Genomic DNA, 57,671 nt, shown 5'->3' with positions numbered 1-57,671 from the left:
GCCTTTAAACCCTTCAAGCAATGTCCAATCTGGAGCGTCAGCCTTTTTCATGTACCAGTTAGTATGACCCCAAGCTTTTTTGTCAGCTTTGGCATCCATAATAACCTTGCCTTTATAAGTAAATGGTCTTGTGCCTTCAGTTGCCTTAGTCTCCAACGTAAAGTCTACAGCACCACCCTTTTGAACTTTGAGGGTCATCGCCTTACTTTCAATCGTTCTACTGTAACCTTCGTAGCCAGATATCACCGTTGCTACAACACGGTACCGGTATGACTGACTTCCTGTAAGACCTGATGTATCAACGCTAAATGTGTATTTACCGCTTTCAGGCAATTTAACGGGATTGCCAATATTTACATACTCTTTAGCTTCATTACGTTTTTGAAGTTGAAGCATCCATTCGCCATCAGTAGCTTTGTCGTACACATAGGAATCAGTGTCTTTATTCATTACACCGATACCAACAGGCATCTTGAAGTCTTCTGTATTCACCGTAGTTGCAGTAGAAAGATCAATATAAGCTTTCACTGTGTCGTTCGGTACATAAACCATCGAGATCTGTTCTGTCGTGTCACGAGCACTATCATGACGATAACCAGCTTTAACTGTTAGGTATGCCTGTTCCCACAATTTACCGGCATTTGTATACACTCGGAAGTACGAACGAGGCTCATATGATGTTGAGTAGCCTGACTGAGTGATATTTACTGTTATATCATCTCCAAATGGATTTTGGGCTACAATGGTTCCATCTGCATTGATCATTGATGCTCGAACCTCGGCCACTTTACCGCCCGCAACAGGTACAGCAAATGCTTGGTTAGCATCGTTTTCAATAATCTCGCCGTTTTTAATCGATAGTTCGATTTCTGGTACATCTAACGACGTTAGTTGCATCGTTTTTGGCGTTGTTACAGATGTTAGACCGTTTTTATCCAAGAAGTGAACGCGGTACTTGTAAGCAGGATTATTGTTATCCTTAGCAGGAAGGCCAACTACGTTAACTTTTCTTAGTAGAGCTGTTGGAGCCATTGAGCCATCGAGGTCTAGGAACTCAAGGTAGCAATGTAGCTGCGTTGAGTATTCAAAAGATGCATCTGCGGCACTTTCTGCATCGTTATAGAATACGCATTCACGAGTTCCACTACCAGATTCTTCCTGACGCAAATCTACAGACATTTCTTGAACGTCATCGTACGCTTCATCGTATCGAAGTTCTGCTGTAAACGGCTGCATAATAAATTTAGCAGTATCAACATGCGTTTGGCCTAAATCATCAACAACTGTTAGTTCGACTGTTGCCTCTTCGTTTGACGCGAGGTCTGAAGGGAATGTCGTTAATTGGTAATGTACACCATCACCATTTACATCTTCAAAAGTAACAGAAGTGCCATTAACTTTTACAGATTTGACAGTTAGATCTCTGAATCGACTAAATATTGCAAAGTCCACATCCTGAGGGAAGTATGCTGGGAAAATCCGAGCAATGTTAGCATCGTACTGTCGGTTATTTATGAAGAACAAATGTTCGTAACCAACGTTTTCTATTTCAATGTACTTATCAACCGTGATTGAATTATCTAAAGCATCCGAAACTGTGAATGTAACATTATATGCTGCATCATCCTCATAAGAGGCATCAAAATAGAATTTATAGTATTCGCCATCCTGCTCCGTTGAAACAGGCTTTAGGGTAGAGCTTGTCGGCGTCGATCGTGTCTCCCATAAGTATCTGTAGTTGGTACCATTTATATCCACATCAGGAGCTTCAATAAATGCATCTTCATCAGGAACGATTCTAGCTCTAGCTGTGAGGTTCCACCAATCATCTGTTCGTGAGTAGTGCGGTGTTTTTACAACCAAAACCATCTGACCATTTTCGGCTTTTTCAACAGTTGCACCCAAGTCAATCTGATCGTCATTATTCTGAACTAAATAACTATCGGCATAGCCAAAATATTCAGGCAATCTTGAATCCCATTTAATGGTGATTGGACGGACTACCTTTTGGTTGTTTTGAGAAAAGTATTCGTTATCTGCGTCAGCGTAAAGATTGATTGTCTTTTCACCGAAACGGTCGTCTTCTGAACCAAAAATCTGATCTGATAAATCCAACTCACAAGACTTATCAATACCAGTTCGAATATGACATTCAGTTATGCCTTCAGCTACAATTTTTCTGTCATAATCTTTTAGGTCAGTTGTTACATCGATACGGACTGATTTAGCAGCATCAGGAGTATTGATCTCAAAGGTATCACCACTTCCTGTTTTGTAATTGCTTCGGTAGTCAACACTATTTACTATCAAGGGTACTGGAGCAATTGCATTTACAATAACTGGCTCTGAGGGGATATCTACCGGCGTATTCGCTGATCCGGAAAAGAATACAGAGGAAACAGGAATTGAGGTATCCCCTATTTTCCCCAAAATTCCAGATAGCAAAAATTGAGAATTACCCTTTTTAGATGACTTAACCATGCTATACGGTGCAGTCACATCATAAGCACATACTAATTCTTCATCATTTTTCGCTGACTTTGCGTCGTCTTCGCTAGTAGTAAGGGTACAACCGCTATTATCTCCTTCAGATAAAGTTATTTCGACAGGTTCCACGAATGCTTCGACCTGAGTCTTTGGCATCGTGGCTACCACCACAGGCGCTTTTGTTTCTATTTCACCTGTCACCGTCACTGATTTCGCATTAGCTAATTGCACTGAAGCCAAACTGAGCGTGACTGCACAGGCTATAGAACTAGCGCGGAACGCTTGCTTTTTAGCCATATTTGTACATCTTCCCTGTCATTTCTGACAGTTAGTTGAGTTATGGGAGGGTTACCAATCAAATAATACACGATTTTCTATAAAATAATCTATGATCAGAGGAAATTAATTCGTAGTGCTTATAATGGGTTCAAGCAATATTTAACAGAATATATTAAGGAATCACTATGAACACTGCTACCGTTTACTTCCCTACTGGATTTCACAATGCTATTGAAAATCAGTTAGTTAATGACGACTTCGATATTCAGCAGATGAATTTCAAAGTCATTGAGAGCGAAGACTGGAATAAATATAGCGAAGATCACAAAATGGACATCATTTCTAAGTTCATTGCGAAAAACTTGTCAGATAAGTTACCCAAAGGAGTAAAAGTAGTGAGATCAACTTCGAGGGCTCACTACCTGGGTAACCGTAAACGCTTACTTACTGGCATGATGGATTACACTTTAGAATCAGAAACTTCTGGCGCAAAGGCTGAATTATCAGCTTCTTTAGTCATTCGACATTAGCAGCAGTTGTTTAATCAGCAGAAGCAGCTGACTGTACAGCCTGAGTAGTCCTTGACTTTTCTGTTATCTTTGGCGTTGTATACTGGCAGTAATTTGAGTTGTCGGTATACATAGCCAATGGTGGATAATCACCAGAAGCAAGTAATCTATCAGCTCGCCCCGCGGCCAGTCGTCTAAGTTCAGTATTTATTTGCTTCTTTGCGAGCAATAACAAAACATTCTTCGCGCCTTCCTTACCAAGACCTAGACTAGTTAAGCAATATTTTGTAGCACTCATCAATAAGTATGCGTTGTAAGCATCATCAGCATTTGAAGCAGTCAAAAATAGATCATGCGCACGAGAATGGACAAATAACTGCTCTCTAATTTCATCCTTCCCCTCAGAAAGACCATGAATCAAAGAAACCAGGTCATTTCTAACCTGAGTTTGCTTATCTCTTTGTCCAAGTATCGCCGGTTTGTGATCCAGGAATTGCTCCTCCATCACTGGCTTTGAAGAGTTAAGGTCTTCATTTTTGGGTTCAATCAGTTGAAACTCACCTGCAAATACTGTCGAGAATCCGAATCCAACACCAACAACCAAAGCTAATACTGTTCTTTTCATTACCAGCACCTTTATTGAGTTTCAACCTTTGCTATCTTGTCTTGCTTCATTAGGTAGTTAGCTAGATTCTCAAGGTTCTTTCCGTCCAAGCCGCCAGTTAGGGTATATTTACCAGATTCGTTCTTATAGACCACTCCAGGAGTCCCCGTTAGCCCCACCGCACGCATGATACTTGAGTTTTTGTTTAAACCAGCCATGATCTGCTGATCAGATGTCGCTGTGATTTTCAATTGACTTCTAAGAGCTTGCGACATTGCTTCGACTTTATCATCACTTTTAGCAATGGTTGCAATGATATCAGGAGTGTTTGGAGACATCCATGATAATGGTATATACCTGACATTCAGTCCTTTCTCGATATAAGGCTCTAAATTGCGTTCTAATCGCTTGCAGTACCCACAATGTGGCTCAACAAACACATACATAACTCCATCGTCATTTGTAGTCACATCATTACCAAGAATCAAACCGCCGTTATGAATTTCTTTGAAAGCTTCACCAATTGATGGCTTTAGTTTCTCGGTGTATTTATTAGCGATATTAATGCCATCACCCTGAATTAAAGCGCCTACATTTACGTAGTTTTGCTTCTCATTAACCCAATATAGATTGAATTGACCACTAGCAGTCCTTGTCAGTACAGCCCTTAGATCAGGGTATTCATCAACTGGTGTAGAGTCGATTATAGTAAAATACCCTTTTTCTTGAGCTTCTATCAAGACTTGAGGCATTTTGGGTTGTTTGGCTAACATTTCATTCTGGGCATTATCAGCATGAGCATTAGAAACGACAGAAAGAGACATACCAACCATTAGGGCTAGCGTTGAATATAGCTTTTTGCTTGGCTTCACTTGTTCACCTATTTATCATGTTCAGTTAGTTTTAAACATCTCCTGCATCATTATGTATAACGCAAAGTAAGACGCAGCAGCGACCTTCAATAGCGGTGTTGCGTCCTCTGGAGGCATACCTTCTGACATGACTAATTGACAAAGTGTTATCCTACTTTTATCAAGCACATCCCCTTGTAACTCAACTATACAAGATGACTCGATAAGTAAGGTTTCTAACTCATCTTTAAACTGGGTTCTCAGTGTTGAGCTTGTAGCAGCTGCTTCTAAAGATAGTATTTTTATCACATCAGAGATTGACAGGTCGTTCGATGGATGAAGAATTGCTCTTAGCAACACATCGAGTTCGTATTGTATGAGCAATACAAGCTCTGTGCCACCAATTTTCAATTCTTTTTTTAAACCAGCTAATGATTCAACATATTTCGAACATAGGTGCATTACTGCATCATGATCAGAGCGTTGGTTCCGCTCGGCAAATGTCTGACTATTCGTGATTTTACTAACAACGTCCGCTGTCAGTATTTTGATCTCAATTTTCTCTGTCATTCTCTTATAATTTTGTCTTAGTACTGAGGCGTTTTACAGAGATTCTAACAGTCAAATGGGGATTAGAAAAGCGAAGAGCCCGCGAACTGAATTTGGCGAGCTTTTTAGATATATTTTTACTGACCTTTATTGGTTCTTTTGTGCCACCCTTTAAGTCTCACTTCGGACACGTCTTTGTAGTTTGTAGAACTTAGGGTTTGCAATCATAATTCCGCTCTCATTTAGTGATGGTTTTGGCTTTCTATTCTTCATCCACTTAACCATATCTTCGTAGATCTCGTGCATGTAGGTAACACTTTCTTTCCATGCAGTATCAGCAAGTTCAACTAATTGGTATCGTTGATATTCATCCCATTCAATAAAGAGCAAAGCAAATTGGTCCTCTACAAGCTTAAAACTTATCAACTTTGCTGCGTAGTGATAAAAAGCCCCTTGAATCGAGTAAAGTTTGTCTTCTAGGTCTCGGTTAATCTGTGAGTCGGTTAATGAATGAATAGTCTTCACATCTAACAAAAAGTTCTCCAACTCATGAGACTGAGGGTTACGTTTAGACGTCACCCTATCTAATCTTGCTTTTATCCATACCTGATGCTTGGTATCGAATACAATGATTGTGAGCTCACTGTAGCCTTGGTTTTCAAAGTTACGCTTATAGAGGATTGAATCTTTGACGACTTTTGCACACTCATGTACCTTTTTCCAGTCATCATTACATAGATACCGTTTACCTTTAATACTGGATACCTTATCAAGATAATCAGGGTAATAAATTACATTAGCGTTGAATTCTTTAGCATAGGCAACCCGATCAGCTATAGATTTCCCTTTTGGTAAATCATTGTCGGCTAGATATTTTTGTAATTCGGAGTGATCAGCAATAACCACCCCACCAGACTTCGTAATATCTTTAGCTGTGCGCTCCGTAATGACGTTATAGTCCTTTTGATGCGGTTCTAGCAACAATCCGTGGAGCAGGTGACCAGCATTAAATGAACGCTCTAACTGTGGTGTGATGGTAAGCTCTTTCTTACCATCCATATATGCTTCACCGTCGTGTGGGTCTAATGCGAACTTTTTAATCCCGCTTGAACTAAACATACCTTTAATCGCGTGATACTCGTGATCTGGCATATCAACATAAACACCCTGAATGTATTCTCCTGTTTCAGAAATCCAGTTCTTTTTTCCATTACGGTCGTAAGCTGAAACAGGAGTTCCACCGCGTGTTAAGTTTCCAAATGCATCTTTTAGCGCACCCTTTATATTCGACGTAGGCGTAATAAGCCCCTGAAGAATGCTATCAACCTGATTATCTAGAACGACTGACATGATAATACTCCTGGACTATTTGGTAACTCAATTTCGGGATGTACTCATTGTATCTATAGCATCAAATATCCAATTGGCGCATCGATTAGATCAGAGGTCTTGATGTCCCATTACTACAAACCCATAGTTTCGTTCGTGCTTTACTTGTGTTAACCATGAATGCGGCAAATATTCTCGAACCATTAAATCGATCGTTTCTTGAAGGTGTTCCTCTCCCTTCTCTTTAGCATCCGAAATTGTTTTGATAACACTACTCAATTTTATGTAATCAGTTTCGATGTACTGGTCTTGTTCTAGTTCAACGGATTCAGAACTTACTTCGCGATTTGATTTGCGATAGTGCGCCTCGCCAGCACTTATATAGTTAGTGGCATCCCACTCGATGCTATAAGGTAATCTCATACCATTAAGGCTCTTCAGCAAATTTACCTCACAACCTAGCTTTGCTTCAGGTACCTCAAAATATTCTAGTTCGATTAGATCAACACCATCTTCTGACTTAACACGCTCGCTATCTGGCTCTAGGTTTTCAAATAGATCTTGGCGTAGTGCTTTTAGTTGTGCATAATCGTTTGAGATCAGAGTTAGTCTCACTGTTGTTTTATCTGACATGTTTTCCCTTACTGGTTAACATCTGTGAATTTTTGTGGGTAGCCCATATAAGCTTCTGCCCATTCTGGATGAAAACCACCGCCATTGAAGCCGAACGCTCTCATTAGGTCGGTGTTCACTCCACCAGACTTCCCTGGTCGCTCTAGTCGTGATGGGTTAAAATTATTGTTTCCGTCCTTCCTTAGTAGCGTTGAAGACATGTTCTCAAACTCTGTTTTTTTAGGATTAAGCCTGAAGTCACGCGGTCTTTTAAAAATTTTCCCGTTTATCATGTAACCTTCATCTGGAATCTTCGTTCCTACTTTAATCTCAACACCATCCTCGAAGTCACATTTAGTGTCACTATTACATTCAAGAAAATGAAGCGTCTTGACAGCTCTCATATGGCTTTTTGCAACTGGATATACAATGCTATTTCCGAGAGCATTTATCCTTAGACTACGTCCCTTAATTGACCTTGGCGTTTCTAGGTATAGTTTATCAATCTGCTCCTGTGTATACATGTTAAATGTCGGCACTACCTCTCCTGGCAAATAACACGCATCTTCACTTACCAACTTGAAAATCGACCTATGAGTTTTTGCGATCGGGCTATCCTTGCGGGCTGCAAAAATGAATAGCCTATGTCGGTAATGGGGGAAACCAAAGCAAGCACAGCTCACTACATTCCATTCAACTTGGTATTCCAACAGTCCGAATTTTCTAAGAAGAACATCCAATCCTTTGTTCGTTAGCAGCGGGCCATTTTCTAGCAACACGTACTCAGGCTCAAGGTTCTCCACCACATTCATTACATCGTAGATTACCTTTGATTTTTCACCATCAATACCTAAAGCATTACCATTTATATTTACACTTGTAATATTCTGACAAGGTGACCCGGCACAGACCATATTCGGCCATGGGACAACACCCTCCATAAAATCCGCCATGGTAAACTGTGAAAACGACTCCCACTCTGCAGGCACCTTGTCTTCATCCAGGTATTTTTGAGTAGAATTAGGTATTTCATCTGTAGCTAGATAACGTACATCACCTGAATTCTCCAGCTTTAAGTTTTGTTCCATGTGTTTGCAACAGAATTTATCGATTTCACTACCGCAAACTGATTCAAACCCACCTACAGCGCGACCTGCTACTGTAAATGCTCCCAGTCCAGTGCAAAGGTCTAGCACTTTCAAAGCCATAATCAAGTCCTGTCTGTCTCTATGTTCTCGGATTTTATTAACCACCAAACACATCTAATATGAAAAATCCTCTGATCAGTACCAGCAATGTTTTAAATTAGACTTCCTGGCAGTTAATTAGATCAAGATTTGTTTAATGATTTTTCCTGCGGTCTAACATTGTTTAGCGGCTTATAAATGCCTGATTTCACCTAAAACTACCACCGTGTTTTGCATTTAAGTTTGCTCTGAAATTGATACTCATCCCAGTAACAGCTCTTGGATCAGATTGACAGTATTAGTTGCATCGTGGACAATGAACCTGATATCTTTTTAATCAGTTCGAATCTAACTATGAACGATAATACCTTTACTATTGGGATAGTAAGGGCGTCTGGTTCTGTAAAACCAGAATTAGATCCCTTTGATTTCTATCCCATTGAAACTACCTATACTGGTGATCAGTATTCGAAGCACTTAGCATCAGCCGAAGAAGAGTGTGATGAGTTATTCATATTTTCGAATCACTATGGCGTGCTTCCTCTCGGGTATAGGGCGATTCCAGTCCCCGACGAAGATGAAGGGAACTTGGCTCAATGCGCTCAGTATCCAACAGTTTGTGCATTAAAAAAGCACATTTGTAGTTTCTTTGATGATGTAGACAGCAATGCGGTTACTTTCATATTTAATCTTTATGGGGATTTCCCACTATCATTTAGAAAAGCTATAGAGCAGTAAAAATGAAAACACTTTATTGGGTCGGTAAAAATGCCCCCAAGTATATGTCTGAATTTAAAAGCTACATTGATCCTGCGGTGATGCAAGAGGTTATTACCAATCCTTGCAACTTTCACCCCTCTGAGGATGATGTTGTTTTCATGTTCTCTACAGTTACTGATTGTGACTGTCAAAGCATGATGCAACAGCTAGCTTCAGCTAAAGTTGTTTTATTCATTGATGAGGAAGCTTTGATTAACAACAGACTGAAGAATGGTAAGCAGATATTAACTTTGCTTAGTGTTGGTTTTACACCTTTCAGTTCTGAACGATTTATACAGGCATGTACCTCAAACGAACTTGTTAGCTATTCATTTGCTGATTTTGACTATGAATTTCTTGAAAGACCATACCCATTGACCTTCGATACTTGCATTGAACAAATCAATGGTTGGTTCTCACACAGAAATCTATATGTTGATAACTTCTACGAAATCAAGAACATCCGTCAAATCCCATTTGCTGGTAGTACTAATGAGCAGCCCTATCAATCTGTGGCTGGTAGTCTTGAACAGTATTTTGTAGAGATCTTATTTCCTGCCAACGAGCATAAAAAAGATTATCAACAATACTCAGTTGCATTCCTTCAGCAGCTTGGGGCCAATCGAACAATCTCTACCTCTAACCAAATCAAACCGTTTCGTTCATATCGCGCTACCATCAGAGGTTTAGAAAACGTATTGCTTTATACATGCTTTGCCACTGTTACATCTACGAACACTGTCTCTCAGCTTTACATTTTATTGAGGTCTAAGAACGATGCAGTCCAATAATGTCGATATTAATGAACTGCCCTTTGCGGTAATCAAGATAGATCTCGATTTTAATATAATCGCGACTAACAATTACTTTAACCGTCATGTTGATAAACTTTATCAACATCAATTTGCAATTGGTCACAACTTTATTATCGCTAATACGGTAAGTAATGCATTGGCTGATAGGATCGTTGCAGCAGCACGTCAGAACTGCGACCAGTCTTTACTTTGGACAGAAGCTCCCCACCCTCTTCCAATGGTTTCTCCAAGCGTATCAGCTCCGTGTCCAATGTTTCTAAATACCAATATTCTTCTAGTAAATGACAGCATTGTGATAATGGCTAGTGACGCAACAAATGAAGCTCACGCAACGCACGAACATGAAAGAATTCAAAAACAATTGTTAAATGAGACTCACAGAGACCCGCTTACGAATCTCTATAATAGAAGATATATTTTGCAGCAGATCGAAAAGCATAAACGGCTTGCTAATCGTAAAAAGCAAGATGTGTTCTATGGAATCCTTTCAATTGATATTGATCATTTCAAGTCCATTAATGATACTCACGGCCATCTTGCAGGTGATGAAGTACTAAAATGGTTCTCTAGCATCTTACTTGATACTTTTCGTAATACAGATGTTGTATGCCGCATGGGTGGCGAAGAGTTCTTGGTCTTTTTCCCTGAACCAGAAGACAACCCGAATGTAGAAGCAGGCTGTCAGCGATTAATTGAACGATTAAATAGTGAACCTTTTCAATTTGAAAATTTACGATTTTATGTAACGGCTTCAATGGGCGGAGTGGCAGTAAGCACTAACGAACCAACGACAAACGCGATTACATTTTCAGACAAGCTATTGTACGAAGCAAAACGTTCCGCTCGCAATCAGGCTGTTGTAGCTCACATTCGTGATTCATTACCCAATGTGAATTTAGTTGGACCTCCTTGTAAGACTCAATTCGATTTATGTGTAATCAAGCCTGCGACAGACTGCCGTCAGCAACTTTAATTCCCTTACAAGGTTGAATTGGGGTGCATTTGCATCCCTTTTCTGTAATAAGATCACGATAATCTATGATACTTAAAGCTATTCTGATTAAGCATTTAATCATTGTGAAAGTTATTGTTAGTTAATGCTACTATCGAATCGCACTTTAAACTTACAACTATTTCGGACCTCAATCTATGTTTTTCACTCTACTTTCGATCATTACAACGGTTGTAGGCTTTCTCTGCATGGCCTACAGCGTGCTTTTCTATGAAAAGGTATACTGGCCCCTATTTGCTGTTGGAGTCGTCTTCCTAGTAATCGATAAGTACCTTATTCCTGATAAGAAGCACCCTCGACTACTAGATAATGATGAGCTCCTTGATATCGCTAATGTAATCGAAGGTCAAAACATCGAATTTACCATGCCGGTATATGAAGACACTCCAATGAAAGGACTGGTAAAAAATGGTTTCCGCGGTGATCTCGTTCTTTTCTTTGATGTTGATGGAGTATTGCACCCAAACCAGACTGAAACTATGGAGTTAAAAGATAAGCTTTTGACTCTGATTGAAGCCTTTCCGAATCTTGAACTCATCATGTGCTCCAACTGGCGAGAGTCATCACCTCAGGATTGGTTTGAGAAACGTTTTGGCGAAAAGCTATCCGAGCATTTTAAAGGTTGCACACCGATTCTTGAGAGTGGTGATTTTCGTAGACAACGGGAAGTGGAAGCATTTGTTGAGAAGTTCAGAGTTAAGCACTATGTAGTCGTTGATGATCGGGAAGATTTCTACCATCCAGGCTATACGCATCTTGTTTCTACAGACATATCAATTGGTCTTACCGATGATACAATTCATGAGTTAACAAGAGCTTTGTCTTAGTACATGTTCCTATTTCAGCCGACTCAGTCGGCTTTTTTATTGCCTTTGATTTACTTATGGCGCATTTAGAACTTCTAAAAGTTGACATCCTTCTTAGTGATTTAACGCGTTCCAATTGAGCCATTTAGCACTGAAAAACATCAATCCTTTCTACGTAAATCTTGACCGATTTAATATTCTGCAGGCTTATTCTTACGTGTGCATTTACTAACCCAATGCATTTTTACGCACTATAGATACAAAAAAAAAGCCCCTCGAAGTGGGAGCTTTTTGAGATTGAATTGAGGTCTGGTTCTTTATTTAATTTCGAAATCTTCAAGCGTCTGACCATTATCTAGTGCCTTCTGGATTTCAGAAGGTGTTCGCCCTTGCCCAGTCCAAGTGACTTCTTCACCGTTTCGCATAAATTTGTACTTTGGTGGGCGCGGTGGGCGTGTTGTTTTTTTGCTTGGCTTGGCCTGACCAGACAGTGCAGCGATCAACGACTCTACATCAATTCCGTCGGCTTCCACCTTTTTCATTACTTCTTGAAGTTTTTCTGCTTGTTGAGCTTCTTTAGCTGCCAGTTCTTCTTGTTCAGCTCTTCGTTCATCAACAACGATTGTTAGCTTTGTTAGCATTGCTTCAAGTTCTTCCAACGTATATTCGCGAGCTGAAACTCGAAGTGAACGCACATTGTTTAAAGGGTCTAGCTTATTCGTCATCTAATTTACTACCTTCCAGTTATATTAACTTGTGATTTGATCTTGTTAGTTTACTAAATCAAGTGTGCCTGGTGTACCATTCAATCTGAACCATACGGGTTCAACACCAATATCGAAAGTAAGATCTCGTTTATCTTGTAAAAGTGCCACCAGCACACCACCATGTTCTAAATGTGACTTAAGTAGAGGTGCACAATCATCTTCAGCAAAACCAAGTTCATCTATCACGTATGTGACGCTCTGATCACCAAGTAAATGTGCAATGCTAGTTTTAAACATGCGATGTTCTACTGATTTTTCGGCTTTTTCCAATTCTTCAATAGTGCTAATAAACTTCACATTCATACCATCAGAAGTTAACGCTAGACTCAGGGAAGTTTTCCCCGAACCTGACTGACCTTCTATACAAATGAATTTAGGTTTACCCTGAAGAACTAGGTCACCCATGGCACTCTCAATTCTTTTTATCGCCGGCTCTGCATCGACAACACGAACATGAGGGATCACTTGGTTTGCATGATGGATCACCTTATAACCTTCAACAGTTATCCGTTCTTCTTCCATTTTCATTTCTCCAATAGTTTGAGGCTCATTTCAATTTAAATTCAATCATTACCCTGTCACTAAATGCATTAGTGACGAAAAACCTTAAAGTCAGGTTCTATTTTTCGGGCCAAAACGGTTGATACGCAACAGATCAAAGCACAACATCCCATTGCAAAGACTAGAGGTAATATCTCAATAGCCGAGGACTCGGTCGGACCGTGCCCGAGCATGACCATGCGAAACCACGAGTGACCGATCATCGCGATTATAAATGGTCCGATTCCTAGAATCAGCTGCCTGAAAATACCTTTAAAGTTATTATTTACCGGCATTGTCAGGAAAACAGCGACTAACAACCAGTTACGAAGTAAGTAATCGGAAAAAGTAAATTGCTCGCCAAAATATGTAATTCCGATGAGTATTGCTTCAAAGCATAAAAAGTATACTGCATATGCTTTATACATAGTGTTGTACATCCTAACCTCAAATTACACTGTGATTATACGTCACAGTAACTATAACTATCGTACTTCATCAAACTGTTTATCACTATTTAGACTAATTAGATCACAAGCCATTTACTTTCGCAAACCAGTTTCTGATAGATGTTGGTTAAGAACTGGTTTGGATCGACCATATTATTAACTTTCAAAAACTACTATTCAGTTCTTTTGGCGATTAATAACCCTACTCAGTGATGAATGAAATTCACCTTTCAGGATTTGGGGTATGAGTATTTAAGCCACTGACTTATTGAACTATATGACCTATCTGTTTAGCTAAACTTCTAGCCCTATTAAGGATTATACCTGCAAACCTCAACGTGATCAGGCATCTTTGTTCATAGGATCAGATCAATTGTTTTTGTTTGGTAAATTTTACACTGCCTGTAATTCAAATTTAAACGATAAACACAGGCGATAAGACTATGTTCGATATCAATCAAATCACAAGCGGCATTCAGTTAGGTTTTGCAGCTAATGAGGAAACTACTCAGCCTCAACTTACCTCAGTTGTTGATATTAATGAATTATCAAACAATGAAGATAACAATGTAGTCTGCTCTGACTTCTATACTCGCTGTGTTTTATCTAAACCTAAAACACTGGTTCAACACTTCAATGCAATAATCAGCGCAATTGAAGAAATCAAATTAAACAATGACACGCCCGATCTGGATGCCGTTTACTCATTTACCGGCTTCGGCCCTATTCGTGAGGTCTTTGATACAGCAAAGGACAACCACGCCCACAGACGCGAACAGTTACTTGGTTTATTGACGAAAGAGGAATATTCTCTTGCCCGAGAAGCGACACTAACAAGCTTCTACACTTCGCATTGTATTAGTAATGCATTTTGGGACGGCATTATCAAAGCCGGTTTCTCAAACGGTCGCATCTGTGATCCTGCATGTGGCACAGGTCGTCTGATTGCACCTATCCCGACTGATATTAAATCAGACAGTCAGATTACACTTGTTGAGTATGACGGTTTAACGTTCCAGGCAGCGGAAGCGCTTTATCCTAACGCTACGATTCATAATGAAGAATTCCAAGACGTTAAGCTACCACAGCAAGATATCATTGTTAGTAACCCACCATTTAATAGTGCACTAACTAGCGACCGTACAGGTCTGAATATTAGCGGCCTAACTCTGCATGATATGTTTGTGATTAAGTCGCTTATGTCTCTACGAGATCAAGGCTTCTTCTTTGCAGTACTTCCTACGACCTTCTTAGATTCAGAAAATAACAAAGTGCGTAAGCAAGCGGCACAACTGGCTAACCTTGTCGGTGGTGTACGTGTACCTTATGAATTATTCGGTACTGAGTCAGCGACTAAAACCGCTGTTGATGTTCTACTGTTTCAAGCGACAACCACACCCGATTCTGATTGCAACTGGATCGAAGCCGAGGAATGTCAGCTAGATACCCTTATTTATCACGTAAACACGGCTGTTACTTCGGGCTTTATCAAAGACTTGTCTCAACCGACAAAGGGCTTTCTGTTTAATCGAGAGTCTGTTCTTTTTGGTGCAATCGAACCCGAGAACCTAGATAAGCAAGTTTATGATGCTGTTTACTCTGTAGCGTCACAGGCTAACTATGTTGATTTCACTCACGAGGATGCAGTTTCACAAGTAACCGTAGATCTAGCTAATCCTGAAACTGTACAGCCTTTTACATACAACGTTACCACTCAAGGCGAAATCGTATTTCAAAATGACCGTTCGTTCATTGAATGCGACATTCCACAAGGCGGTATGAAGTACAAGCGAATCATCGGCATGGTTGAGATCGCTAACGTGCTTACTGAACTAATGGACCAGGAAGCTAGCCACGTTGCTATTCCAGCTAAACTCGACTCGCTACGTCTTAAGCTCAACAGCCTTTATGATGCTTATGTCGCTAAATATGGTTTCCTAAGCAACCGAGCTAACACTCTGGCATTTAAACAAGATGCGCGTATCGGTATTGTTGTAGCTCTTGAAGAAGATTATGAACAGGGTATCTCAAAGAGCCGAGCAAAAGAGCTAGGTTGTGACCCTATCCCTGATACAGCAGATAAAGCAACAATCCTAACTGACCGCGCCTTTACTCCTTGGGAACTTCCGACAAGTGCAAAATCGCCAGAGGACGCGCTAGCCCTTTGTTTAGCATTCAAAGGTGGCATTGACTTTGATCTTATCGCTAGCTTACTGAATACGGACGTTAAGACCGCTCAGAGCCAACTTTTAGGAAAAGCTGTTTTCTTTGACCCTGAAGCTCAGGAGTATTTATTAAAAGAGGTTTACCTGTCCGGTGATGTTAAGAGCAAACTTGCGGAAGCTGAGGCACTAGAGCAGATTGACCCAATGATGGCGCTGAACATCAACGCTTTAAAACAGGTTATCCCTGCTGACGTTCCTTTCAGTAATATAGATGCACCAATGACCGCGCACTGGCTACCTCAGGCTTTGATTGTTGATTTCCTTGTTAAGACCTTTGGCTATAACGAATCACAGGTCAAGGTGTCTTATTCACTTGGCAAGTGGGGTGTTAAAGTCCCTACAATGTCGGGCAATGCTAAGGCTCTAGTAGATTTCAGCTGTAAGACTCATTCACTTGCTAAAATCCTCGACAAAATCTATTCGCATGGCGAGAAAATTGTTCACACAAAAGACAATAACGGGAATATTACCGGTGTCGATCATAAGGCTAGTGCTTCTCTTGCTCAGGCCATTAAGAAGATTGAACTAAAATGGAAAGATTTTATCGCTGTATCTGGTAACCGTGAGCAGATCGAAGAACTATACAACGAGAAAATTAACCGTTCTGCGCCTTTTGCTGCGTCATTCTCGGGTCACTTCTACTTTCCAGATAAGAACCCAAACATTGATTTTTACCCTCACCAGAACACCGCTATTAGACGCGGCCTGATGACTCGTGATCATGGCTTTCTGCTCGATATAGCTATGGGTGGCGGTAAGACCATGATTATAGCTGCCGTATATCACGAGTTTGTACGTCTTGGACTGAAAAATCGTTGTGGTATCGTGGTTCCAAACCACCTAGTCAATCAGACTGCTGCTGAGTGGTTACGCTTGTACCCTAATGACCGCTCAGATATGTTGATTTTGAACTCAGAATCAATGAGCCCGAAACACCGTTTAGATACTCTGCTAAGGCTGAAAACAGGCTCATACAAATACGTTATTATTCCGATCAGCACATTTAGAAAAATTCCGGCTCCTATCGATGCGGTTAAGACTGTTGTCACAAGTCGCTTAAGCGAGCTAGAAGAACTCAAAGAAAAAGCTGATTCTCGCCATACTGTACGTGACGTAGAAAACCAGAAACGCATTCTGAAAGAACAGCTGAAAGCAGTTACAAACGCATACAAAGGTGAAGATTTCGCAAGCCTTGGCTTCGATAGCCTTAGCCTGGACGAGTGCCAGATGGTTAAAAATAGTGGTTATGCTACTTCCCATCTACGCGGTGTTAAAGGTTTAGGCACCACAAAAGCAAGTCAAACAAGTATCGATGTAGCATTTAAGGTTCAATACCTGATCGACACATACGACAACCCAGGCGTTATGTTCTGTTCTGGCACACCGATCAGCAATTCACTAATTGAATGTTACGGCTATCTGCGTATGCTTGCGCCTCGCTTGCTTGAGGCGGTAGGCATTACTTGTCTTGATGATTGGTCAACTTCATTTACACGCATCACTCAAGATTACGAGGTTAACGCTGACGGTACGGTTAAACTGACAAGCCGAGTAAAAGAGTTCAACAACATTAAAGAACTTCAGGCTCTTTATTCTGTTATGGCCTACACGATCAGCCATGAACAACTCAAAGACCTGATCCCTAAAATCCCAGACGGCAACGGTGACTTGCACCCTGCAATTGTCCCAATGAATGGTGACAAACCTAAAACAAAGATTTCTTCTATCACGGATGAAACGCTTGATTACATGTTGAGCCTTGCCGAGCGAAGCAAAGACTTTGAAAGTTCGCCAGTGCTGAATGATAACGCCCTACTGATCATTAGTGACGCTCGTAAGGCTTCGGTTAGCCCGATGATGGTTAACCCGTATTCTGATGAAGTATTCAGCCAGAAAACTAAAGATATGATCATTAGCGTAGCTGCGAAATATCACGCTGACACGGTAGATAACAGCGTTCAACTTTGTTTTGTGGATATTGGCACCCCAGACCCGAAAAAGGACGCAGAAGAAGCGCACGTTCGCGCTCTACGTGCTCGTGTGGACAATGGCGACAAAGAGGCCGAAACAGAACTAAACCGTATGCGTGGCGTATCTGTTAATCTATACCGTCATATCAAACAAGCTTTGGTTGACCTTGGCGTTAAAGAAGATGAAATCGCCTTTGTTCAGGACTGCAAAACAGACGCACAGAAACAAGAGCTTTTCCAACTGGCTAATGTGGGTCGCAAACGTGTGATTCTATCCACTATGGAAAAATTAGCGACAGGTGCCAACTTACAAGAGCGGATCGCTGCTGTGCATTGCTTGTGTCCTCCTCTTCGCCCCTCTGATCTCGATCAGGCCGTTGCAAGAGCTATCCGCAAGGGTAACAAGTTATATGAAAAATACCTCGAGCTTTGCCAGGCTTACAGCGTAGATATTATTTACTATGCTCTTGACCGTTCTTGTGATGCTTGGCTTTACGGGATCTTAGAGGCTAAATCGTCCACCATCCGTGACTTTAGATCAGGGCAGCTCAACGCTCGTAAGATTACAATTGACGATGACGTAATGACCTATGCCGAAATCAAGGCCGCTGTGACAGGTAATAAAGCCTTACTTGAAATGCTACAGGTAGAAAGAGAGTTGTTTGAGGAAAACATTCTATACCGTGATTTCCTTGATAAAACCAGTTACGCAGAGCGTAAGATTCGCAACAACAACGACACCATTAAGAACCTTTCATTGTGCCGTGTTGATGTGAACAGCGATCACGAAGCACTAATCAAGAGTGTTCAAGAGGGTCAGCTTGCGCTAACGATGCTAAACCACCGATTTGAATCTCTTGATCAGAAAGTTGCGGAAGCTCTTTATATGCATTTCTCTAACTTCCGTAAGAAATGCAAAAACTCAGGCAATGAGAAAGAGCTTACACTGGCAACCCTAGCTGATTTTGAAATCGTAGCGAGAGCGTCAACATGGGGTCAGCTTGTATTCATCAGATCAACAACAACTAAGCGTCAGTTCAACATTGACAAGAACCTGTACACCAAGGCTAAGTTACTTCCAGCAATCATCAACAGAATGAAAGCTTTCCGTCAGGACATTGAAGCACTTAGCAACCGTATTGTAGACCTTGAGAATGAGAACAATGAACTTGCTCCGGTACTAGCGGAAGAATTTGATACATCAAAACTCAACCGTTTAGAAATGCGTAAAATTGACCTGATCGCTGAACTGGCAGATGCAAGCAACGATGATACTAACAAACCATTAGAGCAAGTTGCTTAAGTCTTAACATGGGGCAATGATAATTTTATTGCCCTTTTTTTAAAATATTTTGAACTTAATAAAAGTACTGGGATCGTAGAAATGAATACCTTTATAAATTCACTTGATTTTCTTACCAATAAACGAGGTGTGAATGAGTCTAAAAACAAAGTTCTTAGCTGCTGCTCTGGCACTTAGTTGCTGTGTTCCTGGCTTATCTTTTGCCAAGACATATACCACTAACATTGATCAGCGTGATTCTATGCAAGACGCATTACCCAAGCTTTACTATAAAGCTATACTCGATCAAGTTTGTAGTGATATGCCAAGCCAGTGCCTAGCTGCACTTAAAAATCCTGATTCTGTCAGCATTACAATCATCAATCCGGTGAAATACAGCACCAAGGATAATCACTTAATCGCAACGGCCGACATTTCCATTGACGCGATCAAGGTTGACCTATCACTAGCGAATCAGACCTATCCATTAGATTACACGGTGACTATTGAAAACACGTTATTGAAAATTGGGAGCTACACGTTCCAGAAGCGGTATATTTCTAATCTGTAGATTAGATCAAAACTGACAAAGTTTGACTGTAAGGTCTTTTAACCATTATCAGATCTAGTCAATCTAAAAAATCACACCCTCGCCCACCTACCCTTGCTGTACCCATTCCTGTAAAAGTCTTTAGATCAATTGCTTTCGTGCGGTCTACGAGAAAATAGCTGTGTCACAAATGAGCAATGACTATTTTAAGGAATACCCGTATGACACTTGACGCATCACAACCAACCACTGAAACAACAAATACTACTGTTGTTGACGGTTCTATGGCTATGTCTGCTAAGGAAGCTGAACAGAAAAAAAATGAAGGCTCCCTTGAGTTTCACGACCCACGCGATTTAAGCCCTCTATCAATTAAGCACAGCGAAGACCAAGGGAACTATAGACGTAAACGCCCACAACCAGATCTGGATGAACTGAGTGACGATATCGTTGCTAAAGGTGGCATTCTTCAATCTATCGTCATTCGTCAAACTGCTGAGAACGGTCTGGAAGTCGTAGCCGGTTACGGTCGTTGGGAATGTGCGCTTAACCTTTGGGATAAATACGGATTCAAAGTACCTTGCCTAAACAAAGGCTACATTTCTGACCGTGAAGCGATTGAGATCGCTATCTCTGAGAACCTTAAGCGAACTGATGTAACGATTGGTGACCTAAGTGTTGCAGCAAGACGTTATCTATCGCTGTCAGATGGTGACCACGCCACGGCAGCAATGAAGCTAGGCATGGGTGAGAAAACCTACCGCGAGTATTTGCAGATATCAAACTGCGTTCCAGAACTAATTGATGCTCTCGATGACAACGAACAGCCAGTCTTAAAAGGTCACTGTTTAATCCTGTCTCAGTTCCCATTAGAAATTCAACAGAACACGCTTAAATCGATTCTTAATGACCCAAAGACGTATACAGTTCAATACTTGAAAGCCAAAGCTAAGAGCTTTGAATTTAAGCTGTGTGACGCACGTTTTGATACTGAAAAAGCCGGTTGTAATGATTGCCAGTACAACTCACAACAACAATTCACTATGCTCTTGGATGGTGAAGATGACGCTCGTTGCTCTAACGCTCACTGTTATCTCGATAAGCAAAACCAGTGGCTTAACGAAGTGAAGATTCCAGACTTAAAAGTAGAGTACGGAACAGTCCTAACAACTGAACAAAAGCCTATTTCTGATGTACGTTCGGTTACCGATGAAGCTCTTGGTTCAGATCAAGTTAAGAAATGCTCGAACTGTGAGAGTTGTGCTGTTTTGGTTGTTAGTAACATAGGTGACACGTTCGGTATGCACAAATCGAATTGTTGTATTGACCTTGACTGTTACACCGAACAACAAAAGGCATTTGCTAAATCTCAGGAACCAGATCCAGAAGTTGATGCAAAACCAGATGCACAAAAAACAAGTGTCGATGATATGGTTGGCAATTCTGATACAGGCACAACTGATCAAGCATCAACCTCTACTAAAGCTAAGAAAAAGGTAGCTAAATCCCCTGCTGCTCCTGCTCCAAAATTAAGCAAGAAGACGGAGCGTACCTATGCCAACATGATCCAGAAAATGGCAGGAGGTTTTGTATCTGCTCAGTTAAGTGAACAGTTTGCCTTAGCTGCTATGATTAAAGGTTTGTCAAACAGCTTGCGATTTGAGAATCAAATCAAAGAAGACATTCCGACACTTGCCCTCATGGAAAGCGAACAGTTAAAGGGAATGCTTCAACAGCTTTTAGGTTCTTTCATGGCTCAGGACGTTCCTCTTGATTCTGAAAGCACAGACCGTTCTGATTTTGATGCGAACAAAGTTCTTCGCACCATTATGACTAAGTCGCTTAGTGAAGACGATATTCGTGAACGAGCTATCGCAAGTTGGGTTCCAAATACCGATATCTGGAAACTGCATACCAAAGCTCAGATCAACATTATCTGTGATGACAGTGGCTTCCAAGCTGCATATGACAAAGTAAAAGGTTCGGCTGCATGGGCTAAGATGATGAGTAAGTCAGTTGGCGATATTTACAAAGCACTTGAAAGCTTTGAGTTTGATTGGTCAGACTATGCACCAGAGGCGTACATTGATATGGCGATCAACTATAAGAAGTGTTCATAAAGTCTATCTCCACGCTTAAATTGACTAAGCTCCTTCGGGAGCTTTTTTATTAAGTACAACACTGAAACGCAGAATAGGTTATGTATTTATCTTCATGATCAAGATGTTATCCCTACCCCTGTAAATGTTATCAGATCAATTGGATTAGTTTATTGATTGTTACAATGATTCTACTGGCGAGAGATAAAACCATTTCAAGCTAGTAAACTTTTGTTTCAACCCAACCGACAACTTTTAGAGAGTTCAATATGAAATTTCCTTTAGGTATTTTTACTCTGGCATGTGTATTTTGCCAATGCTTAACTAACTTTGCCCATGCGAATCAAGTTCCTTTTACACAGGAACTTAACGCTTCTATGCTGAACCGAGCGTCATTTGTTCTTGAACCTGTGACAAAAAACAATAAAACCAAATCCAATGACGGGGTTTTTGAAAGCAAGCTTGCTTATAAAATGGATGAAAGGCAGTCGCTTCATCAAGCGATCGAAACCGCAAATGCACTAAGCGATACTCTTTTAGACAATGCTTTCCCACTTGGCTATAACTCGAAAACACGAACAGCTCACACCGAAGTCAAAAACGACTCAGATGTCTATGTGGTTGTAATGACACAGATAAAAGAAAAAACGCTTGAAAGTGATGCTTTAGACGAGATTGCCAAGTCACGTTACTTAGCTCTGGTGAATAACTCGCTATCGTATCAGGAAGTATTAACAGCGAATCTTGCGAATAATTACACGTTCTAGATGCTAAAAAGGATATCAAAACCGCCATTTTGATATCCTCTTAACAACCGACAACAAGGAGAATTTTAAGCTCTTTGTTGTTTTTAGACTACCTTTACTTAGATCTTCGGTCAATCGAAAATCGCAAAATTCTTTCCTTACCCATCAGAAAAACCAGATCCACTGGTGCGAATTACTTGGTAATTCAATCGACAAAACCCACCTATCCCTCTGTTTTATAAGACTTATCCTCTATATTTACTTAATGCGAAAAATACATTTTTTTGGGGTGATTTTTTTAACCGATCAAGATAATTAATAGCGAACAAGCAAAAACCAAGCGACTAGGCTAGTTTTTAGCGATGTCGCTACAACGTAAGCCATATTGCTATCACTGGCACATATTTGGTACATCCATAGCGAAGTCGCTACTTTTTGTTGTACAAGGTGTCAGTTTAGGTTTATGATACTGAACATAAACACTGTTTATCCAAACAGTTAGCGTTACTTTTAAGCAATATTAGTTTAGGTGGCTGGGGTTTCTCGTTTTGATCACACTCACTCAGAAATCACCATCAGAGGAAATCTAATTTTTTAAGGGACAGCAACAATGCAAACTCAAGTACAAAATAATGTTGATCAGCTGGACGAAATGCTATTAACAACGAAATCTCAGCTTCCATTCAATGATGATGTTGAATCTGAGCAGTATTCCGAGCGCAAAGAGATCGTTTATACCCAGCAAGATATTTCTAACCTTACTGGCATCCCATTAACTAGAGTTAAAAAAGCAATTGAGGAAGCCGAAAAAGAGAATGGAGCTCCATATCTACGCCTTGCAAACTCTTGGTATCAACTTTCGCAGCAAGAAGCTATCGAACTTGTCAAAAAGTTTCATATCTTCCCTATGAGAGATTTACGTGAAACCTTTGGGACTTATGATGTTCCAGTAGTTTGTGTTCATAAAGGCAAAGGCGGCATCGGTAAAACGACAACGGCTATTGCGCTTGCGGTGAATAGTGCTACAGACATTGTTAAGGCTAAACGTACACTACTCATTGACGGTGACCCTCAAGGTTCTGTTCGCCACTTTATGTTGCATACAGATTTAATTTTGAAATCAGTAAACAGTGTAGGTTCTATCTTCAAAAAATATGCTCATCTATCCCGTGATGAACGTTTAAGCAATGGCATTCAAAAAGAGATTCGTGACCTACTGTTCGAAAACGTAATTTTCGAATCTAACGTAGATAATCTTTGGTTTACCCCTGCCTTAATGTCTGACACAGGTATGCTGATCACAATTTGTGAAATTCTTGGTCAAAAAGGTAATACGTTTGATGATGCAATCACTCTATACAAAGATTTGATCATCACACCACTAAAGAATGATTTTGACATTATATTCATTGATACAAGCCCAGCTTGCGATCCGATTACATACTCTTTGTACTACGCATCAAACTATCTGATCATTCCTACTACTGGAAGAACTCAAGACTTTAAGGCTTATCAAGAATACTTAAGCCTTTCAAAGTTGATTATTGAACGCTGTATGCCTAGTGACTTCAAAGGTTTCCATGCAATCCGCACCCTTGTTACTAAACATCTTAAAAACAGTGAGTATGTTGTTCGTAATGCAGGTTCTATTTTGAGTAGCCCATACACCTTTAATCAGGTTGTAGAAGAAAATAAAGTTTACGAAAAAGCTTCAAAAGAGCAATTACCTATTCAGTTACTTAATTCCAAGGCTAAAGCTCATCGTGAGGCAGTATCGGCTCTTAATCAGCTTCACGTACTGATCATGAAAATGATTGAGCCAAACATTTTCCCTGAAAAAGATAAAATGCAAGCTAGTGAGGTAGCATAACATGGATTTTTTAGATGACGCTCTCGACGCTAAAGCCGAGGCAGCTAACCAGGCTGATAGCGATGGCAAAAAAGCGCACGAAAACTCAGTCCAGTTCGAGAAGTGGTTCAAAGCGTTAAAACCTGCGATTGAACAGGTAAAGCAGCGTTCTGGAAAAGCACCTGACGGTACAGATATTGAATCATTACTTGCTAAGGAGTTCGGCTTAAAGCTCGGTGGTGTAATTTCATTCCCTTTGCGTAATGGAGATGAAAAAGAATTCGATATTGTTAAGATTTCTGGCAAAGGTAATATCGAGTCCCGTACCTTTGTTCCAAAGGTAAATGGTCGAGATCAGGACGATCTTACACCTGAATCTATGAGCGACATATATTCACTGATTGCGGAAAACGGTCAGACGTTCCCTGCTATTGGCTGGATTCCTGATCCAGAATCAGGGATTATTCATGTACTTGACGGTTCTCGTAGACGCATGTGTTGTATTTTGTCTGATCAGACATTTACTGTTTACGTTGCTAAAGGCTCACTTACCAAACCAGAAGCAAAATACATTGCTGATATTTCACGATTAACTAAAGACTTGAGCTATTACGAAGAAGGTCAAGCTCTAATTGAGATCATGGAAGATAACGGATTTGTAGAAGTAAAAGAGCTTGCAGAGCATTTAGGTGAAGGCATCACAACACTTCAGCACAAAGTTAATGCAGGCCGTTTACCTGCAACCCTGCTTCAAGCGTTCCCAAGCTACAACAGCATGAAGACAGACAACTACAAGAAGTTGCACTCTCTGACACTAAAGGTTCAAAAAACAAAGATCTCATACTCTGACATCCTAGAAGCCGCTAAGAGCGCTTTTACGGAAACCCTAACTAATGACAGCCTTACAACGTCAGAACGCTATAAACAACTCGTACAGAACGTTATAGACGCATTTGATAAACTGAATAAGACTGTCAAAAAAGAAAAGCCGCAACCTGTCTCGCTACATAATTTTGATAATAAAGACAAATCGGCAACGATTTTGTCTACTAAGACCAAGACTAATATTGTCTTGACTCGCATACCGAAATCTAAGGTCGAAAAGATTCAAGAATTCATATCTAAAACACTGGCAGAACCGGACGTTTAAGATTGAACCTCGCTTTAAATAAGAAACCTAGCCCAATGGCTAGGTTTTTTTTAAATTCGCAAAATTTCGCACCTCTCCATTTTCAATGTTTTACCTTATATATCATATAGTTAGATAACTATTTACACCTCAAATTACCACGTAATTCGCACCGTCATTACCGTCACACTCCTGTCGGATGAATAACGGACCAGAATCATGGTCACATGATCAGACGGTATATAAACCGTTTTAGAATACTATTAGTTAAACAACGTAAACATCACCCAATAGGATATAAAATGGATCAGGTAGTAGCAGACATTCGAGATTTCAAACCACTAACCCTCTCTGTGGTTTTGGGTATGTGGCTATTCCCCAAAGAACGTAATGGCGAATCTGTATTGAAGTTCCAGGCACAGGATATTGCAAACACTACTGAGCGTATCCGTTTCGATGAAAAGTGTCGTGAAATGCAACCAAAACTGAAATCTTTGCTACTTGAGTTTGAGCGGAGTTATGGTCGGCCAAGCACCACAAGACTGAACACGGCTGAAAAGGTTGCTGAACACAATGCCAGATTCAAAGATTGCTTTTCTTGTTACATTAGCGTTTCTATCAACTACAAAAAGAAAACAGCATCTATCACTTTCTAAAATATTCATGCACAGATTCTTCCGAATCAACTTACAGTCCCCACATTTAAGTGGGGCATTTCTATTCAGCTAACTGATTTTCTCCAACCTTCCCCATTTTCATAAATCGCTCATATGAATGTGCTTATAGATCAGTAAAGGTAACGAGTCATATCCCTTCCTGTAAAAGTCTCATGATCAATTGGACCTGATTGCTTCACCATAAAATGGACTCAAGTTACGAAACAAACCATTTCAACACGGAGTTCAACATCATGTTAATAGCAAACATTCTAGCAACACTCGAACAAGCATCTTTATCTAAAGCCGTCATGACGGTTCAGTGTGTTAATGGCACTCCATCATTAATCTTGTCTTTTATTGCTGACGGTGCAACGGTGACTGACTCTCAGAAAGTTATGGAGCTAAGAAAAACACTAGCTCAACCCCTTGTTGTTACTGGACAGGATCTCGAAGAACAACTAGTCGGACATTTGGGGCATTCTGCTGATGAACTGATTTCAATTACCACTGATCTGAAAAAAGAACAAGGTTCCAAAGCCAAAAATCAACCTAAGCAGAAAGCGAACACAGCATCTAGCAAAGGGGCTACGGTAACTAAATCACCAGAATCGACAGCCACTGACACAGCCACTAATCAGGAATCAATTCAGACCGACCAAACACCTGCTGCTGTAGATGAACCTGCGCAAAATGCTGCACAACAGGTTTCTCAAATCTCAATGTCTGATTTTTCGCTTTAATCACCGTTTAAATACAGGAGCATTCTCCAATGGCAATTTCAACTCTTCCTCGTAAATTTATGATCGGGACTCTGGTTCTTGACGACCCAAGCCAAAGTCTCACCCAACCTTTGGATATTAATGAGGTGCATAGAATTCACGCTCAACAGTATCCGCAAGTTCGACACACCCATATCTGGAATGAAGATGGTGAAATCACCGACCATGATGGTGAACAAGTCATTATGTTTAAGTACAACCTACCGCCTGTTTCGGTAAACGGATAATTTAAATCTTTAGGGGTCAGTATGAGCGATAATTTATCAAACGTTACTGCATTGCTTGCACAAATTGGGGAGCATCATGCTACCCCTAAATTCAAACGTACAATGGCTGAGAACAAAGACAAAGAGATTAAGCGTTTAATAGGCGACAATTTTCCTGTTCCAATGAACACTCAGAACACAGCCAATAAACTTGGATCTATCAGATTGAAGCGGTTTAAGGCAACAAGCGAGTTTATCCCCCCATTTATTTGAGATTAGAATTCATGCTACCGACTCAAAACATACACAGCTTAAATTGCTTTGCGACTTATGATAGCCGCATGGATAATTTGAATAAAAATGTTTTCAACAACCCATACAGTTATGACTCAATTTCAAAAGCTTTTGACGTGTATTATGACCTAAGTAACAACGCGAACTTGAAGCATCTGAATGAGTTGATTGAGCTTGCTGTTAATGGTGTCGGACATCATAGCCAAATCATATTAAATGGTCTTATTAACGAGATTTCTGATCCAATCAGGTATGTTCGTTGGGCGAATTTGTTGGTGATTGATGTTTCTAAGTATCTGGTTAAATGGTATCAGTCCCAACTAAAACAATTCAGCACAGTAAATACTCGCTATAGTGTGTTTGATACTGCAATCGATCTAACTTTGGATAATGCATCACATTCGATTCCTGATACCGAGTTTGAGCTATACAGCTACCGTACCGTTCGTTTTAATTCACCAGAGAAAATGTTCATTGAGATCAAGGTAAACAAACTGCGTGATACCTTTAAAAATGCTTTGCAGCAATTGGCATATCTTCTTGGCAACTTAAATATCGGCTTTACGAATCTCATGGCTGACCCAATCACAGATGAATGTTTGTATCAATTGACACCAAGCATTCATGCAGAAACCATTAGCCTCGAAGATGCAGAGAGAATACTTGGGATACTTGTACCTAACGGTATCGGGAATGGCTTCGACATTGAGGATATGTATCAGGAAGATTGGCAAGAAGTCTATCTTGAATTGTTTGATAGCAATGATCAGCTTAATCGGTCAGATAATGATATAGACTTTCTAGAGTTAAGTGATCATGAATTCAGGACAAGTGTAGAACAGGTTCTGGCTAAGATTTCATTCAATAAGAATGTAAACCAAGCTTGTGAACTAAAGAATGAATTGGATGATTCATGCGAACAAACCATTCACCGAATCATAGAAGTTTGTTCCAATGAAAAAGACCTTAATGACATCGAGTTCTCGGTACTTACTGTATTGAAGAAATTGGATATGAACATTGACGATATTCAGTTCGTATTTGAAACTACTATTAACGAAGCTCACCAAGCAACTGCTAACGTTCTGTATTTCACGAACCATGAATCTTATGATGCTTCTTGTGAACTGGCTAATACCTGTCACAGAGAATCACACCTATCTAACTTAGACAGATACACAACTCTTATTAACGCCAGCGAAGTTAAAGACTTTATCAAAACACTTGCGTTTATTCATGCCTTTTGGACTGACATTAACGTGCTTACCAGTTCTTGTCACGAAAGCTACTAAACTATCTCCTTTCACAATCAGGTCATCGTAGTTAACGCTCGGTGACCTTTTTTAATATCTGGTATTCGTAACTGTCATCTGATCACTTGCTTAAGGTAGGCAGAGCTTAAAATAGGAATATAGATATTAGGAACCAGTCATTTGAGGTTAGTTATTATGGATTTCGCCACACCAACAGCAAAATGCAATTCATCAGAACGTTCAGCAAAAGCCAAGAAACTCGAATTTAAATTTGGACTTGTTGTTACTAATGTTGGCATTACGCGCCATGACATTAATAAAGATGGAATGTTGATGGATGGAGTTTGGCTTGATGAAGAATCTACTATTGTAACCCTTGAAAACATTCTGAACAAAGCACAGACCTCTTTAACTAACGAAAAGGAAAAGGACGGGATACAGATCACTCCTGCGAATGTTCTGTACGAAGACAGTTCCATGCTTGTTTGGTACATAGACCAAAGGATTTGTCATCAATGGTACTTATCTGGTCAAAAGATGCTGATGAACGTTCCTCACCCTCGTATTTTATTTATTGCAGCGAAAGACAAGCGTTACATGGGGCTAGTTGCCATCCCTAAAGGCACTGACCGCCCTACTGCTGAAACCCCTGTGTATCACTGTCCAGTAGCCAATGTTTATATTGACTGCCATATGTGCATAGGGTCAGCTCCGTACCCAACAGAGGTTAGCTATAAAACTATGGCTGATGTTGAAGACGTAATTTTCAAATCTCAATATTCCGGTTTTAAATTTGACTCTATGAAGTCTGGTGACAATTTTGAAAATTTTGAAAAACTTCAAAATAAACCGGAGTTTCCTGACGAACTATTGAAATCGGCTCCCGATGTTGCAACGAATGTAGGCGAATACATTCAAGTTATTAAAGACCGTCTTGCACGTTAATACAGGAAATATCCAGATGAATTCAGTACCAACCCAATCGCTTGCTCAAATGTCTGTCTACAGTCAGCTACTGCAAACTGGCTTTTTAGATTGGCAGGACTTGGCTGAGAAAAATGTAGGCTTTGACTTTTCATTGGTTTCTTCTTCTGTAAAAAAGCAGGTCGAGTTCTTGATGGAGTTAGTATCAATGGGAGCTTGCACACACCCTATTCTTCTGGACTTATTCTTAGATCATGACTTCACCGATCCACTAAAGACTAAGCGAATTCTTGATTGTACTGTTCGGTCAGTTAGTCGGTATTGCTCTCAGTTATTCGACAATACAAAGCGTTCTGTGATGCTACCGGAGTATGCAGACCATGTTCCCATCTTCCCAATCGCAATGGATTTAAGAGTTGGGGAGTGTGAGTTCACACACGATATCAAAGAATCTTTTTACGGTGCTCGATTCGACTCTCAGGCAATAAACTGGATCAACATTGATACGACATATTTGTCTGAACCTTTTGTTGTTTGGCTTAACAGATTTCTTGAAACATTGGAATTCAAACGTGATTCATTTGAATTTGGCACCTCCACTTTGCAGCGTAACAGTGAAATGGCATATGGTGAATTATGTCCTCGCAAGGGTGATTTGTACCCCGAACGCTTGGGAGAGATTTACCAGTATCTGATTGGTATCGAGGAATCAAACTATGATCTTGAAGTCGCTTTCAAGTTACTGGTTAAAGCTACTAACCTAAAGAATGCCAAAAAACGCAAAAAGGACGAATATAAAACTGAAATCCTCAGTAATGACAACTATTGTGGATATTTGGAAGACTACGACCAGTTAAAACGATTTGTATCCTCAATGTATATTCCTGAATTACTTGAGTGCAAAGAAACGTCTTACAAAAACAAGGCGTTCTGGCAATCATTAAGTGAATTGAGCCTATTCGACTCTCTTACCAATTTGTTCAATTCGGTACCAACCCCAAGTAATGAATTGGAAGAAAAACTACAGGCATATCTGCTTGGTATCAAACCATCAATCCGTTTGATCAGGGATGAATATGTTTGTCATTATGACGAAAACTGTTTAGGGCATGAGTTCTTTGTTTCACTCGTATCAGACAAAACAAAAGAATACATAAATGAAGTTGTCGATGAAGAAGCTCAATCAAACATGCAAGAGGGCGTAAGTTCATGGGGCTATATTGACAAGACAAAGGACGTTCTTCCTTTCATAAAATATCGAGCTTGGTTAGATGGTGTATTGGAGACTCTAATGAAAATTACAGAGCCACAGACACAATAGAAATTGGAGCTGATTAGGCTATTCACTTCCTGTTCTTTGCTTCGATCAATTGCTTCTTCGGGGTTCTTGCGACAATACGTCAACAGACAATTTATTAATAACGGTAAAGTTATGACAGCAACCAGCACTCTCACACAGATTAATACGACTCAAGCTCTACTTGGTATATCCAAACCTGTAGAGGTTATCCTTGTAGGAGCAGGAGGAACCGGTAGCGCAGTGTTGTCGATGTTATTTCAACTACACACCACCTTGGTGAAGCTTGGTGGAAATGGACTGAATATTACTGTTTATGACCCTAAGCGAGTTACGGAGCCAAACGTGGGTAGACAGGCGTTCTGGTCGAACCTTGATGTTGGGCATTACAAAGCAAGTTTACTCGTAAACCGCTTTAATCAATTCGGTGAAGTTAATTGGAAAGCTGTTTGTGGTAAGTACGATAGTAATGCTAAAGCTTGTGACTTACTGATCACTACTGTTGATTCAGCATCAGCGCGAGTAGAAATTGGAAAGACTCTAAAAAAGGTAGGAAGAAAAGATAACTACTGGATGGATCTGGGAAATTCTAAAGAGTCGGGGCAATGCGTTATCGGGTCACAACTTGATGGTGATGGCATTAATACACTTCCATCGCCTTACCAATTATTCGGAAATCAATGGGCTACGATTGATGAAAGTAAGATTTCCACACCTAGCTGTAGTACACAAGAAGCCATTTCAAAACAGAGCTTTGGCGTTAACCAGACCTTGGCAACCTTATCTATCTCTATGATTCTATATCCATTGATGCGTACTGGCTCTTTGGAGAACTTCGGGTTTATGTTCAACTTAAAAACAATGGAGACATTCCCGTTCAAGGTAGACAAAAACGTGTGGGCTATGTACGGCTTTTCGCCCGAAGTTGAAGCAGCGTAAGTTATACTAAACATAGTCGGCTCTTGAAGTCGGCTTTTTTTTATTTATAGCCGTTCCGTGTACGGTCCTATGATCAATTGGAATACAATCTTCAAAGTTAGAATGGTCACACATGCAGTTAAATTCATCAATGACAATAGGAGGGCAGTATGTACACAAGAAACATTAAACAACCTATGCACCATACTTTTCTCGAAAGTGTTGGGCTAATTAACCAAAACTGGAGTTTAACTTTGATTAAACAAAAAAATAATTAGTTCTCTACGCTAGGGCTTCTTTTCATAGCTGCGTAGTAGAACGCAGTCTTATGTAGGAGGTTCCTATGTTGTCTTTATTAGACTCATTGGTGTCTTTGCTTTCAACTACCGACTCGGTATTAACCGTTGTTAGTGTTGCATTGCTTTTGCGAGTTCGTGTATCAGTTTCTGTTTCGCGAACTACCCGTTCTGATACTCGCGTATCTGTCACTTTACGCTTGTAACGCAGTGGGCAATTTCGAGATATAATTGCCCACTGCTTGTTCCATATCTTATATCCATTCTTTCCACACAGACTAATCACCACGCCAATATTTTCTATCTGCATTCTTACCCACAGCTTATTCACGAAAATACTGGATAAGTAAAAAATTTGTAACATGATCAATCAATTGAGATATTAATATTCACCATTCCTTGCACAATCTCATGATCAATTATTTAGATATGGTCAATGGGATAATAGCCACAAGGACTATGAACTAGGACATATTGGCGGTAACAACATGCAACAGACTCAAATCAACTTAGACAATTCGGTTAATCAGTTATTCCTATACTCTAATAAGGGAAAACCATTAAGCGACAATGCAGTTAAAAAGCGCGTCACTGGTTGGTTTAATCTACTGTGTGAGCTTACTGACCAGGAGTGGCTTGATGATGTAGCAGAAGATTGGGAGCAGAAGCTCGAATCTCACGGCCTTTACAGCCCAGAGATCAGTTTTGAAGGGCTAGATTGCAAACCAGAGGGTAGTGCATCTATTCGATCCGCGAGCATTTGTTTAGCTACATGGATTCAATCTGCCGGTCTTGAAGCCCAATATTCTCACGAACTCGCTCTGGCACAAAAGGGGACTCTTAAGGCTAAAATTGCGGTCCTAAACCACCAGTCGTTTGATGAACACTCAACTACAGTGCAAATCCTGAATGAATCAGAGCAAAGTATTCTTAATTCAACATTTGAATTGGAAATTGAGTTAAAGAAATTGCTACGCAGTTTTAACCGCGACATTTTCAAAGATTTGAAAAGCAAATTTGAATTGGTTACATCAACTGACTTTATGGAAAGCTTTATTAATGACAATGGCTTAACTAAAGCCGAGTTGGAAAGCTACATCAATTAGAGGGACAGATGATGATTACAAATACTCTAAATTCAGCAAGGCCAGCGTCTACCCTGGCAGAACACTTTATGTTGAAAAATGCGAACGTTATTGATGAAACAGAAGCCAGTGAGGTCCTTGATCAAGTCGAGAGTCTTCCTTATGGCCGCGGAAATGTAAATGAAAGACTTGAAATTGGAGTAGGGGATAGACAGCCATTCTACAATGTAGTCAAGTTCCGTGATGAAAGCATTCTTACAGCAATTCCAGACAATGCGGGAATCAATCATCTCGTTGCGCTTAAAGAAACAAAGCACATGATCAATGCGCGCTACTTTCGTGATGAATTTATGCGTCAGTGCATGACAAATAAGCCATTTATTTGTGAGTCCGAGGTTCCAACAATGTCTGAAACCGAACGAGAAGACGCAGTAGAGGCTGTGTTAGATCGAGCTGAGAAAGCTCTTGGTAGTGACAGTGATCTTTATCGTTTACTAAATCTGGCTTTGGTACAATGTATGGAGTCTGAGCATCAAGCTCAATTTGCAACTCAGGCCAAAGCTCTAGGACTTATCTAGACCGCATACTGGCATGATACTAGAAAAATGTGACTTAACCCTAATTTTCTTTAAATTATAGCCCCATCACAAAATTAACCGTAAATTACTTTAAATTTACGGTTAGCCCCAACTCATCAACCGTAAATTTCATTAAATTTTCCGTTAGGCACAGCTAATCAACCGTAAATTTGATTAAATTTACAGTTGAAATCAGGTTGAAGCAAAATTCTCAATGAGATTTACGCGTCATGATCACTTTTTAACCTAGAACACCATAAGCACTCTGACTTTGAATGCTGTATACAACTGCCACTCTCGGGGTGCTTTACGCAATAAACCAACCGTAAATTTTATTGAATTTATGGTTAACTAGAAACGCCAACCGTAAATTCCATTGAATTTATGGTTGGAACGTAGCGATTAACCGTAAATTTTGCTAAATTAACGGTTGAGCACAGTTAAGCGACCCTAAATTTTTTGAAATTTACGGTTAACACATTACGTGTAGTGCTATTCTTCTGGTAAGAAGGCACCAAGTAGAGTGAAACGCACTCATGCTCAGGTTCATGCAGCTAGATAGCTAAAGTGTTCTGGTCTTGATTGTTGTTTGTTCACCGACGCACAAACGAATACTTGCTATCCGGTATTTTTGCGTAGGGTCTCAGCTAAGTTTTAGGCTGAGTGATAAGAGGTCGCTAAAGTAACATAGGTTTTTTTGAGGATCAATAATGGATCAATATCCAGTATCAGACATTGGCGAGTGGATGCTCGTAGACACAGAAGATGAAATGAGCATCGATATCAGTGTTTCTAGTAAATGCTTACCGATCAAGGTTGTTAGTACACTTTTTGACGCATTGTTTCTTGACGGGAATGTGAATAAGAAAATCGCTCAAGATCTAACTAATCAGGACAGAGTGACTGATGTCATTACTGGCGGTGCAATTTACGGTACAGAAATTCAGAAGCCGTGGTTCAACTCAAACCGCCCTTTTGCTTCCATCGCTGCAGATGTTTATGGCTCAATAGTCGATACCAGTGATCGTCATGTCCTTGATAGCATTATTGCGATTGGTAAAATGCTGCCACAAGAATTGGTGCGGAACCAAACTCTTGGAAACGTCATTGAGTATTACGTTACATTGGAAAACAAGCGTAACCCAGGCTCCTTCAATTTCGACCACTCCTTCTCATGCTCAGAGACCAAGGCGAAGTTCAACGAGTACGTGTTTAGCAACAACTACTTTTACTACTGTGTTGACATCGACAAGTTGTTCCCACTTATACCGATAGCTAATAACAATCCAAACCGATCCACATTCAGAAAAAGATTAAACCGCCTAGGTTTAACTGAGTTTCGTTTGAAGTTTTTGAATGAAGATGGAGAGGACGTATATCCTGGTACAGAGCCAAAATTTAAGCTTCTAGAAAACTTTTACTATCCTTTCACCAATTTAGCTGGCCGTGAAAGACAGAGAAATCAGTTAAAAAGTGATTTCTATACTCATTTAATTGTAGGTGTCGGGGCAGGGTACATAAAATCGTTACGTATGGACTCAACAGTTAACCGCAAGAAGTTTATTAGTACTTTTGCAGGACTAACCAACAAAGGTAACTTGCTCGACTTTGTAAAATGGCTACACAGTAACAAAACCTCATTCATTGTGAAGAAATCCATTAAATCTTTCATAAGAGAGTACTATCAAACAAAGGCTTATCAAGGAACTGAGTATATTACCAGTAAAGTAAATAGCACTTTACGCGAGTTCGCATCACCTGGCTCTAGGGAGATCATTGAGGATTGTTTAAATTGCCGAATCAAGCTTATTTACAATGATCGTGGTAATAAGATCACTGATGTGAGTTTAGAGCCTAGAGAAAATATTGGGGTTTTGAATGACTAGTCCATATGTTGTCCCTTTTTCATTTGCAAAGGCAAAAGAGAACACTCGAGAGAAAGTAATTGAAGAAATCTTTGTAGGCTTGGGTAAAGGTGAATTCGGATTTTTACTCGGCCCACCTAACTTGGGCAAGTCAAACTTAAGCCTTTCATTATGTTATGAAGCTGTTACTGCGACAAGAATTATTGGTTTAATACCTGATCATGCGAAGCCTAAGAAAGTTTTGTACGTTCCTTATGAGGATAAATTAGCCAATACGAATACTCGAATTACTTCGCACAGTTCTGTTTTATCAGAAACGCAGTGTCAGCTTATTGAAGAAAACTTCGCTTATTACAATAATTTCTCTCCCTTATTGGGTGTTTTTGGAAATCAACCTAAAGCAGAAGATCTGTACCAACCAGTAAAGGACTTGATCGAAGCAGCTAAGGATTTTGATTTGGTAGTTCTCGATACAGCACGAGGTCTTTTAGGTTCATGGGATGAAGTTAAGGGAGATTCCTTGTTCCGTCAAACAATGAACGATATTGCTTCAAAGGGCGATGTGGCTATCCTGATAAATCACCACTTAACAAAAGTTCAATCTGGGAATCTTGATGAGGTCAACTCTACTGGCGGTTCGGGATTATCTACATCCCAATCCGAATCAAAGTTCCATATTTTTTTATATACGGACAAGCCCAAAGCTCATGAGAAAACAGGGCAACTTCGCTTAAAACACACAAAATACAATTATATCAAACCAGATAAGGCATTTACATCAGCTAACCCAATTACGATCAGCAAACATGATAACTTACTAATCAATGCAAATGTCTTTGAAAAAGAAGATACGATCATAGAACCATCAACTGCTCAGAAAACTATGCTTCGTGATCGTTTCGTAAGCAGGATGCAAGATGAAGTAGGTGATGTAGAGGTCGATGAAGAAGTAATGAACAACGTTCTTACAGAGGCATCAAAAAAGCCAACAGTTGTTGACTCTGATATCTTTGATGTTGTCTTTATGGGTGAGGAAAAGCGGTAGTAGGCGGCAAATTCCAACCGTAAATTTTGCAAAATTTACGGTTGATTTAAAGAAATTTTCTCTTAACCAACCCAAAATCTCTTTAAATTTTCGGTTGATTCAATGCTTTTTACGGTTAATTTGAACTCATTTACGGTTAACAACCGAAAATAGGGTTAAATTTACGGTTAAAATCCCCTTCTCTATAGATCTTATTTATACGTAAGTATAAATAAGATCAGATCTATAATAATTACCCTTCACTGCGTCTACGCAGCTCGTGTGAATCAGTAAAAAAAAATCATGTCTATAGGACATAATTTTTTCTTACTGATTTTATTTTTCTGATCAACCTTTAGATTTTGATCCACTCAATGATCTTCGATCTTGCTGTAAGATCGAGAGTGGTTTTGTAGGTTTTTATCGAATGTGATTTCATAGTACCTAATATGTTTAATTGGTCGTTATAAATTGTAATAAGATCAATTAGAAAAAGGTTGTGTTTTGGATAATTGACTCAGTAAGTCAACTTGTTGGGTTAAGTTATGAAAATCACATTTAACGATGCTAGCGTATTAGGGTTCTTTCTATCACACCCTTGTTCTGTGACGGAAAGGAAAGCAATGACAGGTAAAGAGTTTACTCGATGTATTCTGTTTGGTGTTAAGAAACATGGTGTTGCTGTGCTAGGTTGCAATCATGATTCAAGTTTTGAACGTATAATTCCTAATAATTTTTTTGATGCTAATACTGTACAAGAGGGTTGTGTCGCTGTTTTAGCGGATAAGTTAATGTCATTTATTAAAACATACGGCAAGCAACCAGTTACGTTTGAATTAGTTGATAATCTGCTTCATGTTAAGTCAGGTCGCTCAAGAGTCAGAATAGAGACTTATCCGGCAGAGGGTTACCCCCAACCGACATTGAACCTTGTAGAGTCGAAGAATTTCTCGTTAAACCTTGATGTATTGCAAGAGGGGTTGAAACTCGTTAGAAATTGTATGCCTACTAATCACTCTATGGCTTGTCTCAACGGGATTCGAGTTCAATTCAATTGTGGAAAGCTATCATTTATTGCTACGGATTGTCATAGATTGAGCGTTTATCAACGTGTTGTTGATGTTTCTTCTGACCCTGAATTAGCCAACTTGAAGTTTGGGTTTACTATTCCAGTTCTTGCAGTTAATAAACTAGTTTCTCTTACCTCAGAGTCAAAAGAGGGGACTATTTCTGTCTCTAGTTCTGCTTTCTCTTATCGAGTTTCATCGCTTGTTTTTCAGTCTAAGTTAATCGATGATTCTCGTTATCCAGAAATTGAAAAGATGATTCCGAAAGAACATGCAGGTCACTTTTGCTTTGAAAAGAGGGAGCTAACAAATCTACTTGAAAGAATGCGTATTGCAGTAGGCTCAACAAATCAGTCGTCTGGTAAAGTTCCAAGAGCTGAATTCACATTTAACAACTCAGGCCTAGTTAATGTTATTGGTGGACAATCTAACCACCCTGATGCAGAAGATGAAATCGTTCCAGTTGAGTTTGTTTACTCTAGCCCAGAGGAAGTTTCATCTGCGATGAACTATTTCCTACTAATGAATTCGATCTCAGGTATCCAAGATGACAAAGTTCGTATTACGATAGCTCCTATCCAGAACCAAGGGGTAATAGCAAATTACTTTATAATTCAACCATTCGCGCAAAAGCCTTACGTTCATTTTTTCATGAATTTACCTGTACGTTAGAGCAAGCATCACAATATGCACTGAACCGGAGTTACTCTCCGGTTTTATTATATGTGCGTTCATACCCATTAATCTCATGCAGGAGAGCCTGTAAGACGTTTTCCTGCCATTTGATGGCTCCCACTATAACCAGGTCGTAAAAACCTCTCAGAATGCTTCTGAGGCGTTGGGTGTAAGCTTTTCAATTGGTATTGATTGTGTTTCATGAGCAACTTTTCCATCAAGGATACGAACTTTCAGTTGTATTCGATTGTCTGAAAGCGTTTTGTCAGATTTAAGTTTGAGTATTCGCACCGATTTTCTAATCATGTTTTCATTTATTATTCAATTAGATAGGTTGCATTTGAGAAATCAAATTACTTGGTAATTCGCACCGTCACACATTGTTTAACGCAATAAAAACGGGCTATTCCAAAGATGTTTTACCCTTAGATATAGCCCGATTAGTGATTAGGTTTAGTCTTATAGCTGTTTAAACGTTTAGTTCCTCAATGCTTTTAATGTTTGAGGAATTGTCAAAGAATGTAACAGTGAAATTGATTTTATCGGAGGACTCCATTTCTTCATCATCGGTTTCCAGATATACAGGAATTGTCCAGACATTATCGTTAGACTCCCAGTTTCCGAGGTCTTTTACAACAAGCGGCTCAAAGTCGTAATGATCAAGTTCATGCTGCGCTACTAGTCGCTGAGAGTCGTTAAGTTCTTCACTGTAGCAATCTCCAACATCAAGGCTTAAGCCGTTATACTTTTGCTCTGTAATTTGTATTGGCTCCCAGAACAAGTGGTCATCGTTTAGTTCTGGGATCACAGAAAGTTTGGAATAACCATCACTAACTACATGAAGAATGTTTTCATCTGAGTTTATCCCAAGCGAAATTGCAGGATATCCGTCACGAATCTCAATAACGCCACTCATACCAAGAGGTGTAACCCCACTTAAATTTGGGTTAAGTAAGCAGGAATTAGTAATCATAAATTCCAATTGGCAAGTATCTGGACGCTGCTTTAACTCGATACTGTATTGTTTGCGCTGCTCTGGTTTTAGAGCGTTAATAGTTTTGTCTTCGCCTAAACGCCAGTCCTTTATTTGGCTTGAAAGTAAGGTGATACGATCATCGTTATTTTTATTTACCAACGACAAATGGTGTTCCAGTTTCTGCCGTAAGTTGCTGTGATCAGCTTGTTTTATTCCTGTTATTGGCTTATCACCTATTGCTGCTAATAGGGTTTTTGTTTCAATTGGGGATAACTGTAAATTTGTCATAGTGAATTCCTTAAAAGGGAAGTAAAAAGCCTATTCAGATCAATTCCGAACAGGCTTAGTTTGTGAGGTTTGATTTATTTAATTTCGATTTCAGTATTGCTTGGGAAGTGTTTGTAGTACTCATTGCCCTCGCTTTCTAGATCTGGTTCCCAAAGGCGACCGTTGTATGAAAAGATGCCGATCAATTCGCCATTGGCATTGTATACGTCACCACCAAGAGAGTTACTGCCACCAAGACCATTCTCGGTAATGTAATTTCGCCAGATTTTTTTTGCGGCTTTTAGGCTGTCTGCGTCTAAGGTTTTTTCTTCAACAATTCGGAAGTAATTATCTAATATACCCACCCTAAGTGAGAATTTAGCCTGTGATGGTACATCAGGCAGCTCTTCTTGAGCTTCTTCCCATGCTGTCAGCACATCACTCATTTCGTGCTGTTTGAGGTGTTCTTGAGCAATTACAGCCATATCAAAATAGAGTCGTACTTTCGGATTCAAATGATTATGAACCATCAAGGCTGTTTGTATTTCGAAACCGGCAGCTTTTGCCAACTCAACAGCCAATTCTTGTGTCTGTTTGTAAATCTCTAGGTCGGTCATAATCTTTCTCTCTTAATGTAGGACTTTGGTAATAGCGAATTGCTCCGCTCCGTGTAGTTCCGCTAGTTTTCGCTGAATTTGCATGACCTGTGGCATCAGCTTTCGCATTTCTTCCTGAACGTGCTTTTCTTGAAAATTTTTCATCGCGGTTACCATGCAAATGATGCTTTGTTGTTTGATTGCATCACTCTCAATTTCGGTTAGAGCTTCATAGAACACTTGAGCTTGAATGCTGCTTGCATCTTCCAGGTCTTCGAGACTCAGTGAATCTATGTGTTGACTGATCATGAAGTTGCGGAAAATGTTTTGTAATTGCTGAAATGAAATTACGGTATCCATTAGCTACCTCGCTATTTATGTCAAAGTGATATTTGTACTGATTTTAACGAGAGGTGAACCGATGCAATGTGTTGTGTATTTAGATCAGAACTCAGGGGGAAGAAAAAGGCCGGCATTCACCGACCTAGATAATTGTTTCTTAGTTGCGTGAGGTTTACATACCAAGTGCTAGTGATTGGGTGCTATGCCCCCGAATAAGGTGTTCTTTTACACTCTTTATGATCTCTTGATAGTGCGACCTGTGAACAGCTTGACCGATTTGTTCACTGGCAATATCAGCACTAACACAATTCAATTTAAAATCTTCCATTCCCATCACTTCTTTGATTAATGCTTCACTCGGCCACAGAACTGTATCCGGATCAGGCATTACTACAACACTGTCAGCAGCCATTCTGGATTGACTCTTAAGGATGCAAGGTACTTTTGTTGAATCCGGTGTGATAGGTCGTAAACGATGATTCTTAGTTAATCCCTTTTGCATGGCACTGTTTTCAGTAACATCACGTAGAGAGGGGAGGTGTTTCGTAATTAATCTCTCCCACAGAGATTCATTGCGAGCAACATTAGTTGTTGGCCAGCTAAACGGTGTGTCTCGCAAGATGGTAGCAAAATGGAAATAGCGTGGGCGATTACCGTCATAGCCATGCTCTGAAGGGTTAATTTCACATTCATACGTTTGGTAACCCATTCGTCTCAAAGCAGTATTCCAAAGCTTGCCAATAGCTGAACGGCCAAAGGAAACAACTTGTTCAAGCAGTACCGAGGTAAAATTCATACGCTCTATCAACTTTAATGCAGGGTAAATCATGTCAATTCCAGTACTCAGATCATCCAATGATTTTTCTCTTAAGCTTCCAGATTTTGCAGCACTAAAATCATCACATGATAATGAAATCGTTAAGAGGTTCGATTGGTTGTGCTTCATGACTTCAGCAATGTGGTCAGGATTCATTTCATAAATATCTTCATTAAAAAGTGCCTTAACAGGGACATTTTCAATGAATGTGAGAGCACCTGACTCGGTTAAGTCTCGACCTGCCGACACATCTCGTTTCTCATTAGGTCTGTACTCGACAACCCCGTTTAACTCGAAACCTTCTTTATGCGCGGCACTGGCATCTACGCCAGAAGAACAGACAGAGAACGCTGTAAGGGGCGCACTGGATCTTAGAAACGCTGAAACACGTTCAATTAGCCGATTTACTACCGGTTTCACTGTGATTTTGTTTTGTTCAAAGATCACAAGTACTTTCTTGGTGTACTTCGGAAGAGCTTTGTCCAACAGCTTTTGTGAACTGGTTTCAGTCAATGTTTCCATAAAGGGATTGTTTCTACGTCTTTTGTATGTTCTGGAATAGACTTGCTTTGGCTTTGGCGTAAGAACTGATGCCGGTTCAATAGTAAACCCCTCACCATCCCCGATTAAACGTTCCTCGACCTTCATTCCTTTCTCAAATGAGAATAGAGGCAACCAGTTAGAGCTAATGGTCAATTTCCGTTTACCATCAGCAGAGATTTTGAGTGATAGCTCCTTCGTTGCCACTTCTGGTACATTGACCTTTACCAATACTTGTTCATTCATCTTAGATATTCCTTTACTTATGATGTGATATTTATTCTTCGTCAATGTTGCGAAAGGCAGGGTGTTCAGATGTAGCAAAATCAAACATAACTTGAGGTTGGCATTCAAAATTATGATCAGTTTCATCTCCGTCAGAGAAACCTTTTTCTTCGAGCTTTCTTTTCTCGTTTGGATCAGACACCAGAATAGCATCTTCGCTCAGTACTTCTTTAATCAGTTTCTTTTGTTCTGGTGTAATAAATACAAGTCTTGTCATGGATGTAATTCCTTATTGATATTCGGTTAGGCCGCAGACACACCGCTTAGTAAGTTGTCAAAATTCAGAGTGAGTTGATTTGCTTCTTTACCGGCTTTATCAAAGGCATCATTTACCTTTGCTTTAAGTTCTATCTTTGGTTGAACGAGACGCTTAAGGGACAAACCCAAGTAGTAAAAAATCGATTTGGATACCAGACCAGACAGCCCGTTACCTAAGATTTTTTGAGCGTGGCCGACAACTGTCCCTGCGACAAATTCTTCTGGGATTTCTTTTATACGACAGTGTTCGATTTCACTAACCTGACGATATAAATCTTTGGTCGGATGCTTAATCAATGGGTCCGATGTTCCTGCCCGTTGATACAAAGCTCTTAAAGTCGCAATGTAGGTTGATTCTGGTGTGAAGATTTGCATCTTAAATCCATTGCCTTTGGCTTCATGCTTTTTTTGCTCTTTTTTCAAATGGTCATAAGGTTTCCAAACCTCGGATTCAGGCGATACATGATCAAGGACTTCAGCTAACGTCTGTCTTGGTTTAGAAACGGATTCAACATCGTCTAGGTCAAAATCAAGGTCTAGGTTGCGAGATTGAGCAACTACATACATTCGCTCACGAGTTTCGAGAGAGAATCCTTCTTTGTGGCTGTCAATCTCACGAACTTGGAACTTATATCCAAACTGGGTTAGCAGGGCAGCTAAAACATGCCAACTAGCAAAATTCTTCCACGTTTTTACGTTCTCAATGAAGACAATAGATGGATTGCAATGCTCTAAGATTTTGCTGTAGTAAAATACAAGGTGAGCAGTCTGGTCTGTTTCGAGCTTATTTCCTTTTTTGGCCCTTGCACACTTAGCCGTATCTGTGCATGGCGCGGTAATGGTTAGGATATCCACTTTTGGCAGCATCATAGGATCGATTAGGCTAATATCGGAGTTAATCAAAACTGAATAATCATCGAAAACATGACGGACATTGGTTGCAAGGTTTTCGATCGCTTGGTCGTAATTGTCTAGGGCAAAACGAACTACTGACGATAATCCCGCAAGTTTAAATCCATCATGCGACATAATTGTCTGAGTACCACCACCGGCAAATAGGTCTGCTTTTTCAAGCGGAATACCTTTCTTCAAGCGGTCAATCATTGTACTTTCGCGTTCTTGGATTCGCTCTTCTAACACATCGTGTTTAACGGTGATCTTTAAAACGCCACGTTGCATTACAATTTTTAGGACTTGCTCTGGTTTATAGGTTTTTAGTATATCTGAGTTGCTCTCATTTAATTCGATCAACCCAACTTTGGCACCAGAGTAGCGGTTCACTTTGCTGGAAACGCTTCTTAAGGAGCGGTCACTGCGTTTAGCTTCAACTGGCACAGATACAGCCACAATAGTTTCACCATCATCTTGGTCTTCAATCTTGATAGTTTCCCCTACCTTGAAGTAGTTCAAAATTTCTTTGCCTTCCAGCCAAATTCTGTTCTTTACTCCAGCTTTTTTACTTGTAACGCGGTTAACTGGTCGTTGTATTAAAAGAGTCATTGGTTGCACCTCGCAGGGGATTCAATTAGTTCGGCATACTGGCTATTTTATTCGTGGGTGCTTAAATCCAATGTGAAATGCAACTAGATCAAAGAAGTGGACGGTTGTAATTGGATTTAACCTTCAAATCCCTTTGTCGAAGATGGTTGCAATTATCGCTTCTGAATGAACGGGCTTATATTGCTTATATATCAATAGTTTAAAGTGAATTTAAAGCTCATATTACCAAGTAATTCGCACCAATTTTGTGTACGGAGATAAGATCAATTTGTTTATAATGGTCCAGAATATTATTTGGGTATATGAACTTTGATTAACTAAAGGTATTGTCGATATGACCAACCCAAATAATGACAATCTGTTTAATAAGCAGGACTGTCGCAACGAGCCTTTTTCCTCACATTATAAGGAGAAGGCGTACCCTCAATATCTTTCAGCAAAAGATTACTATGGAACTTTATGCCCCCAGGCAGCGAAGAAATTAGTTGAACTACTGGATGGTTCTAACTGGTTGTTGGCTCCTGCATTAGAGGGCTGTTTCGAAAGCAAAGCGGTCGCTTTAGAATTTATTGAGAATTTTCCTGGTGTACCGCTTCACATGCTACTGCCGAACGATACGGATGAAGTTGTTGCTATCGCTGTTAAGACTGAAGAAGGCAACCTATTTATTCAGGATGACGACAACGATTATTCTCCAGAACTAGTTCCTCACTTTAGTGATTTGATCCGCATTGCTACTGAGTTCGGTAATGCTTTCTTAGTTGATATTCATGATGAACAGGACGGAAAGGAAACGGCCAAAGTTCATGAGTTTGCGCCTAAGAACCTGATTGCGGAACAAAATGGATATTTAGGTCCTGAAGACGCTAAAGCTATCATTGATGTAGTTTCCGGCTCTAATTGGAATCTGGGAACCATTACAGACGGAATGTTTGAGACCAAGCAACAAGCAATTCAATTTGTTGAAGCTAATCCGGGCAAACCGATCCATATTATTATGCCAACCAACTCAGTATCCGGTAGTGTCTCGGTCATTGTGCGTGCAATTGATAGCAAGTTAACTATTCAGGATGATGACCAATATTATGACTGTGCACACGTTACAAATCCTGATGGACTGATCGCCTTAGCAACAATCATAGGAAATAAGATTTGTAGCGGAGAAGCTTACAAGGACGACTTTGGTAATATAGCCCACGTACTCTACTATTCTCAACATGTTGGTGATTTGGCTCCAGAACAACCACTCCAGGACACATGCAGAACACTATCCGCTGAAGAAGCTAAGGTATTAGTCGCAGAATTAATTGATCATGAAATTGCTTTCCATTGCAAACCTGTAACTGAAGGCGTTGAGATTAAGGTTTCCAGCTACGATGCTTACCATTTGGTTCCCCAGAGTAATCATGAAGACCAATTGCATATCCTTGATGGTTCAGATAGTTCTGACTAATATCATGTGTGTTGAGTAACAATTTATTAAACGAAAAGCTGTGGTATCATTCCATGGCTTTTTTAGGATGAAGATATGTTGAATTGGTTGATTTTCAGTTTACCAACTACGATCGCTTACACTTACGAGTGTTTCGGGTTGTTTGCGGTCAGTAGGTTTTTGTATTTGTTCCCGGTGCGATTTAACTATCCACCAGCTCTTTTTCATTTGGGACATCTACATATTAGTAGAGAGATCAGGGATGCATCTCACGAAGAGGGGATTCGTTTAATCAAGCTTGCTGCATTGCATGGATATAAGCCGGCTTCAGAATGGCTCAGTAAATTTAAGTCGTTAGCTCAAGCAAAGAACGAGGACATCGCAAAATCACAGGCCATCTATAAAGAGTTAACGGGTAACCTATTCAAGCATGTAAAGATTAGTAATTATATTATTGCTTTTCTTTTTCACCTCGTGATTGCTATTAGCATTTACAACCATCTATAAAATGCCCCGCTATCGTGCGGGGCCTTTTATGTAGATGGTTTAGTAGCTACCTGAAACTAACCAGTCGAAAGGACATTCTAGAACCTGACAGACGTGTAGCATTTCCTTCATGGTAAGTTCCGGTTCAGCGTACGTCAGTTTTTTCTTACTCGCTAAATTTAGCTGTGCCATCTCCGCGACTAACTCACTGTCTAGTGATTTGACTTCCATAAGAGCCAGAATACGACCTGAGAATGTGTTTAAGTCGAAGCTGTTCTTTTGAGCCACTTCTTGAACGGTTTCAACAACCATATTCCAGAGAGCACCGATCACTTCGATATTTTCCTGATTATGTCCAGTATACAAATTTACTGTATCTGTTTTCAGTTCTGATGAGATAGCATACATAATGTTAGCTTTGGGGTTTGGGATGGTATTTTTGTAAAATGAACGCACAACACTTTTTACTTCACGGTCAGGGTATGGTCCCTTGTTTGCGCAGTTCGCGAAAAATTCATCTTCAGTGAGATTGATATTTTTACATGCTTTTTCAAACCGCTGCTGAATTACTGTCATTATATCTCCTTTGTCTAAGTTCGTGCCAAGACAGAATTTGTAATTAGTTGATGATCAACTCTAGGTCTCTGACAAAGAATGTCCGGTTGAACCATAGAGTTTCTGCTGAATCGTGAGGCGTTCCATCCGCATTGATTCTCGATGCTTGATATTGGTAGGAAGCCCACGTTTGATTTTGTATATGATTTGTATGGCTTGTTCCGCCGCCTGTAGGATTACAAAGAACGCTCGTTATTTTCCAATGTGCTTGTGAACGGGTCTCATCGATACATCTCACATCTGCAGTGCCGACCTTTTCCGTGCCGTTCCATACAACTTCGTTTCTACCTTTTATTTCAGATAGAAGAGGGTTTGGGATCAGTGATGCCCTATCAACACATATGGCTTTATTCGTCTTGTCATAATACGCACGTCCTAAACAGAACTTTAAAGCTGTTGATCTGAAGACGTCACCAACCTTATACACTTCCGTCATGCCAATACCTAATCCTATATTCCATATCTCATTAGATTCGTTCTAAAGCACCAAGTACAAAATCACCTGCAAGCTTGTAACCAAACTGGTGAAACTTCGATCCGGCATCGACACGACGAATGCGTTAGAGTAAATGGAATTTCCCTTTCATTGCTTTTAAATAGAAAAACACTCTGAGTGGTTCGCAGAGGTCGAGTTTTCCAGATATTTTAGGCGTTTGTATCTCGCTTAAAATGGTACATCTGATGTTTCAACTTACAGAATACGCAATTATTTTTTTATGCAATTTGTAATGTGTTCTGATCGAGAGAGAAGAAGTGAAGGATAAAAACTACCGCCATGATTGACGGTAGCCAGTAGGGGAGAGGGCACTGTTAAAGGATCTTTAGCCGTTTTTCTATTTGGCTAAGCGCATCTTGTGATGTTTGGCTCGAGCCAGTAAAGAGGACGCAATGCTTTCACCCCAGATCAACAAAATAAGTGAAATTTTCAATAGCGAGCTTTAGATTGCGCCCGCCGACTCTTGGTTAAATGCTCCTGGAGGTAGTTTCCATTGTTCACCATCTGCAAGGAAGATAGGCAGTTTGTAGCTTGGATCAATTGCTTGCTTTAACGCTTCCTTATCCAGACACTCAAATGGCTTAACACCTTCAGTTCGCTCCAATATGTTTTTGCCATTACGATGAATCGTTTTCTCAAACGACCGTTCATACTCGTAAATCTGGTAAAACTGATCAGGGAAATATTCACGAATGGTTGCAAAAACTTTGTCGCTGTTAAAAATGCAGGCAATACAGCTACTGCGGTTCCATCCAAGGCGATACGCGATAGGTGGAATAACACGCCAACGCTCTAAAATTTCCCAGATTTGTTCCTCTTTTAGATGTAGCACTGGACGCCAAGTATCTACATAGCGTGGTTTTTTGCTGTTTGGGTTAGCTCGCAACGTATCGCAATGATGCGGTTCGAGTTGGTTGTACTTCGATCTTGGACCTGATTCTTCACGTCGCTCACCGGTAACCACTAGAGTACGCTTACCAATGAATCGTTCCTGGTTGTTGATCGCTCGACGGCATACGTCAATTTTGAGTGAACTTGAGCACCAACGTCGTAAAAGTGATGCTTCTTGCTGTGGGTACAACATTCTGGTACCAGGTTTTGCAAGTTTTCTATCTAACTCAACCAACCCATCTGGCGTCTCAAAAATGTGGTTATGAGGCTTGCTATTTTCCTTGAGTAATTCTCCCTTGAATCCATATTGCAACCAACTATACTCAATCCTGATTCCCATAGATTTGGCGAATTCTGAACAGTAGTTATCAACATAAGCCCAGTCCATGAATGGAACAGGGTCTTCCTTTCCGTCGATAAGATGATGCCAAAGGAGAATCTTATCTTTCGGCACTCCTCGCTCAAGCAGGTAGAACAGAGATGCCCAAGAGTCTTTGCCTGAACTGGTGCACACAATGTAGTAGTCGTAGGTATCTAATTCGATTTCTGGAGCTTCGAAGTACACGCCAGGTTCTGACGGGAGCATTTCTATGATATTGCCCTGATCGCCAAATACGTTGGCCCCAACACTTGGGATAATGATTTTATCGTCAAAAATGTCGTTGATAGCGTTTTCGAAACTCATGGAAATTCACCTACAAAAGTAATTGCTGATTGATAGGTTCATTGTATTAATGACTTCTCAATTCCAATTTGTAGGGATGTATGATCTGGAGTCTTGTGAGTTGCTAAATATGAAATAGGCACCTTCGGTGCCTTTCTGTTGTATAAGGTTATTGGCTAAATACAGTTTTCTTCCCAAGTGGTTTTGGAATCAGCCAGAGAATCCACTAAATCTTTCTTTGAGCGTTGGTATCCAGGTAAGTCTTTTGCTATATCAAGTTTCTCTAGTAGATCAAGCACTCCTGAACTAGCGAGCAGGGAATTGTACATGGAGCAGAATTGTTTACCTTTTATAGTTATGTCTTGTTTGCCTTCTTTCATCATTGCGCGTTTTGCCAAATATTCATCAAGTCCTTTCTTGCGCTCTTTTTTAAGGTAATCATTGAAGCCTTCAATTGTAGCCCGATCACTGTTGTTATCTACAAAAGTATATATACGTTTTACAATGGGCTTATTATCATGCAAGCAACGCTGTTGCAGATTACCAGTACTCATCGCGCAAAGGGCTTTAATACGTTCCGCATACTCAATAAGCGAATTGGTAGGTTTATTTGAATCAGGGGAGGTGTTTAATGCAGAAAACATTGAAAAGTTAATCATATCTTTTTCTTTGACAACGGTTTCAGAATTGTGTTTTTCACTGTATTGATTGAACTCGTTAACGGTCGCATGATTACAATCAACCCCATATGCTTGGCAAAAACGTTTGATATCTTGAACAGTGGAATTATTAGCGGCAAAGACCTGCAAACCAAGATTGTTTTGTGCAGCATTGATTATCACTTCTAACTGTTTTAGGTAGGTTTGGACCGTAAGTTTGGAATCTTCAGTATTGGAAGCGTATGCGCCAATTGAAGCGCATAGAGAAATAAGTAAAGCGAGATTTCTCAGCATAGAATTTGATGTCCTTTTATCTATTGAATTTTGATTAGTTTTACTTGTGTTGAGAACTGTCTGAATAGTGGCTCAACCTTTCTTTTCGGAATTTTAGTTGTACGGTTATTTCTATAGCTGAACCGCGTTGCATCATCAGCAGTGTGACGATTTGTTTTACTATCTTTTCCATATTACTCACTAAGTACTATCTCAGGCACAGAGTCTCAGTGGCATCTGCACCTGAACACTCATTTTTTTATTGGTCATGAATAGTTCCTTAATTGCGTTGAAACGTGCATCAAATCCACTTAGTTCTGTTAACTGCTCAACGTGATGCTTGAAGCGGGCCCAATTTAACTTCTTTAGCTCTTCGAACAGGATGACATCTACAGTTCGCTGTGACGTTAAGTTCCATGCCACTTCAATCGCATCGTCAATTTCATTTTCCGACCACTGACGGCTTTCCTGCAACATTGGGTGATTCTTCATTGCTAAGTTGTAAACGTCCCACCATAGCAAGATCTGATCAGTGTTAATCATGTCGTAGAAGTCTGCAGTAACAAATGGGCTGCTCTCAGGATTATGAAACTCCATATTGAAACTCCATTCCTGATAACCCTTTGATTTTGTCACTTGCTGCTTAATATGGTCTTCTTTCAAATTTTCAGCTAGTTGAGAGCCTTTACGGAGGCCGTTTGTAGTCTTACCGAATACGCTTGCTGTACGACAACAGTCAAGACTAACCTCTGCGTTATGTAGATCAGCCAGTAATAGGCGCGGATTAAGTTTACTCTTATAAGTTGCCTCACTCATTCCAAAGAAATGAACTCGAGGAAACAGCATCTCACCTGTTGGCGACTTAAGCGTCAGAAGTTGATCAATTTCTCTGGTTGAAAGAGCTAGATCGAGATTTTTCTTGGTTAGACACGGAATACCAAGCCACACTTTACCGAACTTCAGTTCCGACATTAGGCTTAAAGCATGTTGACGTATGTCTGGTGCTCTGTGGATCGGTAGAATCACATTGCATTTCTTCGCCAGTTGTCTTATCTGACGTGAATGCTTTCGCAAAATCGCAACTGCATTTTCATTTGAGGCTACGTCATCAGGCACCACGATCCAGACGTTCTTAGCATGACGCGGTTTAAGGGACGCTATTAGTCGTGAGTACTCTGCAAACACCCAGTCAGTATCAATCTCTTTACCCTTGTTTAATAATGTTATCAGGCCATTATCGACGAACACCTTTCTACCCGTCTTAGTGGAGTCAAGAATCACTGATAGTAGGTCTGTCTGCTTATTGCTATTAACATGCGCAAGGGAGGTTCCGACATCATTCCCAGAAGCTATAAATCCGATTTCGGCCATGTTTGCCACACCAGAGCGGAACCATATGCGCTCCGGTTTGTCTCTAGGTTCCTTTACTACGTGATTTATGATTCGCTTGAGAGCCCCCCGTAGGTCGCCAATACCGCGGTGTGACTCGCAAATGTAATGGGAATGGTATTTAGCAAGAACTGCATCCAACTTGTTACCCATAAGTGATTTAAACATTGATAAATAGTCATTTGATAGGACTACATACAGAGCACGCTCACCAGATGCTTGAGTCAATTGCTTAAGCGCGTTTTGTGAATGACGTTCGACATACTCAGCAACTTGGAGCTTATCGTTTCTGCAGCACATTCGCTTTTCATATGGAGCAATTACATCAGTGCTGTTGATGAGTCCGTGCTCACCACTCAGGATTTTGATATCAAAGTAATCCGTTGGGTCTTCGGTGCCAATATTGCTGCGTAACATAGTGTAAAAACCACCCTGATATAGATCGATAGCTCGAGCTGGTTCTGCTATTTTTTTGTCTGAGCAGCCGATAATCAATACTGGCTTGTTATTTGGTGCAATCATAGTGAAAGTCTCTTATAAACCCCAACTTGAGGTAAGGTCAGGGGATTAGTTAAGCCACTTGTAGCGCACGTAGCTTTTTCAAAGCATCGGACCAATATTCCCCAACACTGTGACGTTCATTCTCTTTACCTGAAATTGGCGTTGAGACCCCTTGTGAATCGATGGAAAAAGGAGTTTGATAAATATCATTTATTTTTGAGCCTCCCTTAGCTTGGTCAATGGCAGCTTCAAGATCGGTAACTTCAATTTGATTTCCATATAGGTCTACAATTTTCATTTAATGATCCTTTGAATTGGTATATTTCTTTGAAGAGTCATCATCCAATCAACGGAATTTTTCCAATGGACTATGTAGTTAGATCAGGTTTTTTTTACATAGAAAAAGCCCCGAGCATAGCGTCAGGGCTTCGATGGGTGATGGATTAAGCGTCAGGCTATGAAACTCGTTCTTAAATTCCTGTTAATGGCCCGCCATCAAATGCCTTTTGGTTTAATCCAAGTTGGTAGATGTTCTTAACCCATTCACGACGTTTTTTAATGCGACCTAATTGTGCTTTTGGAGGCTTCAGCATTCCGGACTCAATCCAACGGTCTCCGGCCCTAGTGAAGCTTTGTTCTCGTAGCCAACTTTCTAAAACTTCCTGTGTAAATACGAGTGAGCATTCTTCATTTGAAGCAAACTGCCAGGTTGTATCACTACTAATGTCATTCAGATCGTAATCTGCTGAATCCTCACCATTAATATCTAATTCAGGGTAGAAGATCTTACCGTTATGTGTGGTTAAGTCTGTATATTCTACGCTATGGCGCTTGTAACCTGCCGGAATGTCATATCGGATGTCCCTGATATAAACATCGTAGTAAGCTTTGAGCGCAGCATGTGGCTCAACTTGAAGACCACGTGACATCCAGTTCCAGTCTATCCAAGCAATATCAATTGGTTCAAAAATAGTGAATGTAGACTCAGTGAGAGCATTCTCCGGATCGAGGTGTAAACCATTCTCTACCAGTTCACGTTCTTGTTCTGCACGTTCTTCTTCGCGCTTTTGTATAGTAAGTCCAATACGAACCAGATCCAAAAGGTAGCTACCGGAGTTGCAAGCCGCTTTGACATCATTCAGTGAACCGGGTGCCTGTTGTACATAAGAACGGTTCAATGCATTGGCATCGTTGTAGAGCATGAATTTACGGTACTCTTGCAATGGCGAAATATGTGGAAAGTTTTTACCGATGCTTTCGTCCAACGTAGGACTGTCGCTCATGAAGCAGATATAACAGCCATCCCTAGCACCTTTACATGAACTTCCGTTGTTAATATCAGTAGCTGAACATTCCGTTGCGCTCATCGAGTTGTAGTAAGCAGCGGTTCGATCAAACCCGTCTTTAATTCCCGGTACATTCGAATCAATATCATCTTCGCAGAAAAGCAAATAAGACCAAATATCTTCTACAGACCAATCCATGACGGGGTAGAGGTAATTACTCCCATTGAATGGACAAATGGTGAATGAATTTGCCCCATACCGGGCAAGGTTTTGAGCTCTAGTTGGTGATTCCTCGGCACGAGACCCCAAAAACTTAACTAATTGAATCCCCATCTCTTGAGCCATTTTTTCGTATGGCTTAACAATGCGCTCATTAGGTTTAATTTTCCAATCAACACTGCATCCCGCTGACTTCCCGAGAATTCTTGTCCAGTTGACGATACTACCAGCAACCACCTTACCAGCCCATGACTCATTGATTCGAGGTTTGCTTTCAAGCATTACCAGATTAATCCCATGAACATTGGCATAGCGTTTAATGTCTCCAACTTCCTTAAGCATGTAATCTTGCTTGTGTGGTGACTCATGACGAGTGTTTGAATACACGATTAGAAACGGGATTTTTGCAAGAAGGGGGCTAATTTTAGTAGCTCGCACCCAAGCTACAAGCGAAAGAGACATTGTTACTGATGAGTCTTTTCCAAAGGAATAGAGGATACAAGGCATCATTGGTTGAGTAAGAAACGTCTTCTCCAGTCGGTTGATGACATCCTTAGCTCGTTGCTTAAGGTCTGGCACTGACTCATTCTTCGCATTTGTAATTTTAGTAAACCAATCCATGCTATGTCCTCGTCAAATCTGGCATTTGCTGTATATTGAGATTTTAATTATTGGCCCCAATCCAAGTGTCGGAGTGTTCAGAAAGAGGCCGAGTTCTATTTCATCACTCTTGGTTCAGTTTTTCTTGAACCTTAAGACAACGCTGGCAAGTTGCGGTACCGAATAGGTTCCATTCTTTGCCGCGTGTAGGAATCGCTCTCCCACATAGTGTTTCACTACCACTTTGAATGTGGATTTTGGTTTCTTTGCCGCTGTCATTTTTCCAACTTACTGTCGCCATATCAGTACCTTTAGTGCTGTGAATGTTTGTTCAATCCAGTTTACTGCGAGGTTGCAGCAACCAATTGTTCATAAGATAAGATCAGGTGATGAGAATTAATAAAGGCCGCATTAATGCGACCTTTTGTACTTAGTTGAATATTTCGTATACTGACCCGACATTTTCTCTTCGGTTACTCTTGTTCAGCCAGTTAACAAGCTTTTGGGCTGTGCCCCTTAGCATTGAGTGTCTAGTCTGTTTTACCTCCCCAGTGGACTTTACAGTCCACTGGATGAGTACCTTGTTTCCATCGCTCACGTTATGAACTTTTAGCTACTTGGTAGATCAGGCGGTCAAGTTGCTCAGACCAGCCAGACATGCTCGAGTTGAAGTTCTGCACAGGTAAAAGAGCTTGTTGGCGTCCAAAGGCGATAAGCATTAAATTTAACGCTTCTAGGCTATGCTTGGCTGTCTCTCCAGGGTTTACCAATTCAAGTTCGTCTTTGCTTAGCTTCGATATCTCGTGAAGTGGTGCCCATACTTTCTTGTAGACATTATGGCTTTCATTAACGCGAATAATCACCTGGTCTTGGTTGAAGGTAAAATCTAGAAAGTCGCTTCCATTAGCACCAAGGCTCTTTACTCGTTCGAGAACAAATGGACGTGAGCATTTACGTTCTAGATAGTTTTGGGAAGCATCATGATCTAGACCAATCTCAGAAGCTAGTTTCATTAGCTCGACGTGTTTTTGTGCGACCATAACTGGAGATGCATCTTTTGTTGCTTCCGGTGATTTTGCGATAAGAATGTTCATGCGTTCTACAGCCTGTTCAATCGCCTCAAAATCAACGTCCATTTCTTGTGAATTCCATTGCTGTCTCAATACCTTAGACGCGATCGGAATATATGCCTTCAACTTTTCTTGAAGGATGTCTCTCAAGCTACCTTGAGGTTCAACGCCTCTTTTAATGATTCTAACGTCAAAATCCTTATCAAACTTTGGCGTGAATTCGACCGAGACGGCAATGAACCTGTCTTCAGCCACAACAGCTCTACCAAATAGATTTGGAATCAGAGCATATCCCACCTCGCGATGAGAACGAACAAAACTCACGTTTCCTTGATTGGATTTGAGCTTAAGAGCTCGAGCAAGCGAGTCGCCACCCATGCCAGGTTTGCGAGTCACTTCTTTTGGCATTACTGTCACTGTTAATGTAGCTACGTCTCCGTCACGCTCCATGAGTACTTCATTTTGGCAAATAAAGGTTGGCTCGAAGTGTCGGATTTTCGCGTCCTCACCATCATACGCTTTTGTTAGAATTTCATCGTTATAAGTACCTTTCAATTGCATCGAAGGGTCGAAGGCTTTAATTTCGGAACCATTGAATGTCAGTTTTAAGCCATGGTAGATATATGTACGGAAAATGCGGCCAAGGTTTGTCGTAAGTTCAGACTTAATTGAGTTAAAACTCTTTTTAGGGAATTTGTCGAGCTTAGACCAGCGGACAATCGTATTTGCATCTGATGGCATCATCGCGGAAACTTCTGGAGGCAGTTCAGAGTATTCCGGTTCACGAATTTCAACAACCGAATCTGACTTGGCGACTTCATCTAGATCGTAGTAGGTATGCATGTATTCTTTTGAGCCCTCAGGACGAGACCAGACGTCGATTCTTAAGCCGATATTGTAAGCTGACAACTTCGCACCGACTCCATACTTGCCGATACCTGATGTGGCTAAGAAAGTAGATGATTGACCGATAACTAAGTAATTGTAAATTGTCTCAAAATCCATACCTTTACCATTATCAGCGTACAGTATGGCTTCCACTTTTTTCTTGTTTGATATCGTTTGAATATCAACATATGAACAGTTAGCTTGAATGGAATTATCAATAATCTCAGCGACGCCATCAGATAGGCTATATCCTGAGTCTCGAGATCCTAACAAAAAGTTATTGAGGTTCATTGGTAGCATGTGTGGTCTCCTTTTTGCGGTCACTGTGCCGCTATACCGTTTGCTTGCTACCGATGTTATGAGCAACTAACTTAGTCCAATTCACTGTGTGATTAGATCAGGCGTAATAAGTTTTCAGTATTGTTATACTGATCAGGAATCCCTCTCATTTGCCTTAAACGGAAATGCTTAACAATGAAAAAACTATTAGCTTTACTGGCGTCAGCAACCGTCAGCCTCTCTGTACATGCCGCAGATTTCAAAGAGGGCGTAAACTATAAAGTTCTCGACTTTCAAAAAGCAGAACAGCCGCAGGTTGTAGAATACTTTTCGTTCTATTGCTCTCATTGCCTTGCGTTTGAAAAACTCTTTAAGTCAATGGAGCAGGACTTGCCAAGTGATGTTCAATTAGAAAAGCGCAGTATTTCTTTCATTGGACGTGAAATGGGCGTACCCGTTTCAAAAGCGTATGCGATGATGAAGGTTCTTGGCAATGATCATGAATTAGTGCCTGAAATGTTCCGTAAAATACAACGTTCAGATAAGCCACTACGTAGCGAAACTGAGTTACGTGAATGGTTCATTGAACATGGTGTTTCAAAAAAGGTATTTGATGCCACTTACAATAGCGAGAAGGTTTTGACGCTTCAGCGTTCATATGATGAGGGGTTCCGTAAGGCGAGGTTAACTGCTGTTCCAGGGTTTATTATTAATAACAAATACCAAATCATTTTAGGGTCATTTAAGAATTACGAAGAGTTCCTTGAGTTAGTTGAATACTTGCTAAATAAGTAAATAATTCGCCCTGACGAAAAGCTGGCATCGCCAGCTTTATTGTCAGCTGCATTTTATGCCACACTTTCTTCATGATTAGGTATGTCAGTATTTTGTTCTTTTTTCGACGCAAAAAATACTGGAAAAACACACAAATAGACCATGAACAAAAGCAAAGCAATAAATCCATAAAGTTGATACTTTTCATACAAAAGAGTTCCTTCTGAATCGAAACGACTGTAGAAGTATGCTACCAATCCATGAAAAAAAACATCCGGAGCGTATGCAATGTGCTTTAACTTTGTTAAATCAAGTACCGAGTAACGAGCATCAAATGAGGCTCCAGGACTGAAAATGATACGATCTCTTAGGTACTCAACCTTACCTTCATCATAAAACTGTTCTTTACTGAAATGCTCATGCAACGAACTTGCTAGCCAAGTGTCACTTGGATGTTCGGCATATGCTTTTACAGCGTAACCGGGGTCTCTTGCCACTAAGCTATCGTAGGTCTTCATATCCTTTGAAAACACTTCGAAACTAAGCACTGAATAAGGGCTATCGGCTCTGATGTATTTATTTGTCAGTGCTGTCAATTGCTCTTCAGAAAAGTCCTTCTTGTTGGTGATTAAGTATTGGATTTCCACAACATCAAGCATGTCGTTTGCTGTTGCCGTTGTATATGAGCCTACCGTAAAGTCTGGTTTGTATAGTTTATTGTCGAAGTTTACAGGTTTGTTGCTGGTAGCTTCCCAGGTCACATCTGGTCCATCAGGGTTGTTCCAATTGATAAACGCATGACCAGGAGCAAAGATAAGATCAAGCTCAATACCATTAAGAGCCGCGGCTGATTTAATCAACAGTGAGTACAAGTCGCAATCTGCATACTGACGATAATATGACTCAACAGCACGACCATTCTCGTAAGTAAAATAATCAAATGCAAGGTTGTTAAGTTTGGTCAGATATCTGTTCATAAGCCAGAACTCTGAGGTTGAAGGAGCTGATATTTCTTCCGAAAGTACCAGCCATTTATCCACAAACTGTTTCGCTTTGCTCAATTTCTGCGCTTCATACGGTTTATTGTGAATGGCACCTTGCTTGGCATCATGATCCACAACCTTCTGCACAAAGGAATCTGGGTGAACAAGCTTGTAACCTTCATCAAAGGAGAAGGACATCTTCGGTTCTGAAACAAAAGTAGTGGAAGCGTGCCAGCCCATTCCAATTGATATTAATAACA

The 57,671-nt window shown here is 40.3% G+C and carries 53 protein-coding genes (2 of these 53 running past the window's edge); 28 read left to right on the top strand and 25 right to left on the bottom strand.

Translation table 11 applies throughout. The features are described 5' to 3' along the window. Nucleotides 1-2,784: the 5' portion of a hypothetical protein gene (locus H735_RS10540; RefSeq protein ID WP_020194617.1), read on the bottom strand. It extends 1,548 nt beyond the left edge of the window; the window shows 2,784 of its 4,332 coding nt (coding positions 1-2,784); it begins with the start codon at nt 2,782-2,784; its stop codon lies beyond the left edge, outside the window. 167 nt (nt 2,785-2,951) lie between these two features. Here H735_RS10540 and H735_RS10535 point away from each other — a divergent pair, with 167 nt between their 5' ends. Then, a complete protein-coding gene (locus H735_RS10535; protein WP_020194616.1) occupies nt 2,952-3,296 on the top strand; it encodes a hypothetical protein in 345 nt (114 codons plus the stop codon). 10 nt (nt 3,297-3,306) lie between these two features. On the opposite strand, the gene H735_RS10530 is transcribed toward H735_RS10535, so the two are convergent. From H735_RS10530 to H735_RS10505, 6 genes are all read right to left on the bottom strand, one after another. Then, a complete protein-coding gene (locus H735_RS10530) occupies nt 3,307-3,900 on the bottom strand; it encodes a hypothetical protein (RefSeq protein WP_020194615.1) in 594 nt (197 codons plus the stop codon). An 11-nt stretch (nt 3,901-3,911) separates the two neighbouring features. Further along, nucleotides 3,912-4,751 (bottom strand): thioredoxin fold domain-containing protein, encoded by an 840-nt coding sequence (locus H735_RS10525; RefSeq protein WP_020194614.1) that lies wholly within the window; start codon nt 4,749-4,751, stop codon nt 3,912-3,914. Between the two features lie 21 nt (nt 4,752-4,772). Then, the gene (locus H735_RS10520) at nt 4,773-5,300 is read right to left on the bottom strand and encodes a hypothetical protein (protein ID WP_020194613.1); all 528 of its coding nucleotides are present in this window, start codon (nt 5,298-5,300) and stop codon (nt 4,773-4,775) included. 150 nt (nt 5,301-5,450) lie between these two features. Beyond that, a complete protein-coding gene (locus H735_RS10515; RefSeq protein ID WP_020194612.1) occupies nt 5,451-6,629 on the bottom strand; it encodes a PD-(D/E)XK nuclease-like domain-containing protein in 1,179 nt (392 codons plus the stop codon). A 90-nt stretch (nt 6,630-6,719) separates the two neighbouring features. Next, a complete protein-coding gene (locus H735_RS10510) occupies nt 6,720-7,241 on the bottom strand; it encodes a hypothetical protein (protein WP_020194611.1) in 522 nt (173 codons plus the stop codon). Between the two features lie 8 nt (nt 7,242-7,249). Continuing rightward, nucleotides 7,250-8,428: a DNA cytosine methyltransferase gene (locus H735_RS10505; protein ID WP_020194610.1), complete on the bottom strand. Its 1,179-nt coding sequence runs from the start codon at nt 8,426-8,428 to the stop codon at nt 7,250-7,252. 333 nt (nt 8,429-8,761) lie between these two features. On the opposite strand from H735_RS10505, the gene H735_RS10500 reads away from it, so the two are divergent. The 4 genes from H735_RS10500 (at nt 8,762) to H735_RS10485 (ending at nt 11,820) form a co-directional block, all read left to right on the top strand. Next, complete coding sequence (locus H735_RS10500) at nt 8,762-9,145, top strand: hypothetical protein (RefSeq protein ID WP_020194609.1); 384 nt, start codon at nt 8,762-8,764, stop codon at nt 9,143-9,145. Nucleotides 9,146-9,147: 2 nt separating this feature from the next. Beyond that, complete coding sequence (locus tag H735_RS10495) at nt 9,148-9,957, top strand: hypothetical protein (protein WP_020194608.1); 810 nt, start codon at nt 9,148-9,150, stop codon at nt 9,955-9,957. Beyond that, entirely contained in the window at nt 9,944-10,954 is a 1,011-nt protein-coding gene (locus H735_RS10490; RefSeq protein ID WP_020194607.1) for a GGDEF domain-containing protein, read from the top strand. Before H735_RS10495 ends, H735_RS10490 begins: the two co-directional genes overlap by 14 nt. Nucleotides 10,955-11,130: 176 nt before the next feature. Beyond that, nucleotides 11,131-11,820, top strand: a complete 690-nt coding sequence (locus H735_RS10485) for an HAD domain-containing protein (RefSeq protein WP_020194606.1) — start codon at nt 11,131-11,133, stop codon at nt 11,818-11,820. A 296-nt stretch (nt 11,821-12,116) separates the two neighbouring features. On the opposite strand, the gene H735_RS10480 is transcribed toward H735_RS10485, so the two are convergent. Beyond that, nucleotides 12,117-12,524, bottom strand: coding sequence for an H-NS family histone-like protein (locus H735_RS10480; RefSeq protein ID WP_020194605.1), 408 nt, complete (start codon nt 12,522-12,524; stop codon nt 12,117-12,119). Nucleotides 12,525-12,569: 45 nt separating this feature from the next. Continuing rightward, entirely contained in the window at nt 12,570-13,088 is a 519-nt protein-coding gene (locus tag H735_RS10475; protein ID WP_020194604.1) for a P-loop NTPase family protein, read from the bottom strand. A gap of 910 nt (nt 13,089-13,998) precedes the next feature. Between H735_RS10475 and H735_RS10465 the strand changes: the two genes are divergently transcribed. From H735_RS10465 to H735_RS10370, 20 genes are all read left to right on the top strand, one after another. After that, on the top strand, nt 13,999-19,053 hold the full coding sequence (locus tag H735_RS10465) for a DEAD/DEAH box helicase family protein (RefSeq protein ID WP_020194602.1): 5,055 nt from the start codon (nt 13,999-14,001) through the stop codon (nt 19,051-19,053). Nucleotides 19,054-19,186: 133 nt separating this feature from the next. Beyond that, the gene (locus H735_RS10460; RefSeq protein WP_020194601.1) at nt 19,187-19,603 is read left to right on the top strand and encodes a hypothetical protein; all 417 of its coding nucleotides are present in this window, start codon (nt 19,187-19,189) and stop codon (nt 19,601-19,603) included. A 200-nt stretch (nt 19,604-19,803) separates the two neighbouring features. After that, nucleotides 19,804-21,702, top strand: a complete 1,899-nt coding sequence (locus H735_RS10455) for a ParB/RepB/Spo0J family partition protein (protein WP_020194600.1) — start codon at nt 19,804-19,806, stop codon at nt 21,700-21,702. A gap of 248 nt (nt 21,703-21,950) precedes the next feature. Beyond that, nucleotides 21,951-22,448, top strand: a complete 498-nt coding sequence (locus tag H735_RS10450) for a hypothetical protein (RefSeq protein WP_152447584.1) — start codon at nt 21,951-21,953, stop codon at nt 22,446-22,448. Nucleotides 22,449-23,037: 589 nt separating this feature from the next. Beyond that, complete coding sequence (locus H735_RS10445; protein ID WP_020194598.1) at nt 23,038-24,297, top strand: ParA family protein; 1,260 nt, start codon at nt 23,038-23,040, stop codon at nt 24,295-24,297. Between the two features lies 1 nt (nt 24,298). Continuing rightward, nucleotides 24,299-25,426, top strand: a complete 1,128-nt coding sequence (locus H735_RS10440; RefSeq protein ID WP_020194597.1) for a hypothetical protein — start codon at nt 24,299-24,301, stop codon at nt 25,424-25,426. A 281-nt stretch (nt 25,427-25,707) separates the two neighbouring features. After that, nucleotides 25,708-26,061 (top strand): hypothetical protein, encoded by a 354-nt coding sequence (locus tag H735_RS10435; protein ID WP_020194596.1) that lies wholly within the window; start codon nt 25,708-25,710, stop codon nt 26,059-26,061. Nucleotides 26,062-26,315: 254 nt separating this feature from the next. Then, nucleotides 26,316-26,804, top strand: coding sequence for a hypothetical protein (locus H735_RS10430; RefSeq protein WP_152447583.1), 489 nt, complete (start codon nt 26,316-26,318; stop codon nt 26,802-26,804). Between the two features lie 29 nt (nt 26,805-26,833). Continuing rightward, the gene (locus H735_RS10425; protein WP_020194594.1) at nt 26,834-27,070 is read left to right on the top strand and encodes a hypothetical protein; all 237 of its coding nucleotides are present in this window, start codon (nt 26,834-26,836) and stop codon (nt 27,068-27,070) included. 21 nt (nt 27,071-27,091) lie between these two features. Beyond that, nucleotides 27,092-27,322, top strand: coding sequence for a hypothetical protein (locus tag H735_RS10420; RefSeq protein WP_020194593.1), 231 nt, complete (start codon nt 27,092-27,094; stop codon nt 27,320-27,322). A 68-nt stretch (nt 27,323-27,390) separates the two neighbouring features. Beyond that, on the top strand, nt 27,391-28,635 hold the full coding sequence (locus tag H735_RS10415) for a hypothetical protein (protein ID WP_020194592.1): 1,245 nt from the start codon (nt 27,391-27,393) through the stop codon (nt 28,633-28,635). A 156-nt stretch (nt 28,636-28,791) separates the two neighbouring features. Next, entirely contained in the window at nt 28,792-29,541 is a 750-nt protein-coding gene (locus tag H735_RS10410; RefSeq protein WP_020194591.1) for a hypothetical protein, read from the top strand. Between the two features lie 16 nt (nt 29,542-29,557). Then, nucleotides 29,558-30,841, top strand: coding sequence for a hypothetical protein (locus H735_RS10405; RefSeq protein ID WP_020194590.1), 1,284 nt, complete (start codon nt 29,558-29,560; stop codon nt 30,839-30,841). A gap of 111 nt (nt 30,842-30,952) precedes the next feature. Next, nucleotides 30,953-31,756 carry a PRTRC system ThiF family protein gene (locus tag H735_RS10400; RefSeq protein ID WP_020194589.1) on the top strand — a complete coding sequence of 268 codons (804 nt, stop codon included), beginning with the start codon at nt 30,953-30,955 and terminating at the stop codon, nt 31,754-31,756. Nucleotides 31,757-32,078: 322 nt separating this feature from the next. Further along, nucleotides 32,079-32,237 (top strand): hypothetical protein, encoded by a 159-nt coding sequence (locus H735_RS30845; protein ID WP_155399395.1) that lies wholly within the window; start codon nt 32,079-32,081, stop codon nt 32,235-32,237. Nucleotides 32,238-32,519: 282 nt separating this feature from the next. Next, nucleotides 32,520-33,137: a hypothetical protein gene (locus H735_RS10390; RefSeq protein WP_020194586.1), complete on the top strand. Its 618-nt coding sequence runs from the start codon at nt 32,520-32,522 to the stop codon at nt 33,135-33,137. Between the two features lie 8 nt (nt 33,138-33,145). After that, nucleotides 33,146-33,694 carry a hypothetical protein gene (locus H735_RS10385; RefSeq protein ID WP_020194585.1) on the top strand — a complete coding sequence of 183 codons (549 nt, stop codon included), beginning with the start codon at nt 33,146-33,148 and terminating at the stop codon, nt 33,692-33,694. A 710-nt stretch (nt 33,695-34,404) separates the two neighbouring features. Beyond that, a complete protein-coding gene (locus H735_RS10380; RefSeq protein WP_020194584.1) occupies nt 34,405-35,580 on the top strand; it encodes a hypothetical protein in 1,176 nt (391 codons plus the stop codon). Continuing rightward, a complete protein-coding gene (locus H735_RS10375) occupies nt 35,573-36,604 on the top strand; it encodes an AAA family ATPase (protein ID WP_020194583.1) in 1,032 nt (343 codons plus the stop codon). The genes H735_RS10380 and H735_RS10375 overlap by 8 nt, the downstream gene beginning before the upstream one ends. A gap of 602 nt (nt 36,605-37,206) precedes the next feature. After that, nucleotides 37,207-38,322 (top strand): DNA polymerase III subunit beta, encoded by a 1,116-nt coding sequence (locus H735_RS10370; protein ID WP_020194582.1) that lies wholly within the window; start codon nt 37,207-37,209, stop codon nt 38,320-38,322. A gap of 472 nt (nt 38,323-38,794) precedes the next feature. Here H735_RS10370 and H735_RS10365 read toward each other — a convergent pair whose 3' ends face one another. The 6 genes from H735_RS10365 to H735_RS10340 all read right to left on the bottom strand — a co-directional run bounded on the left by H735_RS10365 (nt 38,795) and on the right by H735_RS10340 (nt 43,906). Further along, nucleotides 38,795-39,589, bottom strand: coding sequence for a hypothetical protein (locus H735_RS10365; protein ID WP_020194580.1), 795 nt, complete (start codon nt 39,587-39,589; stop codon nt 38,795-38,797). Nucleotides 39,590-39,663: 74 nt separating this feature from the next. Beyond that, nucleotides 39,664-40,185 (bottom strand): hypothetical protein, encoded by a 522-nt coding sequence (locus tag H735_RS10360; RefSeq protein WP_020194579.1) that lies wholly within the window; start codon nt 40,183-40,185, stop codon nt 39,664-39,666. 12 nt (nt 40,186-40,197) lie between these two features. Further along, nucleotides 40,198-40,524 (bottom strand): hypothetical protein, encoded by a 327-nt coding sequence (locus H735_RS10355; protein ID WP_020194578.1) that lies wholly within the window; start codon nt 40,522-40,524, stop codon nt 40,198-40,200. Between the two features lie 154 nt (nt 40,525-40,678). Further along, complete coding sequence (locus H735_RS10350) at nt 40,679-42,109, bottom strand: hypothetical protein (RefSeq protein WP_020194577.1); 1,431 nt, start codon at nt 42,107-42,109, stop codon at nt 40,679-40,681. Between the two features lie 31 nt (nt 42,110-42,140). Then, entirely contained in the window at nt 42,141-42,365 is a 225-nt protein-coding gene (locus tag H735_RS10345; RefSeq protein WP_020194576.1) for a hypothetical protein, read from the bottom strand. Between the two features lie 26 nt (nt 42,366-42,391). Next, nucleotides 42,392-43,906 carry a DNA cytosine methyltransferase gene (locus tag H735_RS10340; RefSeq protein ID WP_020194575.1) on the bottom strand — a complete coding sequence of 505 codons (1,515 nt, stop codon included), beginning with the start codon at nt 43,904-43,906 and terminating at the stop codon, nt 42,392-42,394. Nucleotides 43,907-44,240: 334 nt separating this feature from the next. Between H735_RS10340 and H735_RS10335 the strand changes: the two genes are divergently transcribed. Next, nucleotides 44,241-45,359: a hypothetical protein gene (locus H735_RS10335; RefSeq protein ID WP_020194574.1), complete on the top strand. Its 1,119-nt coding sequence runs from the start codon at nt 44,241-44,243 to the stop codon at nt 45,357-45,359. Nucleotides 45,360-45,434: 75 nt separating this feature from the next. After that, entirely contained in the window at nt 45,435-45,845 is a 411-nt protein-coding gene (locus tag H735_RS10330) for a hypothetical protein (protein WP_020194573.1), read from the top strand. Between the two features lie 39 nt (nt 45,846-45,884). On the opposite strand, the gene H735_RS10325 is transcribed toward H735_RS10330, so the two are convergent. From H735_RS10325 to H735_RS10290, 9 genes are all read right to left on the bottom strand, one after another. Then, entirely contained in the window at nt 45,885-46,400 is a 516-nt protein-coding gene (locus tag H735_RS10325; RefSeq protein ID WP_020194572.1) for a hypothetical protein, read from the bottom strand. Between the two features lie 43 nt (nt 46,401-46,443). Beyond that, complete coding sequence (locus H735_RS10320; RefSeq protein WP_020194571.1) at nt 46,444-46,875, bottom strand: hypothetical protein; 432 nt, start codon at nt 46,873-46,875, stop codon at nt 46,444-46,446. Between the two features lie 502 nt (nt 46,876-47,377). After that, complete coding sequence (locus H735_RS10315) at nt 47,378-48,511, bottom strand: hypothetical protein (RefSeq protein ID WP_020194570.1); 1,134 nt, start codon at nt 48,509-48,511, stop codon at nt 47,378-47,380. 155 nt (nt 48,512-48,666) lie between these two features. Continuing rightward, a complete protein-coding gene (locus H735_RS10310; RefSeq protein WP_020194569.1) occupies nt 48,667-49,443 on the bottom strand; it encodes a hypothetical protein in 777 nt (258 codons plus the stop codon). Nucleotides 49,444-49,635: 192 nt separating this feature from the next. Then, nucleotides 49,636-51,333, bottom strand: coding sequence for a DUF6884 domain-containing protein (locus H735_RS10305; protein ID WP_020194568.1), 1,698 nt, complete (start codon nt 51,331-51,333; stop codon nt 49,636-49,638). A 49-nt stretch (nt 51,334-51,382) separates the two neighbouring features. After that, complete coding sequence (locus H735_RS10300; RefSeq protein WP_020194567.1) at nt 51,383-51,610, bottom strand: hypothetical protein; 228 nt, start codon at nt 51,608-51,610, stop codon at nt 51,383-51,385. A gap of 172 nt (nt 51,611-51,782) precedes the next feature. Further along, nucleotides 51,783-53,438 carry a phosphoadenosine phosphosulfate reductase domain-containing protein gene (locus tag H735_RS10295; protein WP_020194566.1) on the bottom strand — a complete coding sequence of 552 codons (1,656 nt, stop codon included), beginning with the start codon at nt 53,436-53,438 and terminating at the stop codon, nt 51,783-51,785. A gap of 103 nt (nt 53,439-53,541) precedes the next feature. Further along, nucleotides 53,542-53,718 (bottom strand): hypothetical protein, encoded by a 177-nt coding sequence (locus H735_RS30840; protein WP_020194565.1) that lies wholly within the window; start codon nt 53,716-53,718, stop codon nt 53,542-53,544. A 298-nt stretch (nt 53,719-54,016) separates the two neighbouring features. Continuing rightward, a complete protein-coding gene (locus H735_RS10290; protein ID WP_020194564.1) occupies nt 54,017-55,675 on the bottom strand; it encodes an ATP-binding protein in 1,659 nt (552 codons plus the stop codon). A gap of 174 nt (nt 55,676-55,849) precedes the next feature. Here H735_RS10290 and H735_RS10285 point away from each other — a divergent pair, with 174 nt between their 5' ends. Then, entirely contained in the window at nt 55,850-56,449 is a 600-nt protein-coding gene (locus tag H735_RS10285; RefSeq protein WP_020194563.1) for a thiol:disulfide interchange protein DsbA/DsbL, read from the top strand. A gap of 53 nt (nt 56,450-56,502) precedes the next feature. Here H735_RS10285 and H735_RS10280 read toward each other — a convergent pair whose 3' ends face one another. After that, nucleotides 56,503-57,671, bottom strand: the 3' portion of a protein-coding gene (locus H735_RS10280) for a hypothetical protein (RefSeq protein ID WP_152447581.1). 43 nt of this gene lie beyond the right edge of the window; only the last 1,169 of its 1,212 coding nucleotides appear in the window; the start codon falls outside the window, past its right edge; the stop codon is at nt 56,503-56,505.

It is taken from the genome of Vibrio owensii CAIM 1854 = LMG 25443, assembly GCF_000817815.1.
Lineage (GTDB): Bacteria > Pseudomonadota > Gammaproteobacteria > Enterobacterales > Vibrionaceae > Vibrio > Vibrio owensii.
The sequence above is the reverse complement of the archived record's forward strand: the minus strand, read 5'-3'. Positions and strand labels throughout refer to the sequence as shown.

What these genes read in the sequence shown, in the direction of transcription:
- H735_RS10535 (WP_020194616.1), top strand. Translation starts at nt 2,952, where the DNA reads ATGAACACTGCTACCGTTTACTTCCCTACTGGATTTCACAATGCTATT.
- H735_RS10530 (WP_020194615.1), bottom strand. Translation starts at nt 3,900, where the DNA reads ATGAAAAGAACAGTATTAGCTTTGGTTGTTGGTGTTGGATTCGGATTC.
- H735_RS10520 (WP_020194613.1), bottom strand. Translation starts at nt 5,300, where the DNA reads ATGACAGAGAAAATTGAGATCAAAATACTGACAGCGGACGTTGTTAGT.
- H735_RS10515 (WP_020194612.1), bottom strand. Translation starts at nt 6,629, where the DNA reads ATGTCAGTCGTTCTAGATAATCAGGTTGATAGCATTCTTCAGGGGCTT.
- H735_RS10510 (WP_020194611.1), bottom strand. Translation starts at nt 7,241, where the DNA reads ATGTCAGATAAAACAACAGTGAGACTAACTCTGATCTCAAACGATTAT.
- H735_RS10505 (WP_020194610.1), bottom strand. Translation starts at nt 8,428, where the DNA reads ATGGCTTTGAAAGTGCTAGACCTTTGCACTGGACTGGGAGCATTTACA.
- H735_RS10500 (WP_020194609.1), top strand. Translation starts at nt 8,762, where the DNA reads ATGAACGATAATACCTTTACTATTGGGATAGTAAGGGCGTCTGGTTCT.
- H735_RS10495 (WP_020194608.1), top strand. Translation starts at nt 9,148, where the DNA reads ATGAAAACACTTTATTGGGTCGGTAAAAATGCCCCCAAGTATATGTCT.
- H735_RS10490 (WP_020194607.1), top strand. Translation starts at nt 9,944, where the DNA reads ATGCAGTCCAATAATGTCGATATTAATGAACTGCCCTTTGCGGTAATC.
- H735_RS10485 (WP_020194606.1), top strand. Translation starts at nt 11,131, where the DNA reads ATGTTTTTCACTCTACTTTCGATCATTACAACGGTTGTAGGCTTTCTC.
- H735_RS10480 (WP_020194605.1), bottom strand. Translation starts at nt 12,524, where the DNA reads ATGACGAATAAGCTAGACCCTTTAAACAATGTGCGTTCACTTCGAGTT.
- H735_RS10475 (WP_020194604.1), bottom strand. Translation starts at nt 13,088, where the DNA reads ATGGAAGAAGAACGGATAACTGTTGAAGGTTATAAGGTGATCCATCAT.
- H735_RS10465 (WP_020194602.1), top strand. Translation starts at nt 13,999, where the DNA reads ATGTTCGATATCAATCAAATCACAAGCGGCATTCAGTTAGGTTTTGCA.
- H735_RS10460 (WP_020194601.1), top strand. Translation starts at nt 19,187, where the DNA reads ATGAGTCTAAAAACAAAGTTCTTAGCTGCTGCTCTGGCACTTAGTTGC.
- H735_RS10455 (WP_020194600.1), top strand. Translation starts at nt 19,804, where the DNA reads ATGACACTTGACGCATCACAACCAACCACTGAAACAACAAATACTACT.
- H735_RS10450 (WP_152447584.1), top strand. Translation starts at nt 21,951, where the DNA reads ATGAAATTTCCTTTAGGTATTTTTACTCTGGCATGTGTATTTTGCCAA.
- H735_RS10445 (WP_020194598.1), top strand. Translation starts at nt 23,038, where the DNA reads ATGCAAACTCAAGTACAAAATAATGTTGATCAGCTGGACGAAATGCTA.
- H735_RS10440 (WP_020194597.1), top strand. Translation starts at nt 24,299, where the DNA reads ATGGATTTTTTAGATGACGCTCTCGACGCTAAAGCCGAGGCAGCTAAC.
- H735_RS10435 (WP_020194596.1), top strand. Translation starts at nt 25,708, where the DNA reads ATGGATCAGGTAGTAGCAGACATTCGAGATTTCAAACCACTAACCCTC.
- H735_RS10430 (WP_152447583.1), top strand. Translation starts at nt 26,316, where the DNA reads ATGTTAATAGCAAACATTCTAGCAACACTCGAACAAGCATCTTTATCT.
- H735_RS10425 (WP_020194594.1), top strand. Translation starts at nt 26,834, where the DNA reads ATGGCAATTTCAACTCTTCCTCGTAAATTTATGATCGGGACTCTGGTT.
- H735_RS10420 (WP_020194593.1), top strand. Translation starts at nt 27,092, where the DNA reads ATGAGCGATAATTTATCAAACGTTACTGCATTGCTTGCACAAATTGGG.
- H735_RS10415 (WP_020194592.1), top strand. Translation starts at nt 27,391, where the DNA reads ATGGATAATTTGAATAAAAATGTTTTCAACAACCCATACAGTTATGAC.
- H735_RS10410 (WP_020194591.1), top strand. Translation starts at nt 28,792, where the DNA reads ATGGATTTCGCCACACCAACAGCAAAATGCAATTCATCAGAACGTTCA.
- H735_RS10405 (WP_020194590.1), top strand. Translation starts at nt 29,558, where the DNA reads ATGAATTCAGTACCAACCCAATCGCTTGCTCAAATGTCTGTCTACAGT.
- H735_RS10400 (WP_020194589.1), top strand. Translation starts at nt 30,953, where the DNA reads ATGACAGCAACCAGCACTCTCACACAGATTAATACGACTCAAGCTCTA.
- H735_RS30845 (WP_155399395.1), top strand. Translation starts at nt 32,079, where the DNA reads ATGTTGTCTTTATTAGACTCATTGGTGTCTTTGCTTTCAACTACCGAC.
- H735_RS10390 (WP_020194586.1), top strand. Translation starts at nt 32,520, where the DNA reads ATGCAACAGACTCAAATCAACTTAGACAATTCGGTTAATCAGTTATTC.
- H735_RS10385 (WP_020194585.1), top strand. Translation starts at nt 33,146, where the DNA reads ATGATGATTACAAATACTCTAAATTCAGCAAGGCCAGCGTCTACCCTG.
- H735_RS10380 (WP_020194584.1), top strand. Translation starts at nt 34,405, where the DNA reads ATGGATCAATATCCAGTATCAGACATTGGCGAGTGGATGCTCGTAGAC.
- H735_RS10375 (WP_020194583.1), top strand. Translation starts at nt 35,573, where the DNA reads ATGACTAGTCCATATGTTGTCCCTTTTTCATTTGCAAAGGCAAAAGAG.
- H735_RS10370 (WP_020194582.1), top strand. Translation starts at nt 37,207, where the DNA reads ATGACAGGTAAAGAGTTTACTCGATGTATTCTGTTTGGTGTTAAGAAA.
- H735_RS10365 (WP_020194580.1), bottom strand. Translation starts at nt 39,589, where the DNA reads ATGACAAATTTACAGTTATCCCCAATTGAAACAAAAACCCTATTAGCA.
- H735_RS10360 (WP_020194579.1), bottom strand. Translation starts at nt 40,185, where the DNA reads ATGACCGACCTAGAGATTTACAAACAGACACAAGAATTGGCTGTTGAG.
- H735_RS10355 (WP_020194578.1), bottom strand. Translation starts at nt 40,524, where the DNA reads ATGGATACCGTAATTTCATTTCAGCAATTACAAAACATTTTCCGCAAC.
- H735_RS10350 (WP_020194577.1), bottom strand. Translation starts at nt 42,109, where the DNA reads ATGAATGAACAAGTATTGGTAAAGGTCAATGTACCAGAAGTGGCAACG.
- H735_RS10345 (WP_020194576.1), bottom strand. Translation starts at nt 42,365, where the DNA reads ATGACAAGACTTGTATTTATTACACCAGAACAAAAGAAACTGATTAAA.
- H735_RS10340 (WP_020194575.1), bottom strand. Translation starts at nt 43,906, where the DNA reads ATGACTCTTTTAATACAACGACCAGTTAACCGCGTTACAAGTAAAAAA.
- H735_RS10335 (WP_020194574.1), top strand. Translation starts at nt 44,241, where the DNA reads ATGACCAACCCAAATAATGACAATCTGTTTAATAAGCAGGACTGTCGC.
- H735_RS10330 (WP_020194573.1), top strand. Translation starts at nt 45,435, where the DNA reads ATGTTGAATTGGTTGATTTTCAGTTTACCAACTACGATCGCTTACACT.
- H735_RS10325 (WP_020194572.1), bottom strand. Translation starts at nt 46,400, where the DNA reads ATGACAGTAATTCAGCAGCGGTTTGAAAAAGCATGTAAAAATATCAAT.
- H735_RS10320 (WP_020194571.1), bottom strand. Translation starts at nt 46,875, where the DNA reads ATGACGGAAGTGTATAAGGTTGGTGACGTCTTCAGATCAACAGCTTTA.
- H735_RS10315 (WP_020194570.1), bottom strand. Translation starts at nt 48,511, where the DNA reads ATGAGTTTCGAAAACGCTATCAACGACATTTTTGACGATAAAATCATT.
- H735_RS10310 (WP_020194569.1), bottom strand. Translation starts at nt 49,443, where the DNA reads ATGCTGAGAAATCTCGCTTTACTTATTTCTCTATGCGCTTCAATTGGC.
- H735_RS10305 (WP_020194568.1), bottom strand. Translation starts at nt 51,333, where the DNA reads ATGATTGCACCAAATAACAAGCCAGTATTGATTATCGGCTGCTCAGAC.
- H735_RS10300 (WP_020194567.1), bottom strand. Translation starts at nt 51,610, where the DNA reads ATGAAAATTGTAGACCTATATGGAAATCAAATTGAAGTTACCGATCTT.
- H735_RS10295 (WP_020194566.1), bottom strand. Translation starts at nt 53,438, where the DNA reads ATGGATTGGTTTACTAAAATTACAAATGCGAAGAATGAGTCAGTGCCA.
- H735_RS30840 (WP_020194565.1), bottom strand. Translation starts at nt 53,718, where the DNA reads ATGGCGACAGTAAGTTGGAAAAATGACAGCGGCAAAGAAACCAAAATC.
- H735_RS10290 (WP_020194564.1), bottom strand. Translation starts at nt 55,675, where the DNA reads ATGCTACCAATGAACCTCAATAACTTTTTGTTAGGATCTCGAGACTCA.
- H735_RS10285 (WP_020194563.1), top strand. Translation starts at nt 55,850, where the DNA reads ATGAAAAAACTATTAGCTTTACTGGCGTCAGCAACCGTCAGCCTCTCT.